Raw genomic sequence first — 56,651 nt, 5'->3', positions numbered from 1 at the left:
TGCTATACCAGCGGTGAATTTTGTAACTTCATGAAAAATAAAATATTTAACCGGCAACTACAAACACTAAATTGTCGCAATTCCGCCGCGCTGGCGACAATGTTCTGAACCTCACATAAGGGCTCAGAGTCGCGGCATGGTGATATCCATTATCTGAATCCGATACGCCACCTGGCGCGGCGTCATCCCCAGCAGTCGCGCCGCTTTGGCCTGCACCCAGCCGGCTTTTTCGAGGGCCGCAATCAACCGCTGGCGCTCGTCAAGGCTGTTATCGAGCCAGCCGTCCTCCGCCGGACCGCTGATGGGTTGCGCTTTCGGCGGATTATCGCGATGGTTGAACAGGATCACGTCCCGGTCTATCAGGCCGCTCTCCGACATCACCGCCGAACGCTCAAGGCAGTTTTCCAGTTCGCGGACGTTGCCCGGCCAGCTGTACTCCATCAACAGGCGAATGGCCCCATCGCTGATACGCAGCGTTCTCCCCTGGTGCTGAGCGATTTTACGCACCAGAAAGTGCGCCAGTTCGGCGATATCCTCCTGACGTTCGCGCAACGGGGGCAGGGCGATGGGCATCACGTTCAGGCGATAGTAAAGATCCTCGCGGAAATGGCCCAGCCGCACCTCTTCTTCCAGATGGCGATTGGTCGCCGCGATGATGCGCACGTTGACGCGCAGGGTTTCATCGCCGCCGACGCGCTCCATTTCTCCCTCTTGCAGAATTCGCAGCAGCTTAGCCTGAAACGAGGCGCTGCTTTCGCCGATCTCATCCAGAAACAGAGTCCCGCCGTCCGCCAACTCAAAGCGCCCTTTACGCTGGCGCACCGCGCCGGTAAACGCGCCTTTTTCATGGCCAAACAGCTCGCTCTCCAGCAGGGTATCCGGTAGCGCCGCGCAGTTGAATTTGACGAAGGCCGCGGCGGCACGCGGTGAATTATGGTGAATAGCATTGGCGATAAGCTCTTTCCCGGTACCGCTTTCGCCGCGTACCAGCACCGTGGTGTCCCAGCGCGAGACCTGACGAATAATCTCCATAATCTGCCGCATCGCCGGGCTTTTACCGACCATGTTCTCGAGGCCGAAACCGCGCGATGGTGCACAGGTGCGCGGTCGCTCAATTCTGGCGGCCTGCGGCGGCGGCTGTGAGGCGGAGGCCGGCAGGATCATCAGGCGAATCGTCTGGGCTATCAGGTTGGCGACCGTTTCGAGAAACCGGGTACAGGCCGGCAGCCGCTCCTCCTGACGGGCCATCGGCTGGGCCGCCAGTACACCGATAGGCCGGGAATGGGGGCCCATGAGCGGTACGGCAATAAACGGCAGGTCATAATCGTACAGACTGAGACGGTCGAGAAACCGCTGATCGTCGGCCACACGCGGCAGCACCAGCGACTGGCCCTGCGCCAGCACGGTACCGACCAGACCTTCCCCCGGCCGGTAGCGAATTTGCGTACTGCCTGGGAGCGTCTGATTTTCCGTTTGCTGCAGCGCTTCGATACTCAGAATCTCCTGCTGGCTGTCGTACAGGCAAATCATCCCGTGCTGCATAAAAGCATCGTTATGTAACACGCTCAGTACCTCCTGCAGCGTTTTACTCGCTTCGGTGGCGCGGCTCAATATTACGCTTATCCGCTGCATGGCGGTAAACTGCTGGGAGAGATCGAAGCGCCTGACGGTGGTATCCGAATCGAATTTATGGCTCATTGATCACCTCCGTTCAGGGTATTAAAGAGCGGAAAACGCATGACGAGACTGGTCCCCCCCTGCGAGCGCGAAGCCAGTTCAATCGCGCCGCGATGGTAAGCGACCAGGGTTTGGATCAGCCGCAGTTCCATCCCTTTGCCGGGGGAGTTTAAGGCATCGGGGGAGTGGGTATAGCGCACCTGGAGCAGCGGCACATTGTCGTTGAGATACAGCGAGAGCCAGCCCTCATCCTCTTCGGCATAAAGCTCTATTTCCAGCGGTACCGAGGGCAGCTCGGCGGCGAGGGCCAGCGTGCGGTCAAGCCATAAACTTAAGCAGGCCAGCAACTGTGTGCGTTGGCCAAAGCCCACCAGATGCGGCGAAGCCATATCAATATGCAATTTTGCGCGGTCGTCAAAGCGGGTGCGGTACAGGGCACACAGGTCGTCAAAGAAGGGTTGTAGCGGCCAGACGGCGTTGCTTTCCAGTTCAAGGGAGGGGCGGCAGCGCTGCAGGCGGGCCATGGCCTCTTCGCCTTCACGCCACGCTGCGTCCAGCGCCACGTTGCCGCTGCCTTCGCCGTTCAGCCGACGGGCCGCTGCCAGCATATTGATCGGGCAGTTAAGTTGGATCAGCGCTGCATCCAGCGACTCGCGAATGGCGGCCAGCAGCTTACCGGCGGTCATCTGCTGCTTCAGACGGTCGAGGCGGCCCTGTTCATGCTGCTGGCGCTGCTGGGTGCAGTCGGCGATCACCACCAGCGTTCGCGCCGGGGCGCTGTCGATAAAATAGCGGCTGGCTTCTTCGCTGACGCCGGGCAATCCCCAGCAGGTCACCGACAGCCAGCGGACCGCGCCGCGGATCACCACTGGCAGAATTTGCTCTGCGCCGGGCCCCATTGCGTGCGGTGAAACCTGTAGCTCAGCCAGCAGCTCTTTCCCGCCGCAGTCCGCGCAGAAGGTTTTGTAGGCGAGGTTATCCATCACCACCCGATCGTGCTCATCCACCACCACCACGGCGGCGGGGATATTATTCAGCACCGCTTCCATCAGCGTCATATGATTGCGCAGCCGCTGTTCCAGGGTATAGCTGACGCTAATATCCCGCTGCATCGCCAGATAATGTTCCAGCTCGCCCTGCGGATTCAGCACCGGGGTGATGTCGATATCCACCAGATACAGGCCGCCGTCGCGGCGCTGGTTAATCAGCTGACCGCGCCATGGCTGGCGCTGAAGCAGGGTGTGCCACATCTCCTGGTAGATTGCTCGCGGCGTCTGGCTGCTGGCCAGCAGACGTGGGTTTTGGTTTAACAATTGCGTCAGCGAATACCCGGTCTGGCGGCAAAAAGCCGGGTTGGCGTAAATAATATTCGCCCGGGCATCGGTGAGGGAGATAGCCACCGATGCTTGTTCGACCATCGTAAAAAACAGCCCCGGATGTTGTTGAGTCAGCGCACCGGCAATCGCCTCCGGCACGGCGTTATCGAGCATCATATTCAGGGTCATCGCAAACTCCTGTGTCGCAGTTATGACAATTTGTCCGACACCGCGACAGGGATCGCGCGGTTTTATACGAACCCCTATAACCATGCAAACCGTGAGCCCTTATCGAAACGACCTGCAGAAACATTGATCCGGCAGGGGTAAAACCGACATTTGTGTCGCATTTTCCGGCTCGCCAGGCCCGCGGCGAGCGGCAGCAGCAGGGCGAGGCGATCGTTATGGGGCAGGGATGAACCGTAGTAGGGCAATGAAACCTGGCACAGCCTTCGCAATACCCCTGCGATAACTTGTGTTTTCAGACACCATTCCCAACAGGAGCGCAATATGGCCAACATTGGTATTTTCTTTGGCACCGATACCGGTAAAACCCGCAAAATCGCGAAAATGATCCACAAGCAGCTCGGCGAGCTGGCGGATGCCCCGGTCAACATTAACCGCACGACGCAGGACGATTTTATGGCCTATCCGGTCTTGCTGCTGGGCACGCCGACGCTCGGCGACGGCCAGTTGCCAGGGCTTGAGGCCGGATGCGAAAGCGAATCATGGAGCGAATTTATCAGCGGCCTCGGCGACGCCAGCCTGAGCGGGAAAACCGTGGCGCTGTTCGGCCTCGGCGACCAGAGAGGCTATCCGGACAACTTCGTCAGCGGCATGCGTCCGTTATACGACGCCCTGCGCTCGCGCGGCGCGCAGATGATTGGCAACTGGCCGAATGAGGGTTATGAATTTAGCGCCTCTTTGGCGCTGGAAGGAGAGTGCTTCGTTGGGCTGGTACTGGATCAAGATAACCAGTTCGACCAGACCGAAGCGCGACTGGCGACCTGGCTTGAGGAGATTAAACGCACCGTGCTATAGAGGCCATTGGGTAGCCGCCGGGGCTACCCGCACAGGCCCGGCTGACGGGAAATCATCTGTTCCAGCCACTGGCGCTGGTGACGCTGCTGGCTCTGCTGCCAAAGATAATCACGCGCGCGCTCCAGCGCCTGCTGCTGCTCCATCGGTGCGGCCGGGCGAATCGCTTCACACCATAAAAGATGCCAGCCCAGCTCACTGGCAACAGGGGGGCTCAGCGCGTTTTCCGCCAGAGCAAACAGCGCACTCTCGAGCTGCGGATAGAGTAAACCCCGGCTAATCCAGCCTAAACGCCCGTCTTCCAGTGCGCTCGGGCACTGAGAATAGCGGCGGGCCAGTGGGGCGAAAGCATCCCGGGAGGCGTTAATTTGCTGATAGAGGTCGAGGATTTGCTGATGAACGGCTTCACGGTCATTCTCGACGGTCAGCAGCAGATGGCGGGTCAGACGTTGTTCCGGGCGCATAAACTGCGTCTGATGGCGCAGATACCAGGCCTGTACCGTGGAGATATCCGGCTGTGGCGCCTGACGGGCAATATCGGCAAAGGCGATTTCCAGTCGGGCGTGATGCAGCACGATGGCTGCGCGTTCTGGTGGTGTAAAGTGACCTTCGTCGAGCCAGACGGCAAGGGAGGCGGCGATATTATCCTTCAACGTCGGCGGGATAGCGCCTTCCGGGACCAGCGCGACGATCGTCTGCTCCATCTGGCACTGCTGTTGCCAGGCCTGCTCAAAAGCCGGTGTATCGGCAGCATTCAAACTTGTCGGATCGCTATTCCAGCGAGTACGTGCCAGCCGTTGCCGACCAAAACGTTGCCATGCGTTCACTGTTCTCTCTCCTCTGTAAGGGCGATGGCCTGTGCCGGGACCCTGAACCAGCGGCCGCTAAAATCGACGGTATAGCAGTCGCCAGACTCACCCCGATCGGTAGCCTCAATGCGTCCCCGCTGGCCAGCGGTCACGACCACATCGCCGTTGACCGAGAGTGCCATCTGACAGGTGACGCTATCACCGTATTGCAAGTTCCCGGCCAGCCACGGCTCAGAGATAGGGTTCAGCTCCTGTTCGCGGCAGCCGATGATCCGATCGCTGTCGGGGAAGTGGATCTGATAGATAATCTGATCCTGCAAAAAAACGCCCCAGTCGCGGACAAATCCGCGGCTGCCGCGCCTGACCAGCAGCGCGCCTGGAGCGAAGCCCGCGACGGTACCGTCGTTACGAATCGCGCGTACCACGCGAACCTCCTCACTAAAGGTGAATTTAGGTCTCATGTTTCGTTCTCCTGAAACTGTTGCTGATAGCTCTCTGCGAGCAGACGACGCGCCAGCAGCCAAGGGGCACGGGCGTTTTCTTCCAGCTGGTTTCTCAGCGGTACTTCAGCGCGCAGTTTGCGGTGAAACGTCGCCAGCACCGGCAGGCAGCAGCGGCCAAGCCGCTCGGGCTGATAGGGGACCGAGAAAAACTGAAAAAAGGATTCGGCGGAGCGGAGTTCGTCCACGCCGGGAATTTGATAAAACCACTCCATCATTACCCCCTCGCCCGCAGGGCGGATTCAGCGCACAGCTCGTCGTAGATAGCCACCAGTTCGTAATCCTTCGGACTGCGTTTCCAGTTTTCGGCAAAGCGGCGGATGGCGGGCAGCAGCTGGTTAATTTGCGCAGCATTCAGGTGATAACCCATCAGGTTAAATACACCATTGACCGCCTGACGCCCGGAATGTTTGCCCAGCACCAGCCGATAGCTGCGCCCCATCAGAGAAGGGTCAATGGACTGGTAGCTTTCGCTATCGCGCAGGAGCGCCGCCACATGGACCCCAGATTCATGGGTAAACACCAGCTCGCCGACCAGCGGCTGCTGTGGGTCGATGGTGCGCTGCGCGGCTTCTGCGACCTTCTGACAGAGCGCGGGCAGCGCGGCAAAATGTACGCCAGTCTCTATGCTGAGGCAGCGCTCAAGGCCCAGTGCGACGGTTTCCAGCGCCGCGTTGCCTGCCCGCTCGCCAAGCCCGAGGACCGTGGTATTGACGCTGGTGGCTCCGGCGCTGACCGCCGCCAGCGTATTGGCGGTCGCCATGCCCAGATCGTTATGGGCATGCATCTCGATTTCTCCGCCCCAGATTTCACGCAGGGCCGAGATTTGCGTCGCGGTGGTGAAAGGATCGAGTAAGCCGAGCGTATCGGCATAGCGCAGGCGAGCGGCGCCGCATTGCTGCGCCACCGCGGCGATGTCGCGCAGAGTCTGCCCGCTGGCCCGCGAAGCATCCTCGCAGCCGATGCACACCTTCAGACCGAGGGTATGCGCCAGGTGGATAAATATCGCCAGCCGCTCCAGCAGCACTGCTAACGGTTCACGCAGTTTGTACTGGCGCAGCTTATCCGACGCCGGAATCGAGATATCCACCCAGTCGATGCCCAGATCGGCGCTCTGGCGGATTTCCTGCGCGTTCATCCGACACCAGGTCATCAGCGTCGCGCCAGGCAACTGACGGCGCACCAGCTGGATCCGCGCGATCTCCTCGTCGCCCATCGCTGGGGTGCCGACTTCCAGCGCCGTAATCCCGGCGGCATAAAGCGCCTCGGCAATGGCGACCTTTTCACTGGTGCGAAAGGCGACGCCGGGGCTCTGCTCACCGTCGCGCAGGGTGGTATCGTTAATCAGCACGCGTCCCATCAGCCACCTCCGCCTTAGCCGTAAACCGGCGTGAAGACGGCGTCCGCAGGGCGCGGTTTGCCGTTCTGCCAGTAGGGCGACAGCGCACGCAACCGGTCGATAATCGGCGGCAGTGAGGCAACGACGTAATCGATATCTTTCTCCCGAGTGTAGCGCGAGAGGGAAAAACGGATGGTGCCGTGGGCAGCGGTATAGGGAATATTCATTGCCCGCATGACGTGGGAGGGTTCCAGTGAACCTGACGTACAGGCGCTGCCGCTGGAGGCGGCGATCCCGGCCTGGTTTAGCAGCAGCAGAATGGCTTCGCCTTCAATAAACTCAAAGGCCAGATTCACCGTGCCGGGCACCCGCGGTTGGCTACCGCCCATCACCATTACCGACGGCACGCTGGCCACCAGACGATGCTCCAGGCTATCGCGCAACTGGCCGATATGCGTCATTCCCGGCAGATGAATACTCGCCAGCTCGCAGGCCGCGCCCATACCCACGATCCCGGTAATGTTTTCCGTCCCGGCCCGCCGACCGTACCCCTGGTGACCGCCGCGCAGCAGCGGACGAAAGCGTGTTCCCCGCCGCAAATAGAGGCAGCCCACCCCTTTTGGCCCGTGGAACTTATGCGCCGAGCAGGAGAGCATATCAATGCGGGTCTGGCCCACAGCAATCGGTATTTTCCCCACAACCTGCACCGCATCGCAGTGAAACAGTGCCCCTTGTTCATGGGCCAGTTCCGCCATTTCGCTGACCGGGAAAAGTACCCCAGTCTCGTTATTCGCCCACATAATGCTGACCAGCGCGACGCGTGGGCTGAGTGCAGCGCGGTACTGCGCCATGTCCAGCGCGCCCTCGCCATCCACCGCGATGCGGTGAATCAGGTAGCCCTGACGCTCGAGGTGTTCGCAGGCCGCCAGCGTCGCCGGATGTTCGACCGCACTGGTGATAATTTCGCGTCGCTCCGGCAGCAGGGTGATTGCCGAGGAGATAGCGGTGGCGGTGGCTTCGGTGGCGCAGGAGGTAAAGATGATTTCGCTGGGATACTCCGCGCCCAGCAGGGCCGCAGCCTGTTGATGCGCGCGTTCCAGTGCCGCCTGGGCCGGAATGCCAAAATCATGTATTGACGAGGGGTTGCCGTAAAAATCGGTCAAAAAGGGCATCATCGCTTCCAGAACCATCGGGTCCAGACGGGTGGTGGCGTTGTTATCGAGATAAACCTGTTTCATCTTGTCCCCCTTGGGTCAGTTAACCGCGGCTCAGGCCGCCACCACTTCCATATAACAACCGGTACGTTCCATCAGTTTTTGCTGCAGCCAGGCGAGAGTCATATCGGTCATCATGCAGCCGCTACAGCTGCCGGAGAGGCTGACGGTCACCTGGTGGTTGTCAACGCTGAGCAGCGACATATCGCCGCCGTCGGCCTGAATATGCGGGCGCAGTTCAGCGATGGTATCGACGACGCTCTGCCAGTGTGGATCTTTGCTGCTGGCCGCGGCAGGCGGCGTCTGCGGCTGTTGGGCGAGGATCTCCGCCAGCGCCAGTTCGATTTTTTCGTGGCAGGCGGTACAGCCGCCTCCCGCTTTGGTGTAGTTGATCACCTCTGTAAGGGTGGTCAGGCCGTTGTTCAACACCGCGCGGCGAATATGCCCTTCATCGACGCCGAAGCATTTGCAGATAAGTTTGCCCTCGTCATGTTCTTCCTCAAGGCTTTCGCCGCGAAAGTTGGCGATAGCCGCGCGCAGAGCCTCCTGGCCCATCACCGAGCAGTGCATTTTCTCCGGCGGCAGCCCGTCGAGATAGTCGGCAATCTGCTGGTTGGTTATCTGCCCGGCTTCGGTGAGGGTATGGCCAATGATCAGCTCCGTCAGCGCGGAGGAGGAGGCGATGGCGCTGCCGCAGCCAAAGGTCTGGAAGCCCGCCTCCTCAATGATTTCGCTTTGCGGGTCAACCCGCAGCATCAGGCGCAGGGCGTCGCCGCAGCTTAACGAACCCACGTCGCCTACCGCGTTGGCGTTGTCCACCACGCGCGCGTTGCGGGGGTTAAAAAAATGGTCTTTCACTTTCTCGGAGTAATTCCACATGCTGTCAGCTCCAGGGATGATGACGGAAAACGCCGGGGCGCGGTTCACCGCAGGAGTGCGGCGGTAATGATGAACTAGCAAATGCGATACCAGGAGATAAAATTAATTATTTTCAATTGGTTATTCTTTTTACCTGACAAGGCCCATCCTACAGTGTCGTGATGTTTTGTGGGCTTTGTCACAGAAACGACACGACTAATGCCGCGAATCCAGATCCTCATGCCACTCCTGTTCCTGAAGCAGACGGGCAAAGCGATCCGGGTCGCGTTGACGAGTGCTTTTACGCTGCTCTTTGTCGTACCAGTAGAGCTGGATCTCCTGCAGTAAGCCGACGATAGTGGTGTCGGCGGGGACGCGTTCGGCGCGGACGCCGACCTGCAACAACTGGCGAAAAACCGCCTCGCCAATCGCCACGCAGAACAGCGTGACGCAATCCTCAAGGGCGTGGATCCTTCTGGCGATCTTCTCCGCCTGATGGCCGTTTTCGACTGAGAAATCCACCACCCGGATCAGCGTGACCCGGTCTGCCCTGACGCCGTATACCACCAGCCGCGGCGTGGCGCCAAAATGTTGATCGACATGACGATAATCGGAACTGGCGAAGGCGACCTTTATAGACCAGTCATCGGAATGGACCATATCAAACTGACGATTAATCGGCGGCATAAGCGCCTCCTGTGGAGAGTGAAGATTCTGTGCTCTGGCGAAGCGGCGAGCGGTAGTGGGCGAGGTGGTGATGGCACTCGCGCATCAGATTCGCCAGCTCAAACAGCGTATCGCGCATTCCGCAATACCCCTGGCGTACCCGGCGAAATTCGCCGAGCTTGTCAAAGACAGGAAATCCCGCGCGCACCAGCGGTAGCGCGAATTGCTCCGCCAGGTCACGGGCGTGGGAGTTGGCCACCAGCAGGTCGGCGGGCTGCGCGCACAGCAGGGTTTGCAGATCCTCCAGATCCCCCGGCACCACCCGTTCGACCGGCAGCTGGCGCAGGCTGGGATGACTGGTGGGAGCGACCAGCGGTCCGGGTTGCATTCCCTGGCTGTTGGCGAAATCGCACCACGCCGCCAGCAGATCGCCTTCCGCCGCTATCGCCATGCGCTGGCCCTGCAGCCACATATGGCAATCGATCATCGCATCCTGCAGTTGACCGCGCTGGCGTTCCAGCCACTCGGGAACGCCGCGTCCGGAAATTTTCGCCAGTTGATGGATAAAAGCGTCGCAGCGTTCGAGGGTCATCAGATGTGGCAGAGAAATCACCTCCCCTCGGCAGCGCTGGGCGAGCAGCGTAGATGCACGATGAAGGGAGACACCAATGGTGAAGCTACACAGACTTTGCCCCATTTGCTCTATCTGGCGCAGCGGCGTTCCGCCCTGGGTTAGCGGCGAGAAATCCCCCGCAGCCAGGTGCCCATCCATCGACTGCGCCAGGTCCGGCAGGATCACCGCCTGCAGACCGAACGCTTCGACACACCGGCGTAACCACTCAATATCGCCCGGCGAGCAGAGGTGGCTGACCAGCAGGTTGACCCGGCGATTACGCTGAGCGGGGCGGGGAGCTGGCGCCACCCATTGTTCAATGATGCTCTCCAGCACCGCGCTAAAACCGTTTTCCATGGAGCCATAAAAATCCGGCGTGTTAACCGTCAATATCGCTACCCCCTTGTGACGGGGATACTCTTCGCGAAACTGGCGGACCACGCGGGAAATATCGCTGCCTTGGGCTTCAGACAGCCCGGTGCTGAGCAGTACGATAGCCTGCGGATTATTACGCTGGCACAGGGTATCCAGGGCGGTAAAAATATTGCCATCTGCGCCCATAATCGTCGAGGTGGGGTCCATCGCCGTCGACTGCAGGGGAACCGGGTCGTGAAAATGCTGGATAAAAAAGACTTTGGCGAAGGCGCTACAACCCTGTGCGCCGTGGACGAGAGGAATACTGTGGGCGATCCCGAGGCTTGCGAGGATCGCGCCGAGCGGCTGGCCGGTTTTGATCGGGCTGACCGCCAGCGGTTTATCGGTACGGAAGATGTCTGCCATGATTTACTCCTGGTGCCAGGGGGCGCGGGAATGGGTTTGTGGCCAGATCGGGCTGTTGATGGTCTGACAGAGCTGGCGGGCGAGGGTGACGATGCCCTGATAGCCGGCGTAGGCGTGCTCGCGCTCCTGATTAATATCGAGAAACGGCAGTCGGGCTTTATAGGCGGTGTACATATTGCGTCCGCCGGCGATCATCAGATCGGCCTGATAGCGATACACCACGTCCAGCAGGGAACGGGCGTTACCTTCCTCCAGCATCACCGCCTTGTCGCCCATCAATTCGCGGATCCGCTGTTTATCCTCTTCGGTGGATTTGCGCGTGCCGGTTGCCACCACGCTCATGCCCAAATCTTGCAGCGCCGACACCACCGACCACGATTTCACTCCGCCGGTATAGAGCAGTGCTTTGCGGCCACGCAACTGTTCACGCCACGGTTGTAGTGCCAGTTCAGCCGCCTGCTCCTCCCGCGTAATCAGCGCTTCGGTGCGGCGACACAGGTCGTCATCGCCCAGCAGCGCCGCCAGCTGGCGCAGGGCGTCGGAGGTGGCGCGAATACCGTAGAAACTGCCCTCGAACCACGGCGTGCCGTAGCGCTGCTCTAGCGCTCTGGCGACGTTAATTAACGCCCGCGAGCAGACCAGCATATTGGCCTGCGCCCGGTGCATGGTCTGGATCTCGGCAAAACGACCATCGCCGGAGAGGCTGCCGAGCACGCGGATCCCCAACTCATCAAGCAGCGGCTGAATGTGCCAGAACTCGCCGGCAATATTGAATTCACCAATCAGGCCAATATCATGACGCTGTTCTGGCGCAAACGGCGAGGTTTCCGGCCAGGGGGCCGGTTCGCGCTGGCCGATGACCCGGTTCACCATGACTTCGCCCGCCAGCCGGTTGCCGAGATTTTTACTGCCGTAAAAACCGGCGGCATCAATAGCGATAACCGGTACGCCGGTCGCAGTCTGCGCGGCCTGGCATACCGCTTCCAGGTCATCACCCTCCATGGCCGGGACGCAGGTGTTGTAGATAAAGACCGCCGCCGGATGATAGCGGGTGACAATATGGCGCACGGCGTGAAACAGGCGACGTTCGCCGCGGCCCATAATCACATCCTGTTCGTTGAGATCGGTGGTGAACCCGAGTCGGTTAAGGGTTGGCCCGGAGCTGACGCTGCCGCGGTTATCCCAGGAGCTTCCCGCGCAGCCGATGGGGCCATGAACCAGATGCGCCACGTCGGCAATCGGCAGTAAGGTTATCTGCGCGCCGTCGAACGCGCAGCCGCCGGCGGTAGAGCCGGGTTTGGGGGCGCTGCAGCCGGATTTTTGTTTATGGTTGTGTTCACAGGCCGGTTCATCCAGCAGCGCCAGAATTTCATTTCCCTTCATAGTGACCTCGTTGACGATGGGGGGATGAGGGGAAGATGCAATTCGCGCTCCATAAGAGGAGCCTTGATATTTAAAGGAAAAGTATTGTTATCTTTGCGACAAAGCCAACAATCGGACAATGGAGCCACCGTGCTAAATTCTATGCTTGTCGTGAGAAAGTGAAGATGACCCTCACGGTGGTCAATCTGGATTCATTAACAGAGAATAGGTCGCGGGTAGCACTAACCATAGAGATCGGTATGTCACTGGGAATGATTTTGAACTGTTTTTTCTGGTAATCCTGGCTATTCAGACCAGAAGAAACTGGAAAATATGGTTCGTTACCGGGGCATTGACGTCGATATATTGGGAAGAGGGGCGAAGTAAGAGATTAATATCGTGGGTGTTATCATTACCCTGTTTTTCACTCTGCGACTGACCTGCTCCTCGGTGAGCAATATACCCTGATGTCAGGAATGCCTTGCGAATGTCCGCTCCTTGCTCAGAGCGGACCTATACTGCCCACTTCGTGCCAGCAGCCGATATCATAAGTTCCGACCGCAAGCCGAAGGGCTGCGACCGGGACCGTGCAACAGCTGAGCAAGTCATATTTTAATCAATCGATTTAAACAGCCAATAGCTTACGAAGCATCAAGCTTGACAAGGCTATTCATCAAAATGTATTGCGGATCCTGGCGTTTGTGCTGATCAATCAATGGGACAAGCCGTCTGAAATGCTCACTTTCACAATGTAATTCGAGCGCTGCGCGGTCCGGCCATTCCTCTATAAAAATAAAATGGCCCGGGTCTTTTTCATCAATATACAGTTCATAAGCGATGCACAGGGGTTCCTTTCTTGTGGCCGATAGTAGCTCACGATACAGAGGCATCACTTTCTCAACACAATCCGGTTTTATAAAATCTTCAGCAATAACTTTTAACACTCCTGCCTCCAGGCAAAAGAAAAAAATTTCCCGTAAAATCAGCATCCCTTTCTTCAACATCATCGGATAATTAGTGTACAGGCATGACGTCCTCTTTTCACGGCGAGTCCAATGGGTCGATGTCACCTTATCCTCAAACGAGGGGGAACTGTGCAAGGAAGCCAAAACGCGCATTGACTCCACGCCAGAACAGCAGGCGGTTCTCTGGGACAGGTATTGAAAGAGAGGAGAGACAGGGCCGGTGACGCGGTCTCCCCTGATCGGGTTAACCCGGCTCTTTCAGCAGCAGACCCGGCACCGGCTCGCAGACATTCCCACACATTATTTAGTGGTGTAGCCACCGTTGACCAGAATTGTCTGCCCGGTCATCCACCATCCCTCACTCACCAGGAAGCGGATCCAGGGCACAATATCGTCAATGTCTGTCAGACCGGTTTTACTGAACAGGGAGAGCGCCGCAGCTGTTTTGTGGTAGGCCACTGCGTCTGCCCCCTCTGCCGGATAGAAGAATGGCGTGTCCATCGGACCGGGGCCGATGGCTGTTACGGAAATGCCACGTGCGCCCAGTTCTTTTGACGCCGCGCGCGTGAAATGCTCCACCGGTGCCTTCATGCCGGCATATGCGGCGTAAAAGGGCGTATAGGCGCCAAGAAGCGATGTCACCAGAGTACAGATTTTCCCGTTATCCCTGACGTGTTTGCCCGCTTCCTTCAGGAAGAAAAACGCGGATTTGGCATTCACCGCGCTCATTTCGTCAAATTCTGCCTCAGAGATATCTGCCATGGGTTTCTTCAGCACCTTACCGACAGTATTAATGGCAATATCCGGTTGTCCGAGTGATGCCACCACGTCAGCAAACAGTTTTTCCATAGCGGCTGCCGAGGTCAGGTCAGCCTGAAACGCTGCGGCTTCTGCGCCAGCGGCTTTCACGGCCGCGACTGTGGCCTCTGCATCCTGACGCGTGGCGTTGCTATTGTAATGAATGGCAATAGAGCGCGCGCCATGCTGCGCGAAGTCACGGGCGATCAGCCCTCCCAGATTTTTCGCTCCGCCAGCGATAAGGACGGTTTTACCTTTGATAGCATGGTCTGTCATGGTTCAGCTCCTGTTGCATCGATTGGCCGGGATACCCCGTTACGGATAGCTTAATGTGTAGGCGTCATGTATAAAGAGGCGAAACATGAATGCTCTGTGCATAAATCACGAATAATGAGGACGTATGGATACGATTGATCTGTTCCGTATATTTATTCGGGTGGCGGAAAACGGCAGTTTTATCCGGGCGGCTGAAACCATGAACCGTCCGGCATCGACCATCTCTGCCTCTATCCGCGAACTGGAATCCCGGCTTGGCGCCCGCCTGTTTCACCGGACTACTCGTCGGGTATCGCTGACCTCGGACGGAGAGGCGTTTTATACGCGCTGCCAGGCTGTGGTTCAGGATGTGGAGGAGGCGGAAAATCTGTTCAGACAAGCCAGCGATCAGGTGACGGGAAAAATTAAGGTCGATGTACCCGCCCGGGTCGGGAGGTGCATCATTATTCCTGCGCTGCCGGACTTTTTTTCCCGCTACCCGGCCATTCAGATAGAGCTGGGTGTGACAGACCGCAGTGTCAATCTTGTCCAAGAGGGCACGGACTGCGCCATTCGCGTCGGCATGCTCAGTGATTCTGGTATGGTAGCCCGAATGGCAGGTTACCTTAGAGTAATTAACGTGGCGTCTCCGGGATATCTCTCCGGTTACGGGATTCCATTATCGCCGCCGGAGCTGGCTAAGCATCTTGTCGTGGGATATTCATCCCCCACGACAGGTCGCCGGGAACGATGGGAGTGGGAAGGCGATGGCGAGATATTCAACACTGAGGTCAATACCCTGCTGACCGTCAACAGCGTCGAGGCATATATTGCGGCCTGCATGACAGGCATGGGACTGATTCAGATCCCCGAATATGATGTACATGAACAGTTGACTGCGGGTACCTTATTGGAAGTCATGCCCGATTTTCTGCCACGGGCGCTGCCTGTCAATGTTCTGTATCCTCACCGACGGCATCACTCTCGTTCGCTGCAGTTATTTATTGGCTGGCTGATGCCTCTGCTACAGGAAAAAATGCAACTCATGTCTCTTGAGGGGGGTCTGCTCAGGACATCAAGCCGTGAGTCAGCGTAAATACATTCAGTCAGTAGAGAGAGCCCTGTTGCTTCTTGATACTGTGCTATCCCACCAGCAAGTCTTCCGTCTGGCCGAACTTTTGCAACGGTTTTCACTGAATAAAACAACGTTGTACGGGCGATTCACCTTGTATTGCTTCCTCTCCGGGGTCAGGTCAGCGCAAGGAAATATCGGAGTCAGTGCAGCCCGATGTGGCGTAACCGGTGTTGGGCCTATAAAAAAGCCCGCGGGGTCAGCGGGCAACAGGCATAAAACAGGGATTAAAAAACGCGTTCCTCCAGAGGGTTATCCCTGTTAAGCCGCTTCGCCAGCCACGGCGGCAAACGCCCGGCCAACAGCGTATTGAGCGCCTTGCACTGGGCCTGAATGGTGGTACCGGGTTGCGCTTTCATCGGGTGGATCCGATGACGAATCAGCCGGGCGGCGGCGGGCCCGCCGATCTCCTGGCAGAACAGCAGCTGGCAATCCTCAATAAGCCGGGCCCGCACCTCGTTGGCCTCCTGCGGCTGGGGCGCGGACGGATAGCGCCGCAGATCGTACAGCCAATCGCCTTGCTCATCGAATGCATAGATAAAAAACAGCCGCCCCTGGCCAAAATGGCCGTTAATCGCCAGGCCATCCTGGGAGCAAAATGCCGCCAGTAGCTGCGGCGTCCGCTGAGCGGGGCGAATGATGCGTAAATGGTCAGGCAGCATGCCCTGCAGGCTTGCCATCACCCGTGACCAGCGGGCGGGAGACATGACTGCCGTTGTCGAGGGAAAGCTGGCGGCCAACTGGGACTGCGTCAGGGTAGACAGCCGCGCCGGGGTCAGGGTCTCGCCGCTCTCCTGCGCCAGCCAGTCTAAGATTTGCGCCGGCTGCAGGTCCGGCAGGGACTGAAACAGCGCCAGCAGGCGCCAGAAAAGGGTATCGTTGTCGGACATCTCCTGCTCCTTATATCAGCGTGTTGCGCGTCGCGCGCAGGCTTATCGGGAAGACGGGCCGCCCCGGCTGCGGATTCACATAGTAGCGGCGTCCTCCTTCCAGCGAAATCGCGCCACCCCAGCGTTCAGTGTCGTTATGCTCAATCTGGATCACTCGCGCTTCCAGATCCTGTTTGGCGATATAGGCATACAGGTCCGCGCCGCGCTCACGGAAAATCACGATGGGCATACTCCCTCCTGGCCCCGCATGACGCGGGGCACCTGATGGTTAACGGACGAGATCGAAGCTGTAATCGGTTTTGCCCAGCTGGCTGGTATCACTATCCAGTTTCTCCAGCACGGCGTTCACCAGCGTCGTCACAATGTTCATCGCCCCTTCATAACCCCAGGTTGTCTGGCGGTGCAGATGGTGGCGGTCGAACAGCGGAAAGCCGAGGCGAATAAGCGGTACTTCAAAGGCTTTGCCCTTTGCCAGGGTGTCGCGCTGGATAAACTTGCCGTAGGAGTTGCCGATCATAAAGTCCGGCTGACGGGTGAACATCAGCGAACGGAAGTGCCACAAATCGCAGTTGATAAACACTTCGCTGTCGCGCCCGTACGGCGAGGCATCAAGCATCTTCTTCATCGCTTTTTGCCAGCGCTTGTTGGCGTTATGGCTCAGGATCACCGTCGGCTCACAGCCCAGCTCCAGCAGGAAGCGGGTCAGGCCCATCACGAAGTCCGGGTCGCCGTAGAGGCCAAATTTCTTACCATGCAGCCAGGTGTGGGAGTCGAGCATCATGTCAACCAGCCGGCCGCGCTCAAGCGTGAGGGCGTCGGCGATCGGCTTGCCGCTGAGCTCACTGACGGTCATCAGCAGCTCATCGGTGGCGGCCAGTCCCAGCGGAATGGCGACCTCGGTGGCGGGCTGGTTCCACATCTCCTGCACCACTTTTTTGCTCTTCAGTAACTGCCACGGCTGCAGAAGCAGCGTATCGATGGCGTCGGGAGCCTCTTTCATCTCCTGCTGCGTTGTGCCGCCGGAATACATCCGATAATGGCCATCGGCGGGGGTATCGAGAACCTCTGACGGATCGGAGAGCAGGCTGCACGGTACCGCCATCTGTTCCATCATCCGCTTTAATACGCGGAAGTTGCCGAGATAGGTTTCAAAGCCGGTGACCAGATTGAGCTTCTGCAGTTTGCCCGGTTGTCCCTGGTAGTCGGCGGTGAAGGTTTTGGCGAAGCCTTCAAACATGTTGTCCCAGCCGGTGACGTGGCTGCCGATAAAGCTTGGCGTATGGGCGTGCGGCACGGCGATGCTGCTGTCGACAAAACCATCTTTTTTGGCGTTGGCGATAAACGCCTGCAGGTCATCGCCGATGACTTCCGCCATGCAGGTGGTGGACACCGCGATGATCTCCGGCTTGTACAGCGCGCTGGCGTTCTGCAGGCCCAGATTCATATTGTTGTTGCCGCCGAAGACCGCCGCGTCTTCGGTCATCGAGTCGGAGACGCAGGCGATCGGCTCTTTGAAATGGCGGTTGAAATAGGTGCGGAAGTAGGCCACGCACCCCTGGGAGCCGTGAACATAGGGCAGGGTGTTAGCGAATCCCAGCGAGCAAAGCACTGCGCCAAGCGGCTGGCAGGCTTTCGCCGGATCAACGGTCAGCGCCTCGCGCTGAAAATTCAGCGCTTCATACTCGGCGGTGGTGGTCCAGGCAAAGACCTCCCGCACGCGCTCTGCATCGTGCGCCTCTTCCAGCTGCCGCTTATTGCGGAACAGTTCTTGATATTCATCCTGTTCGAATAGCGGATAACAGCTATTAATTTTATCAATCGTTTGGCTCATGGTGTTCTCCTCCCGCGCCACAAATCGGTGGACAGACGGGACAGTGAGTAGGCAATCACGCAGACTTCAGCCACGGAGCGGTCAGTTCGCTCCACGCCGGGTTGTTGAGGGTCATATCCATATCGCGGGCGAAAATGGCGAAACCATCGTAGCCGTGGTACGGGCCGGAATAGTCCCACGAGTGCATCTGGCGGAACGGCACGCCCATTTTCTGGAAGATATATTTTTCCTTGATGCCGGAGCCGATAAGGTCGGGCTTCAGCGCTTTGACGAACGCCTCCAGCTCGTAGCTGCTGGCGTCATCGAACAGCAGCGTACCCTCTTTCAGATCCGGCAGGGTGCGGTCGTAATCATCGTTATGGGCAAATTCGTACCCGGCGGCGATGATCTCCATACCGAGATCTTCATAGGCGCCAATAACGTGGCGTGGTCGCAGGCCGCCCATATAGAGCAGCACCTTACGCCCCTCCAGGCGCGGACGATATTTGGCGATAACCGCCGCCATCTGCGCCTCATACCTGGCGATCACCGCTTCGGCGTTAGCGCGAATGGTATCGTCGAACTGGTCGGCGATTTTGCGCAACGATTCGGCGATTTTGGTCGGCCCGAAGAAGTTATACTCCATCCACGGAATCTGATGTTTCTCCTCCATGTGACGGGCGATATAGTTCATCGAACGGTAGCAGTGGACCAGGTTCAGCTTGACGAAGGGGGTGTTTTCCATCTCCACCAGCGTGCCGTCGCCGGACCACTGCGCGACCACCCGCAGCCCCATTTCTTCAAGCAGAATACGCGAGGCCCAGGCGTCGCCGCCGATGTTGTAGTCGCCGATGATTGCCACATCGTAAGGGGTGGTTTCAAACGGTTGTCCGTCGCGATTGTTAAGGATCCAGTCGCGGACCACGTCGTTGGCGATATGATGTCCCAGCGACTGCGACACGCCGCGAAAGCCTTCGCAGCGTACCGGGATCACCGGTTTATCCAGCGCTTTGCTGCTGGCATTCGCCACCGCGCTGATATCATCGCCAATCAGTCCCACCGGACATTCCGACTGAATGGTGATCCCTTTGGTGAGTGGGAACAGCAGCTCCATCTCCTCAATCAGTTTGCTGAGTTTTTTATCGCCGCCGAAGACGATATCGCGCTCCTGAAAATCAGAGGTGAAGTTCAGGGTGCCGAAGCTATCGACACCGCTGACGCCGGTGTAGTAGTTGCGTCGTCCGGCGCGCGAATACTGGCCACAGCCGATCGGTCCGTGCGAGATGTGGGCCATATCCTTGATCGGCCCAAATACCACCCCTTTGGAACCGGCATAGGCGCAGCCGCGCACGGTCATTACGCCGGGTTGTGATTTGCGGTTAGAGATAATGCACTTGCCGACGCTCTCCATTTGCGGATCGCTGACCATCATGTGCTTTCTGCGCTCTTTTCGCGCGGTTTCCGGGAACACCTCCAGGACTTCCTGGATTAGCGCCAGATTACGTTCGCCTGTTGCGTTGGTCATCATAATTGTCCTGTGCTCAGGCCGCGTTTTCTTCGGCGGCGGTTTTACCAATGATGCTGGTGTCTTCCTCTTCCATGATGCCGAACTCCATCAGCAGCGACTCCAGTTCATCCATGGTGCAGGGGGTCGGTACCACCTTCATGGTGTTGTTGACGATCTTCTGCGCCAGCGTGCGGTATTCGTTGGCCTGCTGGCAGGCAGGGTCGTATTCGATAACCGTCATCCGACGGATCTCCGCACGCTGCACGATGTTGTCGCGAGGCACAAAGTGAATCATCTGGGTACCGAGCTTTTCCGCCAGCGCCATAATCAACTCGTCTTCGCGGTCGGTCTGGCGTGAGTTACAGATCAGGCCACCGAGGCGCACCTTGCCGGATTTGGCGTATTTAACGATCCCTTTGGAGATATTGTTGGCGGCATACATCGCCATCATTTCGCCGGAGCAGACGATGTAGATCTCCTGGGCTTTGTTTTCGCGGATAGGCATAGCGAAGCCGCCGCAGACCACGTCGCCGAGCACGTCATAGAAGACGAAGTCGAGATCGTCTTCGTAGGCGCCTTCTTCTTCCAGAAAGTTGATCGCCGTAATCACGCCGCGCCCCGCGCAGCCGACGCCTGGCTCCGGGCCGCCGGATTCGGCGCAGCGCACGTCGCCGTAGCCAATTTGCAGAACGTCTTCAAGTTCGAGGTCCTCGACCGAACCGACCTCCGCTGCCATCTCCATAATGGTGTTCTGTGCTTTAGCGTGCAGGATCAGGCGGGTGGAGTCCGCCTTCGGATCGCAGCCGACGATCATCACTTTCTTACCCATCTCCGCCAGCGCGGCGACGAGGTTCTGCGTGGTGGTGGATTTGCCGATACCGCCTTTACCGTAAATAGCGCATTGACGCATGGTCATGGTGACTTCTCCTGTTGTTGAGTGTTTGCCAGCAGAGAAGTGCAGGGAATATACCAGCCGTGCCGGTTTATTTAATATGTTGATTTATATGTAATTTAATTTGAGCTGCTGCGACGGGCGCAAAACAAAACGGCACAATAAGGCGACCAAATGTGGGAAACAGAACAATTCTGCCTGTCGCGGCCATTGTGGCACTTTGTCGCCTGTTCAACAGCTTGTCGCGCCCTGTGTCTTATTCCACGCAATCTCTCTGTGCCCTGCGCGGCGCCTGTCTTCATAACGTGTTGAATTTGCGTTAACTATTTTGTAATCCGCGAGCTGGCACAGGCTGTGCTTGAGGCAACAACTGGGTTTGCCGCTTTTTGTAGCGGCGAAGATGCCTCTCACCTTCGAGGATTGAACAATGTCCGGAACAATGAAAACAATGGATGGCAATGCCGCGGCGGCCTGGATCTCCTATGCCTTTACCGAGGTCGCGGCGATTTACCCCATTACCCCCTCCACGCCGATGGCGGAAAACGTCGATGAGTGGGCGGCGCAGGGGAAAAAGAACCTCTTTGGCCAGCCGGTGCGTTTAATGGAGATGCAGTCGGAAGCCGGGGCGGCAGGCGCGGTACACGGCGCGCTACAGGCCGGGGCGCTGACCACTACCTATACGGCGTCGCAGGGGCTGCTGCTGATGATCCCCAATCTGTACAAAATCGCCGGTGAACTGCTGCCGGGCGTCTTTCACGTCAGTGCGCGGGCGCTGGCGACCAACTCGCTGAATATTTTTGGCGATCATCAGGACGTGATGGCGGTTCGCCAGACCGGCTGCGCGATGCTGGCGGAGAACAACGTCCAGCAGGTGATGGATTTGTCGGCGGTGGCGCATCTGGCGGCGATTAAGGGGCGCATCCCGTTTGTTAACTTCTTCGACGGTTTTCGTACCTCGCACGAAATTCAAAAAATCGAAGTGCTGGAATATGACCAGCTGGCGACGCTGCTGGACCGGTCGGCACTGGACCGTTTCCGTCGTAACGCGCTGCATCCGGATCATCCGGTCATTCGCGGAACGGCGCAAAACCCGGATATCTACTTTCAGGAACGGGAGGCGGGCAACCGTTTTTATCAGGCGTTGCCGGACATTGTCGAAGGCTATATGGCGCAGATCAGCGCGCTCACCGGTCGGGAATACCATCTGTTTAACTACTCCGGCGCAGCCGATGCCGAACGGGTGATTATCGCCATGGGGTCGGTCTGCGATACCATCCAGGAAGTGGTGGATACGCTGAACGCGGCGGGAGAGAAGGTCGGGCTACTCAGCGTGCATCTGTTTCGTCCTTTTTCGCTGGCCCACTTCTTTGCTCAACTGCCGAAAACCGTACAGCGTATTGCGGTCCTCGACCGTACCAAAGAGCCTGGCGCTCAGGCGGAACCGCTGTGCCTGGATGTGAAAAACGCCTTCTACCATCACGATGATGCGCCGCTGATTGTCGGTGGCCGCTATGCGCTGGGCGGCAAGGACGTTCTACCCGACGATATCGCGGCGGTGTTTGACAATCTGAACCAGCCGTTGCCGATGGACGGATTCACGCTGGGAATTGTCGATGATGTGACCTTTACCTCGCTACCGCCGCGTCAGGAGACGCTGGCGGTTTCTCATGCCGGCATCACCGCCTGTAAATTTTGGGGTATGGGCTCAGACGGCACCGTCGGGGCCAATAAAAGCGCGATTAAAATTATCGGTGACAAAACGCCGCTCTACGCGCAGGCCTACTTTTCTTATGATTCGAAAAAATCCGGCGGCATTACCGTCTCACATTTGCGCTTCGGTGACCGGCCCATCAATTCACCCTACCTGATCCATCAGGCCGATTTTATCTCCTGCTCGCAGCAGTCCTACGTGGAGCGCTATGACCTGCTGGATGGGTTAAAACCGGGCGGGACCTTTTTACTCAACTGCAGCTGGTCTGATGCGGAACTGGAGCAGCATCTGCCGGTCAGCTTCAGGCGCTATCTGGCGCGGGAAAATATCCGTTTTTATACCCTCAACGCCGTGGACATCGCCCGCGAGCTCGGGCTGGGCGGGCGGTTTAATATGCTGATGCAGGCGGCGTTCTTTAAACTGGCGGCGATTATCGACCCGCAGACCGCCGCGGATTACCTCAAGCAGGCGGTTGAAAAAAGCTACGGCAGCAAAGGGGCGGGGGTGATCGAGATGAACCAGCGGGCGATTGAGCTGGGCATGGCCTCGCTGCATCAGGTGACGATACCCGCCCACTGGGCGACGCTGGATGAACCCGCGGCGCAGGCTTCAGTCATGATGCCGGATTTCATCCGCGATATTTTGCAGCCGATGAACCGCCAGTGCGGCGATCGGCTGCCGGTGAGCGCCTTTGTCGGTATGGAGGACGGAACCTTTCCCTCGGGAACCGCCGCCTGGGAGAAACGCGGGATCGCGCTGGAAGTGCCGGTCTGGCAGCCCGAGGGCTGCACGCAGTGTAATCAGTGCGCCTTTATCTGCCCGCACGCGGCGATCCGCCCGGCGTTGCTTAATCGCGAAGAACAGGACGCCGCCCCGGTCGGGCTGTTGAGCAAACCCGCGCAGGGGGCGAAGGCGTATCACTACCATCTGGCTGTCTCGCCGCTGGATTGTTCCGGCTGCGGCAACTGCGTGGATATCTGTCCTTCACGCGGCAAGGCGCTAAAAATGCAGCCTCTCGATAGCCAGCGCCAGATGGCGCCGGTCTGGGACTATGCGCTGGCGCTGACGCCGAAGAACAATCCTTTTAGTAAAACGACGGTCAAAGGCAGCCAGTTTGAAACCCCGCTGCTGGAGTTTTCCGGCGCCTGCGCGGGATGCGGAGAAACGCCTTATGCCCGGCTGATAACCCAACTGTTTGGCGACCGGATGCTGATCGCTAATGCCACCGGCTGCTCTTCTATCTGGGGGGCCAGCGCGCCGTCGATTCCCTATACCACCAACCACCGCGGCCACGGCCCGGCATGGGCGAACTCACTGTTTGAGGATAACGCGGAGTTTGGCCTCGGCATGATGCTTGGCGGTCAGGCGGTGCGGCAACAAATCGCCAATGATATGACCGCCGCGCTGACGCTGCCGGTAAGCGAGGAACTCCTCGACGCGATGCGCCAGTGGCTGACGCTGCAGGACCAGGGCGAGGGCACCCGCGAACGCGCCGATCGGCTCAGTGAGCGGCTGGCGGCGGAAAAAGAGGGCGTGCCGCTGCTGGAGAAGCTGTGGCAGAACCGCGACTATTTTGTTCGCCGGTCGCAGTGGATTTTCGGCGGTGACGGCTGGGCTTACGATATTGGCTTCGGCGGCCTCGATCACGTGCTGGCGAGTGGCGAGGACGTCAATATTCTGGTGTTTGATACCGAGGTTTACTCCAATACCGGCGGCCAGTCGTCTAAATCGACTCCGGTGGCGGCGATCGCGAAGTTTGCCGCCCAGGGTAAACGCACGCGGAAAAAAGATCTCGGCATGATGGCGATGAGCTACGGCAATGTGTACGTGGCCCAGGTCGCGATGGGCGCTGATAAAGATCAGACCCTACGGGCGATCGCCGAGGCCGAAGCCTGGCCGGGACCGTCGCTGGTGATAGCCTATGCCGCCTGCATTAACCACGGTCTGAAAGCCGGGATGCGCTGTAGCCAACGCGAGGCGAAACGGGCGGTTGAAGCGGGATACTGGCACCTGTGGCGCTATCATCCGCAGCGCGAAGCCGAAGGTAAAACGCCGTTTATGCTGGATTCCGAAGAGCCGGAAGAGAGCTTCCGCGACTTTTTGCTTGGCGAAGTACGCTATGCCTCATTGCACAAAACGACGCCGCATCTTGCGGATGCGCTTTTCAGCCGAACCGAGGAGGATGCGCGGGCCCGCTTTGCGCAGTATCGGCGGCTGGCCGGTGAGGAATAGCCGGAGTAGAGGGCCAGATGAGGGTGCCACACTGTCAAATGGCCATGATGCGCTCACGAATAATGACAGGAGCAAAATATGTTTACCGGTATTGTAAGCGGCACCGCTGAGGTCTTGTCTATCGACGAAAAGGACAATTTTCGTACTCATGTGGTGAAGTTACCTGCACAACTGCTCCCTGGGCTGGAAACCGGTGGATCGGTGGCACACAACGGTTGTTGCCTGACCGTTGCCAGGATCGATGGGGCGAGAGTCAGTTTTGACTTAATGCAAGAGACGCTGCGCGTGACCAATCTGGCAACGCTTCGCCTGGGCGAACACGTCAACGTCGAGCGTGCTGTTAAATTCAACGATGAAATAGGCGGCCACCTGATGTCGGGCCACATTATGACCACCGCAGAAGTGGTGCAAATTCGGGTTACGGAAAATAACCACCGGATTGGGTTTAAGGTCCGGGAGCCGACATTAATGAAATATATCCTCTACAAAGGATATATCGGCGTTGATGGAATCAGCCTCACCGTCGGGGAGGTCGCGGCGGACGGTTTTTGGGTACACCTGATTCCAGAAACGTTGCAACGCACGACGCTGGGCGCCAAAAAACGGGGCGACCGGGTAAATATTGAAATTGATCCGCAGACTCAGGCGGTAGTCGATACCGTAGAACGCGTGCTGGCCCGGAAATAACCGGCGCGTAGCCATGTTCGGAAAATACGCTATCCCCCGTCCTGCGGGGGGTTGCGGTCTGGTAAGAAGGTATTGTCTTTACGCTGTCAGGGGGGGCGTTATCACTCCCGAGGTCAGAAGATCAATCATAGCCCGCGTGGCTGTCGATTGGTGTCGATGGGGGGCATAGATAACGGAGAAAGGTCGGGAGCGCCCACGCAGTTGTGGCAGCACCTCGACTAACTGCCCGCGTTGTATCCGCTGATGGACGATAAACTCATAGCTCTGGCAGATGCCAATACCCTGTTCAGCCAGTGATACTACGCCGAGCACATCATCTGACGTTTCAATAGATGAAACGGGAAGCCAGTCGACATCGCGACCGGCATCACGAAACACCCAGGGCGCGCGACGTCCTGTTCGGGGCATGACAAAAGGCAGACAGACGTGCCGTTGCAGCTCTTCCAGCGTCTGAGGCGTTCCCATTTGCCGAAGATAATCGGGTGATGCCACCAGCAGCAGTCCGGCATCCTCTAGCTTGCGTGCAACCAGGCCACTGTCAGGCATCTGACCCAGGCGGATCGCCAGATCGAACCCTTCAGCGACCAGATCGACATTACGATTGGTGATGTTCAGTTCTACCTGAACCTGCGGGTACTGTCGGGTAAAGCGTGCCAGCAAAGGGGGGAGCCGGTAGTGGCCATAGCTTGTCGGGACGCTCATTCTTACACGCCCCGTCAGTTCTCCTTCCTGGCCCTGAACTTCGCATTCCGCCTCATCGAGTAGGGTAAAGGCTGAGCGTGTCTGCTCGAAATATATCCGTCCGGCTTCCGTCAGACTAATACGCCGCGTGGTTCGCTGTAAGAGCTGTCGGCCAAGACGCGCCTCAAGCCGGGAGACCGCACGACTTAAAACGGATGGGGTGGTTGCAAGAGCGACGGCGCCCGCGGTAAATGAGCCGTGTTCAACAACGGTAATGAAGACCTCAACATCTCCCAGATAATCGAATTTCCGGCTCATTTTGCTCTTCAAGGAACAAATGTTTTTCAGTTTCGCTAATTTATCTCCACTCTGGCGATGAGTAAAGTGACCCTCAGGCATCACCTGAAGGGCGTCGGGAGGCGCGATATTTGCGGCTAAGCGCCTGTCCACGTACTGACAACGCATGGCGCCTGGGGCCGCGATGTGGGATGTCCTCTCCGGGTTTCAATGAGCGCAACGTTATCGCGACTTCACATGAACCGGTTGCCCGCATTCTGCTGGCTTTTAACTTCCCCCTTTAATTAAACGGAGCATATTCATGTCTAACTCAATAAATCGCCTGCCCGCCATGGCGATGGCGGCGTTGCTCTCTTTCGCAACGGTGGCCAGCGCGGCAGAGGGTACGCCGCTCGAACGCTGGCGCAGCTATGCTGGCGTGAGCTGGGAGGGCCCGGAGGTCTTTTCGGGGTCGGCTAATGCCCCCATTGCCGGGATTCATTTTGATGCGAAGGGCACCGCCTTTGTCAGTACCCCGCGGTTAATCTCCGCCGCCGCGCCCGCCACCTTGAGTATTCTGGATACTACGATTCCGTCAGGGCCGGCGCGTCTGAGCGCATTCCCGTCCCGCCGGGGGAATGCGCTGGATGCGGCCCCCGATAAGAGCCTGCGCAACGTCCTCGGATTCTATGTCGATCGCAAAAACGGCTGGCTGTGGGCGCTGGACATGGGCTTTGTCGCAGGTGAAACCGAATCACCAGTCGGGGCGCAGAAACTGATGGTTCTGGACCTGAAGTCTGGCAGCACGATAAAAAGCATCCCCCTGGATGGGGTGGCAGACCGCAAGGCGAGCTTCCTGAATGATGTTGTGGTCGATGAGAAGCGACGTGTCGCTTATATCTCCGATAGCGGAACCCGCAGCGCGCCGGACAATCGGGTCGGGCTTATTGTGGTCGATTTCGCCACCGCGACGGCCCGGCGCGTACTCGACGGCGCCCGGAGCCTGCAAATTGAGCCAGGCGTCAAGGTGGTGGCGCACGGAGCGGAAGTCTGGCCGGGGAAACCGCTGCAGATCGGCATCAACGGTATTGCTCTGTCCCCGAATGCAGACACGTTGTACTGGACGGTGACCACGGGAACACACGCGCATGCGTTGCCTACTGCCATCCTGCGAGAAGCGAGCGCGACCCACGCACAGATTGCCGATCGGATAGAGGATCTGGGGTCGGTAGGAGGTAACACCGACGGCCTTGTCACGGATAGCGCTGGCAATCTCTACATCACGGATGTCACCCATAACGGCATCGTCAAATATGACCCCAAAACCAGGTCGATGACATTGGTGGCCTCCAGTACGCAGGTTCACTGGCCCGATACGCCAGCCATCCGGCCCGACGGGGATCTGGTCTTTACCTCAAGCAGACTCAATGATCACTTCGCGGGAGTGATCAACGCTGGACAAGAGCGCTACGATCTGTGGCGTATGCCATTGCACCGTCAGTCTGAAAACAAGTGACTGACCGGCTTCCCGCCCTGAAGGACGGGGAGTCTTGTTTTATCGCGTGCGCTTTGCTCCACAAGCCGCTCAGGATTGACTGACCGCGTAGCGTGGCGGAATGGGCTTTCGGCAGCGGGCAGGATATCGGAGCAGAGGTGGGATTTTTGTCGGCGCAGAAATGCAACCGGGATCATATTTTTTATATTCTCAGCGGAAAATGATCTTTTCTTAAGGTTATTTTAACCTTTCATTTTATCTTATTTTAAATAAAGCATTTTCAGATAAGAAAACTTTTCAGGGCAGTGTTTTTAACTGTTTTCAGTTTATGGTAATTGTTTTCATTATCATTACCATTTCTCTATGATTTAATCCTTTTCGGCCAGGTTATCGGCGGCCATTTGTCTATCAATACTAAGGGTTAGCACATGAATTTTCGCCTGTCGTCATACTGCTCCGCCGCGCTTGTCGCCGCTTCTGTGTTCCTTGCCCCTCAGGCCCTGGCGGCCGAAAGCGCTGAAGGCATCGTGGTCTATAACGCGCAGCATGAAAATCTGGTCAAGTCGTGGGTGGATGGCTTTACCAAAGAAACCGGTATCAAAGTGACTCTGCGTAACGGCGGCGACAGCGAGCTGGGAAATCAGCTGGTGCAGGAAGGCGCGGCTTCGCCGGCTGATGTTTTCCTGACGGAAAACTCCCCGGCAATGGTCCTGGTCGACAATGCGAAATTGTTCGCACCGCTTAACGCCGACACCTTAAGCCAGGTGGCGCCGGAATTTCGTCCTGAGCATGGCCGCTGGATCGGCATCGCCGCGCGCAGTACCGTTTTTGTCTATAACCCGGAAAAGATCAGCGAATCTCAGTTGCCGCATTCTCTGATGGATCTGGCGAAACCGGAATGGAAAGGGCGCTGGGCCGCTTCGCCATCGGGCGCGGATTTCCAGGCCATTGTCAGTGCGATGCTGGCGCTGAAGGGCGAGAAAGCCACGCTGGACTGGCTCAAAGCGATGAAAACCAACTTCGTGGCCTATAAAGGCAACAGCACCGTGATGAAGGCCGTCAACGCCGGGCAAATTGATGGCGGGGTGATTTACCATTACTACCGCTTTGTCGATCAGGCCAAAACCGGCGAGAACAGCAAAAACACCAAACTGTACTACTTCAAACATCAGGATCCGGGTGCCTTTGTCAGCATCTCCGGCGGCGGCGTGCTGGCGTCCAGCAAACATCAGGAGCAGGCTCAGGCCTTCATCAAGTGGATCACCGGCAAACAGGGTCAGGATGATCTGAGAACCAATAATGCCTTTGAATATGCCGTGGGCGTTGGTGCCGCCTCTAACCCGAAACTGACGCCGCTGAAAGAGCTGGATGCGCCGAAAGTGGAACCCTCTTCACTGAACAGTAAAAAAGTTATCGAACTGATGACGCAAGCTGGCCTGCTGTGATCCCTCCGGTGAAGTGAATACCTTATGTCTGGTCTGAGTCTTACGCTCGGAAAAAAAGTACGACGCCTGCCTGAGCGCAGGCGTCCTGCATTTCCGATGGTTGCATTAGCGATACTGTTTTCATTATTGGCGCTTCTCCCGCCGGGTTTTGTGATTGCCGTGGGGATTGATACTGGATGGGAGACTATTAAAGCGCTGGTATTCCGTCCGCGCGTCGGGGAGTTACTCAGCAATACGCTGTGGCTCAGCGCCCTGACCGTCCCGGCGTGCATTGCGCTTGGGGTGACGGTCGCGTGGTTGACCGAACGCACGACCCTGGCGGGGCGACAGATCTGGTCAGCGCTGGCGGTTGCTCCGCTGGCGATTCCGGCGTTTGTCCAGAGCTATGCCTGGGTCAGCGCGGTGCCATCGATGCACGGCCTCTCCTCCGGCGTGTTCCTTTCGGTGCTTGCCTACTATCCCTTTATCTATATGCCGGTCGCGGCGGTGCTTCGCCGCCTGGATCCAACGCTGGAAGACGTTGCCGCCTCGCTGGGCACGCCGCCGTGGAAGGTTTTTTTCCGCGTGGTGTTACCGCAGCTGAAGCTGGCCATTTGTGGCGGCGCGCTGCTGGTGGCGCTGCACCTGCTGGCGGAATACGGCCTGTATGCGATGATCCGCTTCGACACCTTTACGACCGCTATCTATGACCAGTTCCAGTCCACCTTCAGCGGTCCGGCGGCCAATATGCTTGCCGGCGTGCTGGCGCTGTGCTGCCTGGCATTCCTGCTGCTGGAGAGCATCACCCGGGGGAAAGCGCGCTATGCCCGTATAGGCGCCGGGGCCGCGCGGGAGCAGAAACGCAAACACATGAACGTGATGGCGACCGTTGCTGCGCAGTCGCTGCTGTGCGCGCTGCTGCTGCTGGCGCTGGGAGTACCGCTGATGGTGCTGTGCCGCTGGCTGTGGTTGGGCGGCCTCGGGAGCTGGATGAACGCCGATCTGTGGCTCTCGCTGCATCAGACGATCATGCTGGGGGCCAGCGGGGCGCTACTGACGACCGCCTGCGGTATCCCCATCGCCTGGCTGGGGATTCGCTATCCGCATCGCCTGTTTCGCCTGCTCGAAGGGTGTAATTACATAACCAGTTCGCTGCCGGGAATCGTGACCGCGCTGGCGCTGGTCACGGTGACCATTCACTACGCCCGCCCTATTTACCAGACCGAAGTGACGCTGTTTCTGGCCTATCTGCTGATGTTTATGCCCCGCGCGCTGATCAATCTTCGCGCCGGGATCGCCCAGGCACCAGTGGAGCTGGAAAATGTCGCGCGGAGTCTGGGAAGAAGCCCGGGGCGGGCGCTATGGAGCATCACACTGCGTCTCGCCGCGCCGGGTGCGACGGCCGGGGCCGCTCTGGTCTTTCTCGGCGTCAGCAACGAACTGACGGCGACGCTGCTGCTTTCACCGCTGGGAACCCGCACGCTGGCCACCGGCTTTTGGGCATTAACCAGCGAGATAGATTATGTCGCTGCGGCGCCTTACGCGATGCTGATGATCGCGATTTCTCTACCGTTGACCGGTGTGCTTTATCACCAGTCGAAAAAAATTGCGGGTTTGTAAATGCTGGAATTAACCTCAATCTCAAAATCATTTGCCGATGTTCAGGTGCTGGATAACCTTTTTCTGTCGGTAGCCCCCGGCAGCCGCACGGCCATCGTCGGGCCGTCCGGCTCGGGAAAAACAACGCTGCTGCGTATTCTCGCCGGGTTTGAAACGCCGGATGCCGGACGCATCGTGATGCAGGGCAGAACGCTGTTTGATGAGGGGACTTTTATTCCCGCCCATCAGCGCGGCATCGGTTTCGTCCCGCAGGAAGGGGCCTTGTTCCCGCACCTTAATGTCGCCGACAATATTGCCTGGGGTCTGGATGGCTCCCGGCAGGAGAAGCGCCGTCGGGTTGCGGCATTGATGGAGATGGTGTCGCTGGATGGCCAGCTGGCCACGCACTGGCCGCATGAAATTTCCGGCGGCCAGCAGCAGCGCGTGGCCCTCGCCCGGGCGCTGGCGCAGCGGCCATCGCTGATGCTGCTGGATGAACCCTTTTCCGCCCTCGATACCGGGCTTCGCGCCACCACGCGAAAGGCGACGGCGGACCTGCTTGCCCAGGCTGGCGTCGCCTCGATTCTGGTGACCCACGATCAGAATGAAGCGCTGTCGTTTGCCAGCCAGGTCGCGGTGATGCGTCAGGGGCGCTTTACCCAGGTGGGCACCCCGTTTGAGGTCTATTCGCGGCCCGCCGATGAAGCCACGGCGCTGTTTCTGGGCGATGCGCTGGTGCTGCCCGCTGAGCTTCAAGGCGGTCGGGCGCAGTGCGCGATTGGCGCGCTGCTGACCGATAATGACGATGCTACGGGGCTGGGGCGGGTTATGCTGCGCCCGGAACAGCTGATGATTACGCCGTGCCAGAATGAGGAGAGTGCCGTCACCATCCTCGACGTCGATTTTTCCGGCCATCTGTCGACCTTAACGCTGGCGATCGCGCAGCAGACGTTGACCCTGAAAACCGTCAGCCGGGCTGACTGGATGCCGGGACGGCGGGTGCATATTGCGGTCAGCGGTAAAGGGCGGGTGTTTATTCCTTAATACACGGAAATCGCGCCAGGAGGTGCAGACGCGACGGCGGTATTCTGGCGGCGAAAAAAAGCCAGCCAATGGCTGGCTGGCAAAGTTTCGGATACAACTCCATATTATGGTTGGTGTTTCGGGGGATCCTGGACACCTGTCTGGACACGGCGCTATACGCTGCAATACCCAGAAAGCTGGCCAGCTATCGTCGCCTCGTGCGGCTATTCTCCGGCCAGCAGCTTTTTGCAGCTGTAGATAAACGCACTGGAACGCCGCGTTAACCCTTCAATTTCCCGCGGTTTCAAACCGTTACGCAGATACGTCAGAATGCATTGCCGATCGGCCTCGACATGGGATCGGCAGTGATATTTCGCAGCTTCTTTCTCTACTTTTTGCTGCGCCAGCAGGGCGGCAATCTCCTGTTGCTTGTCCCGGGCTAGCGGCATCAGCTCGCTGTCATCGGATCGCGCTATTTCGTTCCAGAGCGCCAGGGCGCGGCGCAACAATCCCCGCTCCTGCAGGTTTTGCGCCTGAATCTGTTTCTCTTGCAGTGTCGTTACCATGATATTGGCGCGGCCTGTTGCTGTGAATTAATTTGTCATACAAATATGGCGATGATTGATTCAGAAAGGAAATGAATAATTTTTATCTTAATTATGAATGAATGGCATAATTTTGTATCTTTTTGATTTAAATGAATTTTATTTGATGAGCAGGAGAGGGGGCAGACCCGGCGTCTGAGATCCGGCTGTGCACTGTCATCAGACCCCGGAGAGGCAAAAAAATTACAAATCAATCAGTAAGTTGGCCGAGTGGCTGCGGGAGCAGCACAGGGCTATCTGCTGCACGGCAGCAGATTTCTCGGCCTCGGATTGAACCGTATCACGATGATCGGCCTGACCGGCCATCAGCGGGGTCAGACAGGCGCCGCACATCCCCATTTCGCAGGAGAGCGGCACGGCGACGCCATTTTCCTGAAGCACCTGGGCAATGGTTTTATCGCCCGGGACCGGCCACGTTTCGCCCGACGATGCCAGGGTGACGGTAAACGTATCCTGATGTTCGCTCGCGGCGGTCTTCAGCGGCTGGAAGGCTTCGCTGTGAACCTGCGCCTCGGGCCAGTTTTTCTCCGCCGCGATCCGCCGGGCGGTAGCCATAAAACCCGACGGGCCGCAGAGATACAGATGGTGCCCGGCGTGCGTATCGCCCAGCGTATCTGCTAACGATGTGCGCGGACTTTGCCCTTCATCTGAACAATGGACCACCCAGCTGCTATGACTGAAAGTTTTTGCCATTTCGCCGACAAAGGCCGCATTTTTCCGCCGTTTAACGTAATAATGCAGCTCAAATGGCGTGCCTGCCGCCGCGAGATGCAGCGCCATGGTATACAGCGGCGTGATGCCAATGCCGGCGGCCAGCAGCGTGACTCGTCGCGCAGGCTGCAGCGTAAACAGATTGCGCGGCGGGGAGATAAGCAGCGTCTGACCCGGACGCAGCGTCTCATGGATATAGCGTGACCCGCCGCGGGAAGCGCTCTCCCGGCTAACGCAGATCAGATAAGCACCGGCGCCCGCTTCGCCGTGGGGACCGGTCAGCGAATACTGGCGAATGATCCCGCAGGGCAGATGAACGTCAATATGCGCCCCCGGCAGCCAGCCGGGAAGCGGTTTGCCGTCCTGGGCTAACAATCTGATGGCGAGACTTCTGTCCCCCTCGCGCCACAGGCCATCGACAACCACCTTCAGTACGTCACTCATCACTCTTCTCCCTTTACACCAGGAAAAACTCACCAAAGCCCATTTTCTTCAGGCTACGACGATAGGCGATTGAACTGCGATCGGCGGGAATATGCGCCTCCAGCGTTAAGTCCAGCGGCAACCGCTCCGGACGCTGGGTCTCCACCATCAGACGGTCCTCTTCGAACACGCGCAGGTTGAAGGCATGCACCTCTTCGACCGGCACATGCAGGTCAAAATTGCGCGCAATGGGGGCAAACATTCGGGTTACCCGCGATGAGACCGGTGAGGCGGCATTCATGATAACCAGCCGGGCCTCGCCGGGGAAATGGATGGTCAGGGTCGCCGTAAAGGGCAGGTGCAACTCAAAATGGCGCAGCCACTGGAAGCCGTCCGGCGCGCGAAATTGAGAACTGGCCGGGTAATTGCCGACCGAACTCCAGTAATCGGCGGTGAAGCCAAAGGGGGTCTCCTGCGGGATATAGTCGGGAACCAGCTGATTATCGGGATCTGCAAAGGTGTCGGTATGGATCCAGGCGAAGTGGGCAACATCGAGAAACCCCTCGACCTGGCGACCGGCAAAGCCGTTGACCTCAAAGGCCGGGCAGTTGATCTGCTGAAAGCCTTCATCGTCCCAGTGAGGAAGGGTGGGCAGCGGCGGCGGGTTTTCCGCATCGAAAGCCAGGCAGGTCCAGATCAGCCCGTAGCGCTCTTCGACCGCGTAGCAGGTGAGGTTAAGCTTCGCCGGCACCGGTCGATCGGGGCTGGAGGGAATGCGGTTGCAGCGGCCATCTTCCCCGAAGCGCAGGCCGTGATAGGGGCAAACGATCCCTTCTTCATCATGGAAGCCCAGCGTCAGCGGCACGCCGCGGTGCGGGCAGACGTCGCGCGCGACCACGACCTGGCCCTTAATGCGATAGATAACCAGCGGTTCATCCAGCAGCACCGCTTTCACCGGCGCGGCGCCAATATCTTCGGCGCGGGCGACCGGATGCCAGCAGCGGGCCAGGCGTAGCCAGTCTTCAGGATCGAAAGTGCAATGGGCGGGGGGCGTTGGCGCGGCTCTGGTCATGATTTTCCTTCCTGCTCACAAAATTCATTTGTTTAATTGTTGTGAGTTTATTGTTGTCATATTAGGGTGTTGACATCCATAAGCATTAATTCACTCACCCGTTGCAAAAAAGAGGACAGGGTCGGCATGAGTCCGTTTTCGCGTTTTGCGCTCTATTTCGCCGAAGTCGCCCGCAGCGGCAGCCTGCGTCGGGCCGCTGAAAAGCTGCATATTTCGGCTTCGGCGATCAATCGCCAGATCCTGCAGGCCGAAGAGGAACTGGGGACGCCGCTGTTCGAACGGCTGCCGGAAGGGTTACGGATGACGACCGCCGGCGAGCTGCTGTATGACAATCTGCTGCGCTGGCAAAAAGAGTTTCGCCTGACCCGGCAAAAGTTTGACGAGCTGCAGGGGCTTAAGCGTGGAACGGTCAGCGTCGGAATGGTGCAGGCGTTGGCGGAGGGCAGTTTTGCCGCGGCGCTGGCCGATATCATCAGCACCTGGGACTGGCTGGAGCTGGTTTTACAGGTGGCCGACAGCCATACGGTCAGTGAAAAAGTCCGCCAGGCCGATCTTGATTTCGGCCTGATTCTTGACCCGGAAGGCCAGGCGGGACTGAGCGTGCTGGCGTTTGTTGAGCTGGAAATGGGCATCGTCATGCGCCCGGATAACCCCCTGGCGAATGCGCCCGCGCTCTCCCTGGGGGAGCTCAGCCAGCAGCGCCATATCGTCCCCGGCGCGCCGTTGATGATTCACGAACGCGTTGGCATGCTCTATCGCCATTATGACTTTAGCCCGGCCAACAGCATCCGCTGTAACGATATCCGGCTGATTAAATCGCTGGCGTTGAAAGGCAGCGGCGTGACCGTTCTGAGCCTGCTGGATGTGCTGGATGAGGTGAAAAGTGGTCAACTGGCGTTTATTCCGCTGCGCAATAAGCTGCTGCGGCCGCTGACGCTGGCGCTGTGTACGGCGCCATCGCGCCAGCTGTCTCGCCCGGCGCAAATGGCGATTCAAAAATTGACGGCGGTAATGGAGGAGATGCAAACCGTCGGCGGAGGTTAACCCAGCGGGCCGCCCTGGATGGTTTCGCACAGGCCATTGATAATCCGCTCCCCGGTCTCCTCTTTGAGCTCCTGATACCACGCCTGGGTCAGGGCCATATCTTTCCCGTGCGTGATATCGCAGCGCTTGCGCGCCTTCAGTATCAGGTCGCGCACGCGCGCGCAGCGCAGCGCTTCGTACTGGCGCAGCGCGGAAACAATCTCGCGATTTTCCCGGAAGATATCGCCAAGCACCACCGCATCCTCCATCGCCGCGCAGCCGCCCTGACCAATGTCCGGGGTCGTGCTGTGTCCGGCGTCGCCGAGCAGCGCAACCTTGCCGCGAACCAGGGTATCGAAGGGCTCAATGTCATGGATTTCCACGCGATTGGTTGTCTGCGGATCGAGAGCGGCAATCAGTTTTTGTACCGCTGGCGCCCAGCCGCTGAAGTAGCGGCGGAGATCGTCGCGCAGGGTGTGCCGGTCTTCGGCCAGACCGGCGGGCAGCGGAACATCAAAGAAGAAATAGAAACGTCCCTGCGCCACCGGCATCAGCGAGACGCGCTTGCCTTCGCCGACGAAGGTGGTCCATTGATCCGCTGGCGCAATGCTCTCATCGATATCCACCAGTCCGTTCCAGTTGACATAACCGGCATAGCGGCGTTCGGGCTTATGGCCAAGTACGTAGGGGCGCAGCGCCGAGCGGCTGCCGTCGGCGGCGATCAGAAAATCACCGTGGGCCGTGGTCCCGTCGCTAAACCAGACGGTGACGCCGTCGGCATTTTCCTGCGCACGGGTTACCCGTTTACCAAACTGCACCGCCTCGCGCCCCCAAAAATTGAGCATCTCTCTTTGCAGTTCGCTGCGTGACACCGGGCAGGGGCGGCCGCCGGTGCGTTCAACCAGCGGAGCAAGGCTAAAGCGGGTCAGGGTTTCTCCGCCCTGGTACTCTTTATAGGCTAAAAAGTGCATCGGGCCGCCGTAGGTTTCGATGATCTCGCCCATGCCGAGATTTTTCATGCACTTCACGCCATTTGGCCAGATGGAGATCGCCGCGCCGACCGGTTTAATCTCTTTCACCGCCTCAAACACTTCACAGGTGATTCCCGCCTTCTTCAAGGCCACCGCCGCGCTCAGGCCGCCGATACCGGCGCCAATCACTAATGCTTTCATGCTGTTCTCCTTACATTACGTCGTAAAGGAGGCGAGCAATTTACGTACCAGCTTGCGCAAAGCACCAAAATCGGCGTTGCGGCGACAAGAGGGCGACGTTTCGCACCCATCTGGTGCGTCAGAGGGTGGCAACCGTCAGTTTATGAACTAAAAATTTCTTAAGGGTGATGATGGAACCGAATGTTTCATCAGCGGTGGACGGCAGAGGAGCGGGGAAGCAGCAACGATATGAGGTGGCTATCATTAATAAACAATCGGTTATTGAACTTAGCGCGCCCCACGGCGCGACTCTGGCCTGTTTTGTGCTTTGTGCTTTGTGCAGACAACGTTGATGTGAAACGGGGGAAATGATGATGTCGCAAAACAAAAACAACCGTCAGTTTGCGGCCCGGCAGCGTGGGGCGGCGGCCGGGAGGGACGATGATTCCGCTCAGCCACTTTAATCAACTGCCTCGCGACGAGGCCGCGCGTCTGCTGGAACCGTGCGTGGCGATTGACGACTGGGTGACGGCGCTGGTGCAGGCCCGGCCCTACCCGAACCTTGCGGCGCTGCACGCCGTTGCGCAGCAAACCTCGCTGACATGGGGCGAGCCGGAGCTGGATCTGGCGCTGAGCGCACACCCGCGAATTGGCGAAAAACCCGCAGCCCGGCACGGTCATGCCGCGCTGTCGCGGCAGGAGCAGGCGGCGGTCAACGATCGGGACGCTTCGCTCATCCAGGCGTTAACGGAGGGCAACGCTCGCTACGAGGCGCGCTTTGGCCGGGTGTTTCTGATTCGCGCCAAAGGCCGCAGCGGGGAGGAGATACTGCAGGCGCTGACGCAACGGCTGAACCACAACCCGGCGCAAGAGGTTGCGTCGGCGCTGGCGCAGCTCCGTGAAATTACCTTATTACGACTAACGGGAGTCATTGGCGAATGAATACGTTAAGTACCCATATTCTGGATATTTCCAGCGGCAAGCCTGCGCAGGGGGTGGCGGTCAACCTGCTGCGGGGAGGGCAATCCATCGACAGCGGCATCACCGATGAAAATGGGCGCATCGCGTCGCTGGCGCCGGGCAAACTGGCCGCCGGCCGCTATCGGCTGGTGGCGGAGACGGGCGACTGGTTCACCCGCGGTGGCCTCGAGACGCTGTATCTGTGCGCGCAGATTGATTTTGTGATTGCCGAGGAGGCGGATGAGCATTTCCATCTGCCGTTCCTGATTGCCCCGGGCGGCTGGTCAACCTATCGGGGAAGCTGAGCGCGCCGACGCCCGGCAGCGGGCCGGGCTTACTCACTGCGCCTGTGCCTGCCAGACGCATTCGCCGTTGACCCAGGTCTGGTGAATATTGCGTTCGTCACCCAGCGTCATCAGAACAAACAGCTGTTCGTAAATATCCTGACAGCGGGAGAGGCGCAGGCGCTGCAACGGCGTCACTGCTGGGGTGATGGCGACAAAGTCGGCCTCTTTTCCCGGCTGGAAGTTGCCAATGTTGTCATCAATACACAGCGCGCGGGCGCCCCCCAGCGTGGCATGGTAAAAAGCTTCGCTGGCGCGCAGACGATAGCTTTGCAGCTGCGCCACTTTATAGGCTTCACCCAGAGTGCGTAGCATGCTGAAGGTCGTTCCCGCGCCGACGTCGCTGCCGATGCCGATGCGCACTTTCCGTTGCCAGCTGGTGGGCAGGCGGAACAGACCGCTGCCGAGAAACAGGTTTGAGGTCGGGCAGAAGGCGATCGCCGAGCCGGTCTCGTGCAGACATTGCCACTCAGCGTCGGCGAGGTGGATGCCGTGAGCAAATACGCTGCGTTCGCCGGTCAAGCGATAGTGGTGATACACATCAAGATAGTGCTCATGCTCCGGCCACAGGCTTTTCACCCACGCTATCTCATTGAGGTTTTCGCTCAGGTGGGTATGCAGCCAGGTATCCGGGAACTCTTCCCGCAGGCGCTGGACCGCCGTCAGCAGCTCCGGTGTCGACGTAGCGGCAAAACGCGGCGTGATGGCGTAGCCGAGGCGACCCTGATGGTGCCAGCGCTGAATAAGCTCGCGGGTTTGCCGGTAGCTCTGCTCCGCCGTTTCGCTCAGATAGTCCGGGGCGTGGCGGTCCATCATCACTTTACCGGCGAGCAGGCGCATATTCAGCCGCAGGGCTTCGCTAAACAGCGCTTCGACGGATTCGGGATGCAGGGTACAAAACACCAGCGCGGTGGTGGTGCCGTGGCTCAGCAGCTGGTTGATAAAGAACTGCGCGATCTCCGCGGCATACGCCGCATCGCCAAACTGACTCTCCACCGGAAAGGTGTAGGTGGTCAGCCACTCCAGCAGCTGCTCGCCGAAGGCGCCAATCATCTCCGTTTGCGGATAATGTACGTGGGCATCGACAAAACCGGGGAGTAGCAGCTGTCCGCGCAGATCGAGATAGCCGGTGTGCGGATCCAGGTGCTGCTCGCCCTCCTGCCACGGCAGCAGCGCCTGAATTTTTCCCTGCTGGATAAACAGCACGCCATCATCGAGATAGCGCGCATGGCGAGCGATATCGTCGGCGCTGTCGGCGACTGCGGCGATATCGAAAAAGGCGCCACGAACGGCGGTATGGTACTCAATCATCAGGACAACCTTCTTTGTTCCAGAGAGGGGCATTAATATTGAGCAATATTAATGCCAGTTTGCCGGAGAGGATATGCCGCGGTGCATCGCCGCGGCACAGGGGAGGGATTACTCTTTCTGGGCAAGCGGTCGGGCGCTAAAACGCGATGCGGCGGGGGCGCGATCGTCGCGGGCGATCCAGCGGTAGGCCGCGCCGCTCAGGAAGACGCCGATAAACCAGCTAAAGTTCGCCACTTCATGCAGGGCCGGGATAAAGCTAATCACCAGGCCGATTGCCACCGACGGGAGCAGCGCCGCGATGGCTTTCGGGTTAAAGCCGTTGCGGTACCAGTACTGGCCCTGCGGCGAGTCATCAAACAGGTCGTCGACAGACACCTGGCCGCGCTTAATCAGGTAGAAGTCGACAATCAGAATGCCAAACAGCGGGCCGATAAAGGCGCCCAGCACATCCAGCGTATAGTGAATCAACTCCGGGGAGTTAAACAGGTTCCACGGTGTCAGCAGAATGGAACCGACCGCGGCGATCATGCCGCCGGTACGGAAGCTGATTTTCTGCGGTGAGCAGTTGGAGAAGTCGAACGCCGGTGAGACAAAGTTGGCGACAATATTGATCCCGATGGTGGCGGTAATCATCGTCAGCAGACCAATGGCTACCGCCAGATCGTTCCCCACGCGGCTGACGGTTTCAATCGGGTCGGTGATCATCCGGCCGAACAGCGACTGGGTGCCGGAGACAATCACCACGGTGACTATCGAAAACAGCAGGAAGTTAAACGGCAGACCCCAGCGATTGCCGCGACGGATTTCGCCCATGCTCTTGCCATAGCGCGAGAAGTCGCCGAAGTTCAGCAGCGGGCCGGAGAAGTAGGAGACCACCAGCGCGGTGGCGGTGATCATCTGCCAGGTCTGTTCGCCGGCGGTCAGCGATTTGCTGGCGAGAGTAAAGGAAATACCGTCGAAGCCGGTTTTGTATACAATCCAGCCCGCCAGTGCCAGCATTACCACGTAGACCGCCGGACCGGCGACATCAATAAAGCGCTTAATGGCGCTCATCCCGTGCCAGAAGACCATCGCCTGCAGCAGCCACATGGTGGCGAAACAGAGCCATCCGAGATGCGACAGACCAAGGAAGGTGGCTGCGGTTAATGTTGTCAGCGAAGGCCAGAACTTGAGCAGCACCAGCATCAGCGCGTTGGCCGCCAGATAGGTCTGAATACCGTACCAGGCGAAGGCGATAAGACCGCGGATCACCGCCGGGATATTGGCACCAAAGACGCCAAATGCCTGACGACAGATGACCGCATAGGGTACGCCCGCCATCTGGCTCGGCTTCGCCACCAGGTTGGCGCACAGCTGGACGATACAAATTCCCACCAGCAGGCAGAGAAGCACCTGCCAGCTGGCCAGCCCGAGGGTGAAGAAGCTCGCCGCCACCACGTAGCCCCCCATGCTATGGACGTCGGACATCCAGAAAGAAAAGATGTTGTACCAGCTCCAGTTCTGGTCGCGCGTCGGCGCCAGATCCTCGTTACACAGTCGTGGACTGTAGCCGACGGTGGAGTCAGCGGCCTTAACCTGATGGGTATGTTGTCTGTTTGGCATGAAACCTGCTCCTCTGAATGAAAACTCTTTTACGTTACTGGTTGAGGCTGTTGCAGGATTCAGGCCAGAATCATTAATCTTGTATACAATAAATTTATTTTATGTGTACGATTAGCTATCGAAAAGTGAAATTCGGAGTGGGTGAATGCGTAATGAAAACCGTCAGCAGGCCGCAGAAGCGCCGCATGACAAGGATGAATCCATCTATCAGGCCCTGATGACCGCCATCGTCGAACATCAGCTGCTGCCGGGCAGCAAGTTGCCGGAGGAGGCGCTGGCCGAGGTCTTCGGCGTGAGCCGGACCGGGATCCGCAAGGTGCTGCAACGACTCAATGCTGTGCAAATGGTGACCTTAACGCCCAAACGTGGTGCACATGTCGCCAGTCCGACGGTGGAAGAGGCGCGGGAGATCTTCCGCACCCGCACGCTGCTGGAGGTGGCGAACCTGCCCGATGTCATCGCCCACTGTCAGCCGCCGCACCTGGCGGCGCTGGAGGCGATTATTCGCCAGGAGCAACAGGCGCATGAAACCTGTGATGGCCCGGCGGCGATTCGCTTTTCCGCCGAATTTCATATTCAGCTGCAGGCTATTTCCGGTAATCAGGTCCTCACCGACATGGTGACGCGCCTGAGCCAACGCTCTTCCTTAGTGATAGCGGCATGGGGGGCGCCGTGGCGCCAGGGCTGTCGCTGCGACGATCATCAGCAGCTCGTCCAGCTGCTGCGCGAGAAAGCGCTGCCGCCCCTGAGCGCGGCGTTAACGCACCATTTTGAACATATCGTTGCCAGCCTCTGCTTTGAGCGGGCTGGCGAATGCCTGCCTGATTTTGCCCGGCTCTTTGCCGGCGACAAGGAGTCCTGATGACCGCTATTTGTATACAAGTGATTAATCCCAACACCAACGCCGGGATGACCGACACCATCGCAACCGCCGCCCGCATGGCGGCGGCACCGGGGACCGAGATTATGGCAGTCTCTTCACGGGAGGGCGTGCCATCGATCGAAGGCCATTTTGATGAGGCCATTGCCGCCGTCGGCGTGCTGGAGCAGATTCAGGCCGGCCGTCAGCAGGGCGTTGCGGGCCACGTGATCGCCTGTTTCGGCGATCCGGGATTGCTGGCGGCCCGCGAGCTGGCGCAGGGGCCGGTGATCGGCATTGCCGAAGCGGCGATGCATATGGCGACGCTGGTGGCCACGCGCTTCTCGATAGTGACTACGCTGCCGCGTACGCTGATTATCGCCCGCCATCTGCTGCATCAATATGGCTTTTACGACCACTGTGCCGGGCTGCACGCCATCGATCTGCCGGTGCTGGCGCTGGAGGACGGTAGCGGCGTGGCGCAGGAGCAGGTGCGCGCGCGCTGTATCCAGGCATTAAAAGAGGACGGCTGCGGCGCCATCGTGCTGGGCTGCGGCGGAATGGCGACCCTGGCCCAGGCGCTCACGCGGGAACTGCAGGTGCCGGTCATCGATGGCGTCAGCGCGGCGGTGAAGATGGTGGAGTCGCTGGTGGCGCTGGGGCTGTCGACCAGCAAACGCGGCGACTTAGCGTTCCCGGAAGGCAAAGCCCTGAGCGGTAAATTTCAGACATTCAATACATTTGCAATTTAAGGGGTGGGAGATGACGTCAGCAGCACAGAATTACCCGCGCGACCTGCGGGGATACGCCGGTCAGCCGCCGCACGCGCAATGGCCGAACCAGGCGCGGATTGCCGTGCAGTTCGTCCTCAATTATGAAGAGGGGGCGGAAAACCATGTTCTGCATGGCGACGCCGGTTCCGAGCAGTTTCTCTCCGATATTATCGGCGCCGCGAGCTACCCGGACCGGCACATGTCGATGGACTCGCTGTATGAGTACGGCAGCCGCGCCGGGTTCTGGCGCATTCATCAGGAGTTCAGCCGACGCGGGCTGCCGCTGACGGTGTTCGGCGTAGCGATGGCCCTCGCGCGCCACCCCGATATCGTCGCGGCGATCAAAGCCGCCGACTACGACGTCGTCAGCCACGGCTGGCGGTGGATCCACTATCAGCATATGGATATCGACACGGAGCGCGAGCATCTGCACAAGGCGGTGCAGGTCTTAAGCGATCTGTTCGGCAAGCCGCCAACCGGCTGGTACACCGGGCGGGACAGCCCCAACACCCGGCGGCTGGTGGTGGAACACGGCGGCTTCGATTACGACAGCGACTACTACGGCGATGATTTACCCTTCTGGACCGAAGTGCAGTGCGGCGACGGTTCGCGCAAGCCGCATCTGATAGTCCCCTATACCCTCGACGCCAACGACATGCGCTTTGCCACCGCGCAGGGCTTCAACACCGCCGAGCAGTTTTATACCTACCTCAAAGATAGCTTTGATGTGCTGTATGAAGAGGGGGAAGATGCGCCGAAGATGATGTCCATTGGCATGCACTGCCGTCTGCTGGGGCGGCCGGGGCGCTTCCGCGCCCTACAGCGTTTCCTCGATTATGTCCAGCAGCATGAGCGGGTGTGGGTCTGTACGCGCCAGCAGATAGCCGGGCACTGGCGCGAAGTTCATCCATTCCGGGGGTAGTGCGTTCCCCGCGAGCCCGGCTCAGCGCCGGGTTAGCTCATCAGACTCACCTGCGCGGCGACAATCCGCCAGCCATAGGGGAAGCGGACCCAGGTTTGCTGCTGGCGGCCAATCCGCTCGCTCCCGTCGCGGGTGAACTCGGTGCTGCATACCGCGTAATCCTCGCCGAAGGTGACTATCTCGGTGTGGCGTAATTCGCGCTGCAACCCCGCCGCCGGACGGGCGGCGCGAAAGGCGCGAATTTCGTCAATACCGTAGAGATTCTCGCCGGCCCCCAGGCGCACCGTTCGTTTATCGTGCCAGAATAGCTCATCCAGCACCGCAATGTTGTTGCTGATCAATGCCTCTTCGTAGCGATAAAAGGCGGCCGTGACCTCGGCCAGCACGCGCGGCCGGTTAATATTATCCTGATTGATCATACTGCTCTCTCCGCAGGGCGGGCCTCGGTGATGCCCGCTTGTTCGAGGGCGCGCGCGGCGCGCAGACAGGCCAGTTCATTAAACGGCGCGGCAATCAGCTGCACGCCAATGGGCTGGTTGGATGCCGTTCGCAGCGGGACCGTGACCACCGGCAGGCCGAGGAACGAAATGGGTTGGGTGAGCATGCCCATACTGGCGCGAACGGGCAGCATCTCGCCGTTGATCGTCATGGTTTGCTGGCCGATAAGGGTGGCGCTGCACGGCGTCGCCGGGGCGATGAGCACATCGGCGTGGCGCAACAGCGATGTTATCGCCTCCCGGGCATGACGGCGAAAACGCTGCGCCTGCAGATACCACGCCGAAGGAATCATCGCCCCGGCCAGCAGGCGTTCCCGCGAGTTCGGTTCAAAGCGTGCCGGTTCACGCCGCAGCGCCGGCAGATAGTGATTGCCCCCTTCGGCGGCGCTGATGATAAACGCCGCCGAACGGGCAAGCTCCGCCTCGGGGAACACATGCTCTTCGCGGGCCTCAAGGGCCTGCGCCACGCGTGCCACGGCGGCACGGGCATCGTTATCGCACCAGTCGCTGAAATAGCCGCCAAGTACCGCGCAGCGCAGACCCTCCGCCCCGCGTTCCAGCCGCTGGCGAGTAGGAGCAATGGCTGCATCCGCCTGGGCGTCATCGTCGGGGTCGTGTCCCTGTAAGGCATCGTACACCGCCGCCAGATCGTCGACGCAGCGGGCAAACGGGCCAATGTGATCGAGGCTGGCGACGAACGGATGGCTGCCCGCGCGCGACAGGCGGCCAAACGTCGGTTTCAGGCCAAAAATGCCGCATAAGGAAGCCGGGACGCGGATCGAGCCGTTGGTATCGCTGCCCAGAGCGAAGTGAACCAGCCCGGCGGCGACCGCCGCTGCCGACCCGCCGGAAGATCCGCCGGCGATGCGCTGCAGATCGTGCGGATTATGGGTGGCGCCGTAGTGGCTGTTTTCGGTGGTGAACCCGTAGGCGTAGGCGTCCATATTGACCATTCCGCTAAGCAGGCCGCCTGCCGCGCAGATCTGCCGCACCGCCCAACCGTCGTTGGCGGCAGGCGGGCGCTCGCTGAACAGCCGGGCGCCAGCGAGGGTGGTTTCCCCGGCAACGTCGAACAGATTTTTTACCGCGTAGGGGACCCCCGCCAGCGGCGGTAACGGCTGGCCGGTTCGACGCAGCGCATCAATCTGCCCGGCTTCGGCGAGCATCCGGCGTTCGGTGATCTGCGTCCAGGCATTAATCTGCGGGTTAACCTGCGCCATGTCGTCCAGGGTGCGGCGGGCAATCTCTCTGGCGCTCAGCTCGCCGTCGGCCAGCGCGCGCTGAATATCAGCAATCGTCATCTCAGTCAGCGTCATGCTTTGTATACTCCGGCTATCTCCAGGCGTTCATCGAGGGGAAAGGCCATCAGCGGCTCAGCCATGGCGGCAATGCGCGCGAACTGGAGCTGAAGTTCGCTGCGCCTGGTGTCGTCCAGCTCCAGCGCCAGCAGGTGTTCCATTTGCGCCAGATAAGCGTGCCAGTCATTTACGTTATGCTTCATCTTCGTCTCCTAATAACCGGCGGCGGAGCCGTTGCTGCGCGGATCGGCCGCCCCTTCAAACAGCCCGTTGGGATGGCGGACGATGGCGCCGGCGTGACCCATCGCTTCGCTATAATCGGCCAGCACTTCCACGTCATGACCCAGCGCCCGCAGGCGGGCGATGCTCTCTGGCGTGAAGCGGCCTTCCAGCTTCAGTGAGTCTGAGGTTTGTCCCCAGGTTCGCCCCAGCAGCCAGCGCGGGCGCGAAATACTCTCCTGTAGCGGGACGCCCTGCAGGATATAGCGGGTGAAAATGGCCGCCTGAGTTTGCGGTTGGCCGTCTCCGCCCATTGAACCGTAAACCATGACCCGGCCGTCGTTGAGGCGTGCGGCGGCGGGATTGAGGGTATGAAACGGCTGTTTGCCTGGCGCCAGCGCCAGCAGATGCGCGGGGTCGAGACTGAACGAGGCGCCGCGGTTTTGCCAGACGATCCCGCTATCCGGCAGCACCACGCCGCTGCCAAATTCGTGATACAGGCTTTGAATAAAGGAGACCGCCAGCCCGCTGCTGTCCATCACCCCCATCCAGACGGTATCGCCGGGACCTTTTCCCGCCCCCCACGGAGCGGCCTGCCGATCGTCGATGTTATCGGCCATCCCCTGGAGCGCCTGCGGGTCGAGCAGACTCTGAATATCCACGTCGAGATGGCGGGGGTCGGTAATGTGGGCATCGCGCAGGCCGAAAGCCTGCTTGGTAGCCTCGACGATACGGTGCACGGTCTGCGCGTCATCGGCATCGTGCATCGCCAGCCGGTCGGTAATCCCGAGGATCGCCAGCGAGACCAGTCCCTGCGTGGGCGGTGCCAGGTTCCACAGTTCGCCGTGCTGGTGTTGAAGCTTCAGCGGCGCAGGGCGGCGGGCGCGATGCTGTTGCAGGTCGGCAAGGGTAATGGGCAGGCCACAGGCCGCCATCCCGGCAGCCAGACGCCGGGCCAGCGGGCCGCGATAAAAACTGTCGAGGCCATCATCGACCAGTTGCTGAAGCGTCGAGGCCAGCGCGGGCTGACGAAACCGACTACCGGCGACCGGCGGTTGTCCGTTGACCAGAAAGGTCTCCGCAAAACCTGGCAGGTCATGGAGTTCGGCGAGTTTTCCGGCGCTGGCACTGGACTGAGACGCGGTCACCGGCGTACCGTCCGCGGCATAGCGAATCGCATCCTCCAGCAGGCGCGCCAGCGGCAGCGCTTTTCCGGTCAGGGTCTGCGAGACCTTGAGCGCTTCATCCCAGCCGCTGACGGTCCCGGCGACGGTCAGCGCCGCCTGCGGCCCGCGGTGCGGAATTTGCGCCAGCCCGGCGTAGGCTTCTGGCGTGGCCAGCGAACCTGCCGCGCCGCTGGCATCAATGGCTATCGGTTCGCCCTCTGGCGGCACGATAAGCCAGAAGCCATCGCCGCCCAGGCCGTTCATATGTGGGTAAACCACCGCAATGGTGGCCGCCGCGGCGACCATGGCTTCTATCGCGCTGCCGCCTTCGCGCAGCACGGCAACCGCACTTTGGCTGGCCAGATGGTGCGGGGCGACCGCCATCCCGTGGGCGGATACATTACTCTGCATGGGTTGTCCTCATGATCCAAACGTAATCTCAGCGCTGCAAAAGCTGTTCCACTTTGAGCGTAAAGTTTCATTCGTCGGGGGAGATGGCGCTTTTTTCTTAAACTGGCATGCATTATGAAAGGGCTCACATCATGTATAGTTTGATGAAACAAAAGTTACAGAGGCTGTATGGAACAACTGGATGAACGCTTGAAAGGGCAATATGCCTCATTGTCGCCTCAGGAACAGCGGGTGGCGGATTTTATTTTCGATCACTTCGATGACCTGATTAGCTATAACAGCGCCGAGCTGGCGCAGCTGAGCGGGGTGTCAAAAGCCACGGTGAGCCGTCTGTTTAAGCGGCTGGGCTACGAAAAATATAAGGATATGCGCGATGAGTTGCGCACCTTACGCCAGAGCGGAATGCCGCTGACCGATCATCGCGATGCGGTGCAGGGTAACACCCTGCTGGCGCGGCACTATAAACAGGAGATGGCGAACCTGACGCAGTGGGTCAATGCGCTTGACGCGCAGCAGTTTGCCGAGGCGATCAGCGGGATGGTCAACGCCCGGCGCATTGCGATCATCGGCATGCGCAACTCCTGGCCGGTGGCGCTGCATCTGCGCCAGCAGCTGCTACAGGCGCGCGGGCAGGTACAGGTTCTGCCGCAGCCGGGGCAGAGCTTAAGCGAGGAGCTGGTGGATCTGACGGCGGACGATCTGGTGGTGGTCATGGCCTTTCGCCGCCGTCCGCGCATCATCCGCCCGCTGCTGCAGCAGCTCCAGCAGCGCGCTATTCCGGTAGTGCTGATCTGCGAACCGCAGGCATACAGCCTGTTTCCGCTGTCCCGCTGGCAGCTGTGCGCCCCTCTGGATAGCGTTTCGGCCTACGACAGCTACAGCTCGGTAAACAGCTTGATCAACCTGCTGGCGAATGCGTTTTTGCACGAAATTCTCGATAAAGGCCGCCCGCGCATCCACGATATCGCCACCCTCTATCAGCAGCTGGACGAGCTTGAGCAACGATAATGGGGCCTCAGGTTGGTGCTTTGCTCTGTTTTGGTGCGATAAAGTAGTGGGGAAATGAGCGCCGTTTTCCCACTATTCTCCGCTATATCCTGTTTCCCCTCTCTTTTCTTGCACTTTTCTTGATGGCCCCCGCATTTTTTGTATCTGGCACATTAGTTGCAGAAGTTTATTTAAAGAATCTTTTGTTTCATACTAACGTAACGGGTAAACATCATGAAAAAACTGCTGATCGCTCTGGCCGGAGCCGCTTGTCTGTTCACGCAAATCACAGCGGCAAAAGCCGACCAGTTGCAGGATATCGAAAAGCGCGGCGTGATTCGCATCGCGGTGCCGCAGGATTTTCCGCCGTTCGGTTCAGTGGGAACCGATCTTCAGCCGCAGGGTTATGACATCGATATGGCGCGTTATCTTGCCAGTCAGATGAAGCTCAAACTGCAGCTGGTGCCGGTGACCAGCGCCAACCGGGTGCCTTATCTGCAAACCGATAAAGTTGACCTGGTTATCTCCAGCCTCGGCAAGAACGCCGAGCGCGAGAAGGTGATTGATTTCAGCCGCGCCTATGCGCCGTTCTTCCTCGGCGTGTTTGGCCCGAAAGGGGCGGAGGTCAAAGAGGCGGCGGCGCTGAGCGGCAAAACCATCGGCGTGACCCGCGGTGCGGTGGAAGATATGGTGCTGACCGGTATCGCGCCGAAAGAGGCGCAGATTAAACGCTACGAAGACAACAACACCACGCTGTCGGCGTATCTCTCCGGCCAGGTGCAGTACGTGGCGACCGGGAACCTGGTGGTGGCGGCGATCGCCCGCCAGAATCCGGCGAAAGCGCCGGTACCGAGTTTTATGCTGAAAGATTCGCCGTGCGTGATTGGTCTGAAAAAGAATGAACCGGCGCTGAAAGCCAAAGTGGATGCGCTGATTGAGCAGGGCCTGAAAGACGGCACTCTGAACGGGCTGTCTGAGAAGTGGCTGAAAGCGCCGCTGCCCGCCGACTTTGCCGCATAAGGTCAGTGAATGACGGAACAACTTCATTTTTCTGCGCTCTGGCCGCACTGGCCGGAGCTGCTGGCCGGGCTGTGGGTGACCATTCAGCTAACGGTCATGGCAACGGTCGGCGGTCTGGCTATCGGTATTTTCGGCGCCGCCATTCGCAGCGGGCGGCCATCGTGGTTCAGTCGGATTTGGGGCGGTTATGTGGAGCTTATTCGCAACACGCCGTTTGTGGTCCAGCTGTTTTTTATCGTCTTTGGGCTGCCTAACCTCGGGCTCAAGATGACGGCGGGCGAAGCCGCGCTGCTGGCGATGGTGGTCAATCTGGGCGCCTACAGTACCGAGATAGTCCGCGCCGGGATCCAGGTGACGCCCAAAGGCCAGTGGGAGGCCGGACGCGTGCTGGGGTTGAGCCGCACGCAGACTTTTATCCGGGTGGTGTTGCCGCCTGCGCTACAGCGGATTTACCCGGCGCTGGTCAGTCAGTGCATTATCGTGATGCTGGGATCGTCGGTGGTTTCTCAGGTCTCTTATGAAGAGCTGACCTTTGCCGCCAACCTGATCCAGTCGAGGACGTTTCTGAGCTTTGAGGTCTATCTGGTGACGACGGGGATCTACTTAGCGCTGTCGATAACAATGCGTCAGCTGCTGATGGCGGCAGGGCGGAAATGGCTGGGGGTGCAGGCATGATGGCCACCTTTACTGACTGGGACATTATTCGCAATCTGCTGCTGGCCGGACGCTGGACGGTACTGCTGTCGCTGGTGGCGTTTCTCGGCGGCGCGCTGGTGACGTTGCCGCTGCTGCTGCTGCGCCTGACCGGCGGACGCCAGGTCAAGCGCCTGATCCGCGGTTATATCGAACTGTTTCAGGGAACGCCGCTGCTGATGCAGCTGTTTCTGGCTTTCTTCGGCGTGGCGCTGTTCGGCATCGATGTTTCGCCGTGGACCGCAGCGTCGATGGCGCTGACCTTCTACACCAGCGCCTTTTTACTCGATATCTGGTTCGGCAGCATCCGCGCGTTGCCGAAAGGGCAGTGGGAAGCATCGCGCTGTCTGGGGCTGAATTTCGCCCAGACGCTGTTTCGCGTCATTGCGCCGCAGGCGCTGCGTATCGCCATTGCGCCCACCGTGGGGTTCGCGGTGCAGGTGGTGAAAGGCACCGCGCTGGCGTCGATTATCGGCTTCGTCGAGCTGACCAAAGCCGGCACGATGCTGACCAACGTCACCTATCAGCCGTTTAAAGTCTTTGCGCTGGTGGCGCTGGGCTACTTCATTCTGTGTTACCCGCTGTCCCGCTACAGCCGCTATCTGGAGAATAAATTCAATGCCTCTCATCACCATTAATCAGATGCAGAAGTACTACGGCGACAACCACGTGCTGAAAGGTGTCGATCTGGACATCGAGATGGGCGAGGTGATTTCGATTATTGGCCGTAGCGGCTCGGGGAAAAGCACGCTGCTGCGCTGCATCAACGGGCTGGAAGGTTATCAGGACGGCAGCATCAAACTGGGGGGCATGACCATCACCGACCGCGATTCGCAGGCTCGCGAGATCAGCCGTTCCGTCGGGATGGTGTTCCAGAATTTTAACCTGTTTCCGCACATGACCGCGCTGGAGAACGTGATGCTGGCGCCGCGACGGGTGCTGAAAAAAAGCGCCGCCGAATGTCGCGAGCTGGCGCAGCGGATGCTGGAGAAGGTCGGCCTTGGCGATCGGCTGGACTATTATCCCTCCAGCCTCTCCGGCGGCCAGCAGCAGCGGGTGGCGATTGCCCGCGCGCTGGCGATGTCGCCAAAAGTGTTACTGTGTGACGAGATTACCTCGGCGCTGGATCCTGAACTGGTGGGCGAAGTGCTCAAGGTGCTTGAGCAACTGGCCGCCGAGGGCATGACGCTGATTCTCGTCACCCATGAAATGAATTTTGCCCGTGAAGTGGGCGATCGGGTGGTGTTTATGCATCAGGGACGGGTCTGGGAACAGGGCGACAGTAAAACGCTGTTTGCCAACCCGCAGACCAATGAACTGAAGCAGTTTATCTCCTCCGTTCGCGGCCTGAATTAATCAAAGGATTCTAAAATGGATATCGCTCAATTTTCGCAACTCAACCCGCCGCCGCGCCTGCTGATGGGGCCGGGGCCGATTAACGCCGACCCGCGCGTGCTGCGCGCCATGTCGAGCCAGCTGATTGGTCAGTACGATCCGGCGATGACCCACTATATGAATGAGGTCATGGCGCTGTACCGCGGGGTGTTCCGTACCGAAAACCGCTGGACGATGCTGGTGGACGGCACCTCGCGCGCGGGAATCGAAGCGATTCTGGTGTCGGCTATTCGTCCCGGCGATAAGGTGCTGGTGCCGGTATTCGGCCGTTTCGGCCATCTGCTGTGCGAAATCGCCCGCCGCTGTCGCGCCGAGGTTCACACCATTGAGGTCCCGTGGGGCGAAGTCTTCACCCCCGACCAGGTGGAAGACGCCATCAAACGCGTGCGCCCGCGCCTGCTGCTGACGGTGCAGGGCGATACCTCGACCACTATGCTTCAGCCGCTGGCGGAGCTGGGCGATATCTGCCGTCGTCACGAGGTGCTGTTTTACACCGACGCGACCGCCTCGCTGGGCGGTAACCCCCTGGAGACCGATGCCTGGGGGCTGGATGCGGTATCGGCGGGGATGCAGAAATGCCTCGGCGGCCCGTCTGGCACCTCGCCGATTACCCTCAGCGCGCGCATGGAGGCGGTGATTCGCCGCCGCAAATGCGTGGAGGAGGGGATCCGTACCGACGCCCATCTTGATGGCGTGGATGAGATGGTTTACTCCAACTACTTCGACCTCGGTATGGTGATGGACTACTGGGGGCCGGAACGCCTGAATCACCACACCGAAGCCACATCGGCGCTGTTCGGCGCCCGCGAATGCGCGCGCCTGATTCTGCAGGAGGGACTGGATCAGGGGATTGCCCGGCACAAGCTGCATGGCGATGCGCTGCTCAAGGGTATTCAGGCGATGGGGCTGGAGACCTTCGGCGACCTGAAACATAAGATGAACAACGTGCTCGGCGTCGTGATTCCGCAGGGTGTCAACGGTGACCAGGTCCGCAAGCTGATGCTGGAGGATTTTGGTATTGAGATTGGCACCTCCTTTGGCCCGCTGCACGGCAAAGTGTGGCGCATCGGCACTATGGGTTACAACGCGCGGAAAGATTGTGTGCTGACCACGCTCAGCGCTCTGGAGTCGGTACTGAATTACCTGAAATTCTCTACCACCCAGGGGGCGGCGATGCAGGCGGCGTGGGATCACTATGACAGCGAGAGTGCGCGATGAATCAATCAGCACGCCAGCAGGCGGAGATGATGGCGGCCGCGGAGCGGGTGATGGCCCGCGCCGATGTGCTGGCTGCGATCAGCGAAACGGCCGAAGGGCTGACCCGGGTGTATCTCTCGCCGCAGCATTTGCAGGCCAATCAGCAGGTGGCGCGCTGGATGACGCAGGCGGGCATGACCGTCTGGCAGGATAGTGTCGGCAACATTTGCGGGCGTTATGAAGGCGAACAGGAGGGGGCACCGGCCATTCTGCTGGGGTCTCATCTGGATACGGTACGCAATGCCGGGCGCTATGACGGCATGCTGGGGGTGCTCACGGCGATTGATGTGGTGGAAAGCCTGCATCAGCAGGGGCGTCGTCTGGCGAAAGCGATAGAGATCGTCGGTTTCTGCGATGAGGAGGGGACCCGTTTCGGGATTACGTTGCTGGGCAGCCGTGGCCTGACGGGAAGCTGGCCAGAGAGCTGGCTGACGCAGACCGATGCGCAAGGGATAAGCGTAGCGCAGGCGATGGTGCAGGCCGGGCTTGACCCTGCGGGAGTCAGCCTGGCGGCGCGCCCGACAGCGGATATCGCCGGCTATCTGGAGCTGCACATCGAGCAGGGTCCGCGTCTTGAACAAGCGGAGCTGGCGCTCGGGGTGGTGGAGGCGATCAACGGTGCCCGCCGCCTGAACTGCCGTTTTACCGGCGAAGCGGGCCATGCCGGAACGGTGCCGATGAGCCAGCGTCGGGATGCGCTGGCCGCCGCCGCCGAATGGATGGTGCTCATTGAGGCGACTACCCGGCAGCACGGGGGTGACCTGGTGGCTACGGTGGGGACGCTGCGCTGCGCCCCGGACGCGGTTAACGTCATTCCCGGCGAGGTGGCGCTGACTCTGGATATTCGCGGCCCGCAGGATGGTCCGCTTGATGCGCTGCTCACCACGCTGCTGGACGCCGCGCAGACGATAGCCGCCCGTCGCCATCTGCACTTTGCCGCCGAAACGTTCTATCACATCGCCGCAACCGCCTGCGATCGGCGGTTGCAGACGGTGTTGACGCAAGCCGTCAACGAGGTTCAGGGGCGCTCGCTGTCCCTGCCGAGCGGCGCCGGGCATGATGCGATCGCCATCGCCGAACGTTGGCCGGTAGGCATGCTGTTTGTGCGCTGCAAAGGCGGCGTCAGCCACCATCCCGCCGAATCCGTTACCGTCGACGATGTGGCATTGGCTATTGCGGCATTTCGCCGCGCGACGCAGGCGCTGGCCGAAAAAGCTTAAGTCGTCCCGACCGGCGTATGTGCGGTATCCTCCGCGCATGCGCCGCGCTGAAGGCCGGCGAGCGGCGGCAGCGAAGGGGGATTCTTACCCGAAAATAGCACGAAATGCTAAATGTGCGGATGATGAACTCTATACCATCCGCGGCACTGACCCCGTCGCCATGGATTGGTAGTCAGTTGGAATAATTCCGCGGGGTCAGTCTGCTCTTCTTGTCAAGCATCGATGATACCCTTAACCCTCAGATAATTATCATTTTTACTCGCTGAAAATTCCCTGGTCGTTATGCTACCTTGTGAAAAGATTTGCTGCAGACGAGAGACGTGCCGATGCTGAATTCAGAAAAGAATATTAATATAAATGCGCAGTCCTCCCGTTCCTGGATGAACCTTTTCCCCGCATTGCTGGTGATTATCGCCGTTTCCACATTGTGCGTAGTGATTTCAAAACCCTTAGCTTCATGGGACCTCATCTTCACCAACGCCGGGCTGTATATTGATCTGTTAGCCCTATTGTTCCTGGTGTTTATGCTATGGATTTCGGCAAAGGTCAGAATGAGCCATGTCGCGGTGAACTGGGTGCGCAACGGACTGCTGCTCTGGATAGCCGGCGGCACCTTTGATTTCATGGACGAAATATTTGTCCAGCCGAAATGGATGGGCTATTACTGCGAAGATCTGCTCCGCCTCTCCGGCATGCTGATGACGACCATCGGCATCTACAAAATTATCGAGCGTATTAACGTGCTGTATGTCGACGCGCGTTCTCAATCGTTAAAAGACGAGCTGACCCAACTGCCTAACCGGCGCTTTTTCATTGATACCATCCGGGAAAAACAGGGCCACCAGCTGGCGCTGATGATTCTGGATATCGATTTTTTCAAGAAGATCAATGATACCTACGGCCATCTGGTGGGCGATGAGGTGCTATTCGCCTTGGGTAAACAGCTGGCAAAATTAACCAGCGATAAAATTCTGCCGGCCCGGATTGGTGGCGAAGAGTTCGCCATTATTGTTGACGGGATGTCGGCCGAAGAGGTGCGCGAGCTGGCGCAGTCGATTCTGGAGAATGTCCGCTCGATTCTGATTAATCACGATTATCCGCTGTCGGTAAGCATTGGCGTCGGCATGCGTGAAAAAGATGAGCCGCAGGATGTGTTTATTAAGAAGGTGGATGAGGCGCTCTACCAGGCTAAACATAACGGCCGCGGACGCGTGGAGTGGGCTGCATCCTGAGGCCGCTATCCCTGCTGCACGCTGCGGCAGTGGCGGCGATATTCGGAAGGCGAGCGTTCGGTGTAGCGTTTAAACACCCGGCAAAAATAGTTGCTGTCGACAAAACCGCAGTTGTGGGCAATCTCTTTGACTTTTAAATCGTAGCCCCGCAGCAGTTTTTTGGCCTGCTCCAGCCGCACGCGGGTCAGGTATTCGTTAAAGCCGACGGAACCTGATTTCTGAAAAATGTGCGACAGGTAGTTTGGCGTGATATGAAAACGTTTCGCCACCGATTCGCGGGTTAATGGCTGGCTGAGATTCTCCTCCAGATAATCCTGTACCGCCATAAACAGATCGCGGCTGCGGCTGACCCGCATCTCCAGTCCGACCAGCTGTTCAAGGCAGTGACTCAGCAGCGCTGACACCACAAGCCGGGCGGTGGCCGGGTCTGGCTGCAGACATATTTCGTTCAGCGCCAGCAGCAGATAAGAGCCTACGCGCGGCCCCAGGCGGGCGACGCTTTGCTTCTCCGTTCGCAGCTGTTTGCCGTCCCAGCGCTGGATGCAAAACCCCAGTTTTTGCCTGCCGAATAAGATACTTAAGGTCGATGCCGGACCGGTCCACTGCGGACAGGTCCATTTTCCCGCCGGTACATAAAGCACCTGCGATGTTACCAGCCGCATATCGGACAAGGGTAAGCCGTTCTCCCGCAGCTCCCCCTCCAGCACAATTTCCAGACGTGGAAATGCGACCTGATAGGCCAGTTCCGGGAGCGAAATATCCGGTTCCGGGAACCTGACCCACAGCCTGTCTTTCTGATTGATCAGACGATTTAAAATATCCGGCAGATCTTCAATCATCCTTCACCCCGAGAGCGAACTATTATCCCGTTGAATATAATCTATTTCATACCCGCAGATCTCTTTTAGATAGCCTGATTGAACGTGCAGAGCCGACCTGCGGCCGTCTGCAGCTCAGAGTTTGATGAACATCACACTTTGTCTCCCCGCGTACGGATGTCCAGTTTTTCGTAGGAATCGCCTCATGTATTTCCCCTGGCCGACGATTAGAGTTTATTTCGTGTTATCGAAAGGTTAAGGAAAAAATATGGAACATCAATCTGCTGTCTATCTGGATGCCCTTGGCGCCAACATCGCCTTATCCGATAAAATGAAACTGGAGCTGGATACGCTTGGCTACACCGTGGTGCATCATCTGGCCGACCCGGCGTGGCTGGCGGCGATGCGCGAGCTCATCGACGTGCTTGTCGAGAGCGAAGGGGACAACCTGGCCATGGAACACCATCAGGAGGCGACTGCGACGCGGATTGCCAATCTGGTGAATAAAGGGGTGATTTGGGAGAAGGTGTGGTCTCATCCGCTGGTGCTGTCGGCCTGCCGCTATATTTTTCAGGGCGACTTTAAAGTGTCCAGTCTGAATGCGCGCGAGGCGCGGGTTAACGGCGGCCACCAGCCGCTACACGCCGACTGGAAAAAACCGCGTCCCGATTTTCCCAAAGTGCATCTGGTGAATACCATTTGGGCGATCGATGATTTAAGCGCTGAGAATGGCGCTCCGCGAATTATTCCCGGCACGCATCTACGTCCGGAGCTGCCCGAAGAGGTCCTGAGCGACCCGGAACTGCCGCACCCGGAGGAGGTGGTATTTGCCGCCCCGGCGGGAAGCGTGATGATTTATAACGCACATACCTGGCACGGCGGAACCTGTAATACCACCGGCAGCAGAAGACGGGTGCTGCACGGTTTATACATCGACCGTCAGGACAATGCGCAGCAAGATCAGCGACGCTGGTTAAAGCCGGAAACAGCCAGCCGCCTGACGCCGGCGCAAAAATGGCTGCTGGATGTGGAGTAACTTCCCTGGCGCCAGAAACTTGTCGTCCCGGTATCAAGTCACCCGGCATCAATTGTCGGCCTGGTATCAAGTCACCCATATCGAGTAGCCCCGGTAA

Annotated in this window: 53 protein-coding genes; 23 read left to right on the top strand and 30 right to left on the bottom strand. The window is 59.0% G+C overall.

The window, feature by feature from the left end; translation table 11 throughout:
• Positions 1–123 precede the first annotated feature (123 nt).
• Both nifA and nifL read right to left on the bottom strand, forming a co-directional pair.
• Entirely contained in the window at positions 124–1,698 is a 1,575-nt protein-coding gene (gene nifA, locus CWM52_RS16130; protein WP_100685015.1) for a nif-specific transcriptional activator NifA, read from the bottom strand.
• Positions 1,695–3,182 carry a nitrogen fixation negative regulator NifL gene (nifL, locus tag CWM52_RS16125; RefSeq protein WP_100685014.1) on the bottom strand — a complete coding sequence of 496 codons (1,488 nt, stop codon included), beginning with the start codon at positions 3,180–3,182 and terminating at the stop codon, positions 1,695–1,697. The genes nifA and nifL overlap by 4 nt, the downstream gene beginning before the upstream one ends.
• Positions 3,183–3,503: 321 nt before the next feature.
• Between nifL and CWM52_RS16120 the strand changes: the two genes are divergently transcribed.
• Positions 3,504–4,034, top strand: coding sequence for a flavodoxin (locus CWM52_RS16120; protein ID WP_100685013.1), 531 nt, complete (start codon positions 3,504–3,506; stop codon positions 4,032–4,034).
• Positions 4,035–4,057: 23 nt separating this feature from the next.
• On the opposite strand, the gene nifM is transcribed toward CWM52_RS16120, so the two are convergent.
• The 11 genes from nifM to CWM52_RS16065 form a co-directional block, all read right to left on the bottom strand.
• On the bottom strand, positions 4,058–4,858 hold the full coding sequence (nifM, locus tag CWM52_RS16115; RefSeq protein WP_100685012.1) for a nitrogen fixation protein NifM: 801 nt from the start codon (positions 4,856–4,858) through the stop codon (positions 4,058–4,060).
• A complete protein-coding gene (locus CWM52_RS16110) occupies positions 4,855–5,301 on the bottom strand; it encodes a nitrogen fixation protein NifZ (RefSeq protein ID WP_100685011.1) in 447 nt (148 codons plus the stop codon). Before CWM52_RS16110 ends, nifM begins: the two co-directional genes overlap by 4 nt.
• A complete protein-coding gene (locus tag CWM52_RS16105) occupies positions 5,298–5,558 on the bottom strand; it encodes a nitrogenase-stabilizing/protective protein NifW (protein WP_100685010.1) in 261 nt (86 codons plus the stop codon). Before CWM52_RS16105 ends, CWM52_RS16110 begins: the two co-directional genes overlap by 4 nt.
• A complete protein-coding gene (gene nifV, locus CWM52_RS16100; protein WP_100685009.1) occupies positions 5,558–6,700 on the bottom strand; it encodes a homocitrate synthase in 1,143 nt (380 codons plus the stop codon). Before nifV ends, CWM52_RS16105 begins: the two co-directional genes overlap by 1 nt.
• 14 nt (positions 6,701–6,714) lie before the next feature.
• Positions 6,715–7,917: a cysteine desulfurase NifS gene (gene nifS, locus CWM52_RS16095; RefSeq protein WP_100685008.1), complete on the bottom strand. Its 1,203-nt coding sequence runs from the start codon at positions 7,915–7,917 to the stop codon at positions 6,715–6,717.
• A gap of 30 nt (positions 7,918–7,947) precedes the next feature.
• Positions 7,948–8,772: a Fe-S cluster assembly protein NifU gene (gene nifU / locus CWM52_RS16090; protein WP_100685007.1), complete on the bottom strand. Its 825-nt coding sequence runs from the start codon at positions 8,770–8,772 to the stop codon at positions 7,948–7,950.
• Between the two features lie 195 nt (positions 8,773–8,967).
• On the bottom strand, positions 8,968–9,438 hold the full coding sequence (locus CWM52_RS16085; RefSeq protein ID WP_100685006.1) for a NifB/NifX family molybdenum-iron cluster-binding protein: 471 nt from the start codon (positions 9,436–9,438) through the stop codon (positions 8,968–8,970).
• Positions 9,425–10,810 (bottom strand): nitrogenase iron-molybdenum cofactor biosynthesis protein NifN, encoded by a 1,386-nt coding sequence (nifN, locus tag CWM52_RS16080; protein WP_100685005.1) that lies wholly within the window; start codon positions 10,808–10,810, stop codon positions 9,425–9,427. The genes CWM52_RS16085 and nifN overlap by 14 nt, the downstream gene beginning before the upstream one ends.
• A 3-nt stretch (positions 10,811–10,813) precedes the next feature.
• Positions 10,814–12,193 carry a nitrogenase iron-molybdenum cofactor biosynthesis protein NifE gene (gene nifE / locus CWM52_RS16075; RefSeq protein WP_100685004.1) on the bottom strand — a complete coding sequence of 460 codons (1,380 nt, stop codon included), beginning with the start codon at positions 12,191–12,193 and terminating at the stop codon, positions 10,814–10,816.
• A gap of 620 nt (positions 12,194–12,813) precedes the next feature.
• Positions 12,814–13,116, bottom strand: coding sequence for a putative quinol monooxygenase (locus CWM52_RS16070; protein ID WP_100685031.1), 303 nt, complete (start codon positions 13,114–13,116; stop codon positions 12,814–12,816).
• A gap of 321 nt (positions 13,117–13,437) precedes the next feature.
• Positions 13,438–14,211, bottom strand: coding sequence for an SDR family oxidoreductase (locus CWM52_RS16065; protein WP_100685003.1), 774 nt, complete (start codon positions 14,209–14,211; stop codon positions 13,438–13,440).
• 124 nt (positions 14,212–14,335) lie between these two features.
• Here CWM52_RS16065 and CWM52_RS16060 point away from each other — a divergent pair, with 124 nt between their 5' ends.
• Positions 14,336–15,286, top strand: a complete 951-nt coding sequence (locus CWM52_RS16060; RefSeq protein ID WP_100685002.1) for a LysR family transcriptional regulator — start codon at positions 14,336–14,338, stop codon at positions 15,284–15,286.
• Positions 15,287–15,549: 263 nt separating this feature from the next.
• Here the strand turns inward: CWM52_RS16060 and CWM52_RS16055 are convergent, their stop codons facing one another.
• The 5 genes from CWM52_RS16055 to nifH are packed head-to-tail and all read right to left on the bottom strand — an operon-like array spanning position 15,550 to position 20,445.
• Positions 15,550–16,212 carry a NifB/NifX family molybdenum-iron cluster-binding protein gene (locus CWM52_RS16055; RefSeq protein ID WP_100685001.1) on the bottom strand — a complete coding sequence of 221 codons (663 nt, stop codon included), beginning with the start codon at positions 16,210–16,212 and terminating at the stop codon, positions 15,550–15,552.
• 10 nt (positions 16,213–16,222) lie between these two features.
• A complete protein-coding gene (gene nifT, locus CWM52_RS16050) occupies positions 16,223–16,441 on the bottom strand; it encodes a putative nitrogen fixation protein NifT (RefSeq protein WP_100685000.1) in 219 nt (72 codons plus the stop codon).
• Between the two features lie 39 nt (positions 16,442–16,480).
• The gene (gene nifK, locus CWM52_RS16045) at positions 16,481–18,043 is read right to left on the bottom strand and encodes a nitrogenase molybdenum-iron protein subunit beta (RefSeq protein WP_100684999.1); all 1,563 of its coding nucleotides are present in this window, start codon (positions 18,041–18,043) and stop codon (positions 16,481–16,483) included.
• A 55-nt stretch (positions 18,044–18,098) separates the two neighbouring features.
• A complete protein-coding gene (nifD, locus tag CWM52_RS16040) occupies positions 18,099–19,547 on the bottom strand; it encodes a nitrogenase molybdenum-iron protein alpha chain (RefSeq protein ID WP_100684998.1) in 1,449 nt (482 codons plus the stop codon).
• A 16-nt stretch (positions 19,548–19,563) separates the two neighbouring features.
• Entirely contained in the window at positions 19,564–20,445 is an 882-nt protein-coding gene (gene nifH / locus CWM52_RS16035) for a nitrogenase iron protein (RefSeq protein ID WP_100684997.1), read from the bottom strand.
• Positions 20,446–20,848: 403 nt separating this feature from the next.
• Here nifH and nifJ point away from each other — a divergent pair, with 403 nt between their 5' ends.
• The gene (gene nifJ / locus CWM52_RS16030; RefSeq protein ID WP_100684996.1) at positions 20,849–24,364 is read left to right on the top strand and encodes a pyruvate:ferredoxin (flavodoxin) oxidoreductase; all 3,516 of its coding nucleotides are present in this window, start codon (positions 20,849–20,851) and stop codon (positions 24,362–24,364) included.
• Between the two features lie 78 nt (positions 24,365–24,442).
• Positions 24,443–25,051: a riboflavin synthase subunit alpha gene (locus CWM52_RS16025; RefSeq protein ID WP_100684995.1), complete on the top strand. Its 609-nt coding sequence runs from the start codon at positions 24,443–24,445 to the stop codon at positions 25,049–25,051.
• Between the two features lie 78 nt (positions 25,052–25,129).
• On the opposite strand, the gene CWM52_RS16020 is transcribed toward CWM52_RS16025, so the two are convergent.
• Positions 25,130–26,050 carry a LysR family transcriptional regulator gene (locus CWM52_RS16020; RefSeq protein ID WP_100685030.1) on the bottom strand — a complete coding sequence of 307 codons (921 nt, stop codon included), beginning with the start codon at positions 26,048–26,050 and terminating at the stop codon, positions 25,130–25,132.
• Between the two features lie 280 nt (positions 26,051–26,330).
• Between CWM52_RS16020 and CWM52_RS16015 the strand changes: the two genes are divergently transcribed.
• The 4 genes from CWM52_RS16015 to CWM52_RS16000 all read left to right on the top strand — a co-directional run bounded on the left by CWM52_RS16015 (position 26,331) and on the right by CWM52_RS16000 (position 31,570).
• Complete coding sequence (locus CWM52_RS16015; protein WP_100684994.1) at positions 26,331–27,524, top strand: L-dopachrome tautomerase-related protein; 1,194 nt, start codon at positions 26,331–26,333, stop codon at positions 27,522–27,524.
• A 407-nt stretch (positions 27,525–27,931) separates the two neighbouring features.
• Positions 27,932–28,948, top strand: a complete 1,017-nt coding sequence (locus CWM52_RS16010) for an iron ABC transporter substrate-binding protein (protein WP_100684993.1) — start codon at positions 27,932–27,934, stop codon at positions 28,946–28,948.
• A 24-nt stretch (positions 28,949–28,972) separates the two neighbouring features.
• Positions 28,973–30,547, top strand: a complete 1,575-nt coding sequence (locus CWM52_RS16005) for an ABC transporter permease (protein ID WP_165785404.1) — start codon at positions 28,973–28,975, stop codon at positions 30,545–30,547.
• Entirely contained in the window at positions 30,548–31,570 is a 1,023-nt protein-coding gene (locus CWM52_RS16000) for an ABC transporter ATP-binding protein (protein WP_100684991.1), read from the top strand.
• A gap of 203 nt (positions 31,571–31,773) precedes the next feature.
• Here the strand turns inward: CWM52_RS16000 and CWM52_RS15995 are convergent, their stop codons facing one another.
• The 3 genes from CWM52_RS15995 to hpxD form a co-directional block, all read right to left on the bottom strand.
• Positions 31,774–32,115, bottom strand: a complete 342-nt coding sequence (locus CWM52_RS15995) for a hypothetical protein (protein ID WP_100684990.1) — start codon at positions 32,113–32,115, stop codon at positions 31,774–31,776.
• A 222-nt stretch (positions 32,116–32,337) separates the two neighbouring features.
• Entirely contained in the window at positions 32,338–33,309 is a 972-nt protein-coding gene (locus tag CWM52_RS15990) for a PDR/VanB family oxidoreductase (protein WP_100684989.1), read from the bottom strand.
• A 13-nt stretch (positions 33,310–33,322) separates the two neighbouring features.
• Entirely contained in the window at positions 33,323–34,360 is a 1,038-nt protein-coding gene (gene hpxD / locus CWM52_RS15985; protein WP_100684988.1) for a molybdenum cofactor-independent xanthine hydroxylase subunit HpxD, read from the bottom strand.
• 126 nt (positions 34,361–34,486) lie between these two features.
• On the opposite strand from hpxD, the gene hpxR reads away from it, so the two are divergent.
• Positions 34,487–35,404: a LysR family hpxDE operon transcriptional regulator HpxR gene (gene hpxR, locus CWM52_RS15980; RefSeq protein WP_100684987.1), complete on the top strand. Its 918-nt coding sequence runs from the start codon at positions 34,487–34,489 to the stop codon at positions 35,402–35,404.
• Here the strand turns inward: hpxR and hpxO are convergent.
• Positions 35,401–36,555, bottom strand: coding sequence for an FAD-dependent urate hydroxylase HpxO (gene hpxO, locus CWM52_RS15975; protein WP_100684986.1), 1,155 nt, complete (start codon positions 36,553–36,555; stop codon positions 35,401–35,403). The genes hpxR and hpxO overlap by 4 nt on opposite strands.
• 420 nt (positions 36,556–36,975) lie before the next feature.
• Here hpxO and uraD point away from each other — a divergent pair, with 420 nt between their 5' ends.
• Both uraD and uraH read left to right on the top strand, forming a co-directional pair.
• Positions 36,976–37,476 (top strand): 2-oxo-4-hydroxy-4-carboxy-5-ureidoimidazoline decarboxylase, encoded by a 501-nt coding sequence (gene uraD / locus CWM52_RS15970; RefSeq protein WP_100684985.1) that lies wholly within the window; start codon positions 36,976–36,978, stop codon positions 37,474–37,476.
• The gene (gene uraH / locus CWM52_RS15965) at positions 37,473–37,799 is read left to right on the top strand and encodes a hydroxyisourate hydrolase (RefSeq protein WP_100684984.1); all 327 of its coding nucleotides are present in this window, start codon (positions 37,473–37,475) and stop codon (positions 37,797–37,799) included. Before uraD ends, uraH begins: the two co-directional genes overlap by 4 nt.
• 33 nt (positions 37,800–37,832) lie before the next feature.
• Here uraH and guaD read toward each other — a convergent pair whose 3' ends face one another.
• Entirely contained in the window at positions 37,833–39,149 is a 1,317-nt protein-coding gene (guaD, locus tag CWM52_RS15960) for a guanine deaminase (RefSeq protein WP_100684983.1), read from the bottom strand.
• A gap of 108 nt (positions 39,150–39,257) precedes the next feature.
• Positions 39,258–40,751, bottom strand: a complete 1,494-nt coding sequence (locus tag CWM52_RS15955; RefSeq protein ID WP_100684982.1) for an NCS1 family nucleobase:cation symporter-1 — start codon at positions 40,749–40,751, stop codon at positions 39,258–39,260.
• 145 nt (positions 40,752–40,896) lie between these two features.
• Between CWM52_RS15955 and CWM52_RS15950 the strand changes: the two genes are divergently transcribed.
• From CWM52_RS15950 to puuE, 3 genes are read left to right on the top strand one after another with little or no spacing between them, the layout of a single operon-like run.
• Positions 40,897–41,613, top strand: coding sequence for a GntR family transcriptional regulator (locus tag CWM52_RS15950; RefSeq protein WP_100684981.1), 717 nt, complete (start codon positions 40,897–40,899; stop codon positions 41,611–41,613).
• Positions 41,613–42,362, top strand: a complete 750-nt coding sequence (gene hpxA, locus CWM52_RS15945; protein ID WP_100684980.1) for an allantoin racemase — start codon at positions 41,613–41,615, stop codon at positions 42,360–42,362. The genes CWM52_RS15950 and hpxA overlap by 1 nt, the downstream gene beginning before the upstream one ends.
• Positions 42,363–42,372: 10 nt before the next feature.
• A complete protein-coding gene (gene puuE / locus CWM52_RS15940; protein ID WP_100684979.1) occupies positions 42,373–43,305 on the top strand; it encodes an allantoinase PuuE in 933 nt (310 codons plus the stop codon).
• 32 nt (positions 43,306–43,337) lie between these two features.
• On the opposite strand, the gene hpxZ is transcribed toward puuE, so the two are convergent.
• From hpxZ to hpxW, 4 genes are read right to left on the bottom strand one after another with little or no spacing between them, the layout of a single operon-like run.
• The gene (hpxZ, locus tag CWM52_RS15935) at positions 43,338–43,724 is read right to left on the bottom strand and encodes an oxalurate catabolism protein HpxZ (RefSeq protein WP_100684978.1); all 387 of its coding nucleotides are present in this window, start codon (positions 43,722–43,724) and stop codon (positions 43,338–43,340) included.
• On the bottom strand, positions 43,721–45,118 hold the full coding sequence (locus tag CWM52_RS15930) for an AtzE family amidohydrolase (protein WP_100684977.1): 1,398 nt from the start codon (positions 45,116–45,118) through the stop codon (positions 43,721–43,723). The genes hpxZ and CWM52_RS15930 overlap by 4 nt, the downstream gene beginning before the upstream one ends.
• Positions 45,115–45,303, bottom strand: coding sequence for an oxalurate catabolism protein HpxX (gene hpxX, locus CWM52_RS15925; RefSeq protein WP_100684976.1), 189 nt, complete (start codon positions 45,301–45,303; stop codon positions 45,115–45,117). The genes CWM52_RS15930 and hpxX overlap by 4 nt, the downstream gene beginning before the upstream one ends.
• A gap of 9 nt (positions 45,304–45,312) precedes the next feature.
• Complete coding sequence (hpxW, locus tag CWM52_RS15920) at positions 45,313–46,896, bottom strand: oxamate amidohydrolase (protein WP_100684975.1); 1,584 nt, start codon at positions 46,894–46,896, stop codon at positions 45,313–45,315.
• A gap of 168 nt (positions 46,897–47,064) precedes the next feature.
• Here hpxW and hpxU point away from each other — a divergent pair, with 168 nt between their 5' ends.
• The 8 genes from hpxU to CWM52_RS15880 all read left to right on the top strand — a co-directional run bounded on the left by hpxU (position 47,065) and on the right by CWM52_RS15880 (position 54,700).
• Complete coding sequence (gene hpxU, locus CWM52_RS15915) at positions 47,065–47,904, top strand: MurR/RpiR family transcriptional regulator HpxU (protein WP_100684974.1); 840 nt, start codon at positions 47,065–47,067, stop codon at positions 47,902–47,904.
• Positions 47,905–48,117: 213 nt separating this feature from the next.
• Positions 48,118–48,903 carry a transporter substrate-binding domain-containing protein gene (locus CWM52_RS15910; protein WP_100684973.1) on the top strand — a complete coding sequence of 262 codons (786 nt, stop codon included), beginning with the start codon at positions 48,118–48,120 and terminating at the stop codon, positions 48,901–48,903.
• A 9-nt stretch (positions 48,904–48,912) separates the two neighbouring features.
• Positions 48,913–49,578 (top strand): amino acid ABC transporter permease, encoded by a 666-nt coding sequence (locus tag CWM52_RS15905; protein WP_100684972.1) that lies wholly within the window; start codon positions 48,913–48,915, stop codon positions 49,576–49,578.
• The gene (locus CWM52_RS15900) at positions 49,578–50,234 is read left to right on the top strand and encodes an amino acid ABC transporter permease (protein WP_160704063.1); all 657 of its coding nucleotides are present in this window, start codon (positions 49,578–49,580) and stop codon (positions 50,232–50,234) included. The genes CWM52_RS15905 and CWM52_RS15900 overlap by 1 nt, the downstream gene beginning before the upstream one ends.
• Positions 50,215–50,952 (top strand): amino acid ABC transporter ATP-binding protein, encoded by a 738-nt coding sequence (locus tag CWM52_RS15895; RefSeq protein ID WP_004860340.1) that lies wholly within the window; start codon positions 50,215–50,217, stop codon positions 50,950–50,952. The genes CWM52_RS15900 and CWM52_RS15895 overlap by 20 nt, the downstream gene beginning before the upstream one ends.
• 15 nt (positions 50,953–50,967) lie before the next feature.
• On the top strand, positions 50,968–52,209 hold the full coding sequence (locus tag CWM52_RS15890) for a pyridoxal-phosphate-dependent aminotransferase family protein (protein WP_100684970.1): 1,242 nt from the start codon (positions 50,968–50,970) through the stop codon (positions 52,207–52,209).
• A complete protein-coding gene (gene hpxK, locus CWM52_RS15885; RefSeq protein WP_100684969.1) occupies positions 52,206–53,468 on the top strand; it encodes an allantoate amidohydrolase in 1,263 nt (420 codons plus the stop codon). Before CWM52_RS15890 ends, hpxK begins: the two co-directional genes overlap by 4 nt.
• Before the next feature lie 326 nt (positions 53,469–53,794).
• The gene (locus CWM52_RS15880; RefSeq protein WP_100684968.1) at positions 53,795–54,700 is read left to right on the top strand and encodes a GGDEF domain-containing protein; all 906 of its coding nucleotides are present in this window, start codon (positions 53,795–53,797) and stop codon (positions 54,698–54,700) included.
• Between the two features lie 5 nt (positions 54,701–54,705).
• Here CWM52_RS15880 and CWM52_RS15875 read toward each other — a convergent pair whose 3' ends face one another.
• Positions 54,706–55,539: a helix-turn-helix transcriptional regulator gene (locus CWM52_RS15875; RefSeq protein WP_100684967.1), complete on the bottom strand. Its 834-nt coding sequence runs from the start codon at positions 55,537–55,539 to the stop codon at positions 54,706–54,708.
• 247 nt (positions 55,540–55,786) lie between these two features.
• On the opposite strand from CWM52_RS15875, the gene CWM52_RS15870 reads away from it, so the two are divergent.
• Positions 55,787–56,554 carry a phytanoyl-CoA dioxygenase family protein gene (locus CWM52_RS15870; RefSeq protein ID WP_100684966.1) on the top strand — a complete coding sequence of 256 codons (768 nt, stop codon included), beginning with the start codon at positions 55,787–55,789 and terminating at the stop codon, positions 56,552–56,554.
• Positions 56,555–56,651 lie beyond the last annotated feature (97 nt).

Source organism: Raoultella sp. T31, assembly GCF_002806725.1.
Classification (GTDB): domain Bacteria; phylum Pseudomonadota; class Gammaproteobacteria; order Enterobacterales; family Enterobacteriaceae; genus Klebsiella; species Klebsiella electrica.
This window is presented reverse-complemented; position numbering and strand designations above follow the sequence as displayed.

Excerpts from the sequence above, each read along its gene's own strand:
- CWM52_RS16060 (WP_100685002.1), top strand. The coding sequence starts at position 14,336 with ATGGATACGATTGATCTGTTCCGTATATTTATTCGGGTGGCGGAAAAC.
- CWM52_RS16020 (WP_100685030.1), bottom strand. The coding sequence starts at position 26,050 with ATGAGCCGGAAATTCGATTATCTGGGAGATGTTGAGGTCTTCATTACC.
- nifV (WP_100685009.1), bottom strand. The coding sequence starts at position 6,700 with ATGGGACGCGTGCTGATTAACGATACCACCCTGCGCGACGGTGAGCAG.
- nifH (WP_100684997.1), bottom strand. The coding sequence starts at position 20,445 with ATGACCATGCGTCAATGCGCTATTTACGGTAAAGGCGGTATCGGCAAA.
- CWM52_RS15890 (WP_100684970.1), top strand. The coding sequence starts at position 50,968 with ATGGATATCGCTCAATTTTCGCAACTCAACCCGCCGCCGCGCCTGCTG.
- CWM52_RS16085 (WP_100685006.1), bottom strand. The coding sequence starts at position 9,438 with ATGCCGCCGATTAATCGTCAGTTTGATATGGTCCATTCCGATGACTGG.
- CWM52_RS15905 (WP_100684972.1), top strand. The coding sequence starts at position 48,913 with ATGACGGAACAACTTCATTTTTCTGCGCTCTGGCCGCACTGGCCGGAG.
- nifL (WP_100685014.1), bottom strand. The coding sequence starts at position 3,182 with ATGACCCTGAATATGATGCTCGATAACGCCGTGCCGGAGGCGATTGCC.
- hpxU (WP_100684974.1), top strand. The coding sequence starts at position 47,065 with ATGGAACAACTGGATGAACGCTTGAAAGGGCAATATGCCTCATTGTCG.
- CWM52_RS16120 (WP_100685013.1), top strand. The coding sequence starts at position 3,504 with ATGGCCAACATTGGTATTTTCTTTGGCACCGATACCGGTAAAACCCGC.
- hpxR (WP_100684987.1), top strand. The coding sequence starts at position 34,487 with ATGAGTCCGTTTTCGCGTTTTGCGCTCTATTTCGCCGAAGTCGCCCGC.
- CWM52_RS15880 (WP_100684968.1), top strand. The coding sequence starts at position 53,795 with ATGCTGAATTCAGAAAAGAATATTAATATAAATGCGCAGTCCTCCCGT.
- nifT (WP_100685000.1), bottom strand. The coding sequence starts at position 16,441 with ATGCCCATCGTGATTTTCCGTGAGCGCGGCGCGGACCTGTATGCCTAT.
- nifN (WP_100685005.1), bottom strand. The coding sequence starts at position 10,810 with ATGGCAGACATCTTCCGTACCGATAAACCGCTGGCGGTCAGCCCGATC.
- CWM52_RS15900 (WP_160704063.1), top strand. The coding sequence starts at position 49,578 with ATGGCCACCTTTACTGACTGGGACATTATTCGCAATCTGCTGCTGGCC.
- CWM52_RS15995 (WP_100684990.1), bottom strand. The coding sequence starts at position 32,115 with ATGGTAACGACACTGCAAGAGAAACAGATTCAGGCGCAAAACCTGCAG.
- hpxZ (WP_100684978.1), bottom strand. The coding sequence starts at position 43,724 with ATGATCAATCAGGATAATATTAACCGGCCGCGCGTGCTGGCCGAGGTC.
- CWM52_RS15990 (WP_100684989.1), bottom strand. The coding sequence starts at position 33,309 with ATGAGTGACGTACTGAAGGTGGTTGTCGATGGCCTGTGGCGCGAGGGG.
- CWM52_RS16000 (WP_100684991.1), top strand. The coding sequence starts at position 30,548 with ATGCTGGAATTAACCTCAATCTCAAAATCATTTGCCGATGTTCAGGTG.
- CWM52_RS16005 (WP_165785404.1), top strand. The coding sequence starts at position 28,973 with ATGTCTGGTCTGAGTCTTACGCTCGGAAAAAAAGTACGACGCCTGCCT.
- CWM52_RS15895 (WP_004860340.1), top strand. The coding sequence starts at position 50,215 with ATGCCTCTCATCACCATTAATCAGATGCAGAAGTACTACGGCGACAAC.
- uraH (WP_100684984.1), top strand. The coding sequence starts at position 37,473 with ATGAATACGTTAAGTACCCATATTCTGGATATTTCCAGCGGCAAGCCT.
- CWM52_RS15955 (WP_100684982.1), bottom strand. The coding sequence starts at position 40,751 with ATGCCAAACAGACAACATACCCATCAGGTTAAGGCCGCTGACTCCACC.
- hpxX (WP_100684976.1), bottom strand. The coding sequence starts at position 45,303 with ATGAAGCATAACGTAAATGACTGGCACGCTTATCTGGCGCAAATGGAA.
- hpxD (WP_100684988.1), bottom strand. The coding sequence starts at position 34,360 with ATGACCAGAGCCGCGCCAACGCCCCCCGCCCATTGCACTTTCGATCCT.
- hpxA (WP_100684980.1), top strand. The coding sequence starts at position 41,613 with ATGACCGCTATTTGTATACAAGTGATTAATCCCAACACCAACGCCGGG.
- CWM52_RS15870 (WP_100684966.1), top strand. The coding sequence starts at position 55,787 with ATGGAACATCAATCTGCTGTCTATCTGGATGCCCTTGGCGCCAACATC.
- CWM52_RS16010 (WP_100684993.1), top strand. The coding sequence starts at position 27,932 with ATGAATTTTCGCCTGTCGTCATACTGCTCCGCCGCGCTTGTCGCCGCT.
- CWM52_RS15910 (WP_100684973.1), top strand. The coding sequence starts at position 48,118 with ATGAAAAAACTGCTGATCGCTCTGGCCGGAGCCGCTTGTCTGTTCACG.
- CWM52_RS16105 (WP_100685010.1), bottom strand. The coding sequence starts at position 5,558 with ATGATGGAGTGGTTTTATCAAATTCCCGGCGTGGACGAACTCCGCTCC.
- nifS (WP_100685008.1), bottom strand. The coding sequence starts at position 7,917 with ATGAAACAGGTTTATCTCGATAACAACGCCACCACCCGTCTGGACCCG.
- CWM52_RS15930 (WP_100684977.1), bottom strand. The coding sequence starts at position 45,118 with ATGACGCTGACTGAGATGACGATTGCTGATATTCAGCGCGCGCTGGCC.
- hpxK (WP_100684969.1), top strand. The coding sequence starts at position 52,206 with ATGAATCAATCAGCACGCCAGCAGGCGGAGATGATGGCGGCCGCGGAG.
- CWM52_RS16015 (WP_100684994.1), top strand. The coding sequence starts at position 26,331 with ATGTCTAACTCAATAAATCGCCTGCCCGCCATGGCGATGGCGGCGTTG.
- CWM52_RS16025 (WP_100684995.1), top strand. The coding sequence starts at position 24,443 with ATGTTTACCGGTATTGTAAGCGGCACCGCTGAGGTCTTGTCTATCGAC.
- CWM52_RS16110 (WP_100685011.1), bottom strand. The coding sequence starts at position 5,301 with ATGAGACCTAAATTCACCTTTAGTGAGGAGGTTCGCGTGGTACGCGCG.
- nifJ (WP_100684996.1), top strand. The coding sequence starts at position 20,849 with ATGTCCGGAACAATGAAAACAATGGATGGCAATGCCGCGGCGGCCTGG.
- uraD (WP_100684985.1), top strand. The coding sequence starts at position 36,976 with ATGATTCCGCTCAGCCACTTTAATCAACTGCCTCGCGACGAGGCCGCG.
- nifK (WP_100684999.1), bottom strand. The coding sequence starts at position 18,043 with ATGAGCCAAACGATTGATAAAATTAATAGCTGTTATCCGCTATTCGAA.
- nifD (WP_100684998.1), bottom strand. The coding sequence starts at position 19,547 with ATGACCAACGCAACAGGCGAACGTAATCTGGCGCTAATCCAGGAAGTC.
- hpxO (WP_100684986.1), bottom strand. The coding sequence starts at position 36,555 with ATGAAAGCATTAGTGATTGGCGCCGGTATCGGCGGCCTGAGCGCGGCG.
- nifA (WP_100685015.1), bottom strand. The coding sequence starts at position 1,698 with ATGAGCCATAAATTCGATTCGGATACCACCGTCAGGCGCTTCGATCTC.
- hpxW (WP_100684975.1), bottom strand. The coding sequence starts at position 46,896 with ATGCAGAGTAATGTATCCGCCCACGGGATGGCGGTCGCCCCGCACCAT.
- CWM52_RS15950 (WP_100684981.1), top strand. The coding sequence starts at position 40,897 with ATGCGTAATGAAAACCGTCAGCAGGCCGCAGAAGCGCCGCATGACAAG.
- nifU (WP_100685007.1), bottom strand. The coding sequence starts at position 8,772 with ATGTGGAATTACTCCGAGAAAGTGAAAGACCATTTTTTTAACCCCCGC.
- puuE (WP_100684979.1), top strand. The coding sequence starts at position 42,373 with ATGACGTCAGCAGCACAGAATTACCCGCGCGACCTGCGGGGATACGCC.
- CWM52_RS15875 (WP_100684967.1), bottom strand. The coding sequence starts at position 55,539 with ATGATTGAAGATCTGCCGGATATTTTAAATCGTCTGATCAATCAGAAA.
- nifE (WP_100685004.1), bottom strand. The coding sequence starts at position 12,193 with ATGAAGGGAAATGAAATTCTGGCGCTGCTGGATGAACCGGCCTGTGAA.
- guaD (WP_100684983.1), bottom strand. The coding sequence starts at position 39,149 with ATGATTGAGTACCATACCGCCGTTCGTGGCGCCTTTTTCGATATCGCC.
- CWM52_RS16065 (WP_100685003.1), bottom strand. The coding sequence starts at position 14,211 with ATGACAGACCATGCTATCAAAGGTAAAACCGTCCTTATCGCTGGCGGA.
- CWM52_RS16055 (WP_100685001.1), bottom strand. The coding sequence starts at position 16,212 with ATGTCCGACAACGATACCCTTTTCTGGCGCCTGCTGGCGCTGTTTCAG.